At 48.0% G+C, this 57,671-nt stretch carries 51 protein-coding genes, 2 tRNA genes and 1 pseudogene (2 of these 54 cut by a window edge); 25 read left to right on the top strand and 29 right to left on the bottom strand.

Annotation, left to right across the window (positions count from 1 at the left end):
- Positions 1–193: the 3' portion of a DNA internalization-related competence protein ComEC/Rec2 gene (locus tag LGS26_RS07725; protein ID WP_237888309.1), read on the top strand. Its footprint begins 2,279 nt before the window's first position; the window shows 193 of its 2,472 coding nt (coding positions 2,280–2,472); its start codon lies off the left edge, out of view; the stop codon is at positions 191–193.
- On the opposite strand, the gene LGS26_RS07720 is transcribed toward LGS26_RS07725, so the two are convergent.
- The 4 genes from LGS26_RS07720 to LGS26_RS07705 form a co-directional block, all read right to left on the bottom strand.
- A complete protein-coding gene (locus tag LGS26_RS07720; protein ID WP_237888308.1) occupies positions 86–547 on the bottom strand; it encodes a chemotaxis protein CheX in 462 nt (153 codons plus the stop codon). The genes LGS26_RS07725 and LGS26_RS07720 overlap by 108 nt on opposite strands.
- Before the next feature lie 154 nt (positions 548–701).
- The gene (locus LGS26_RS07715) at positions 702–1,364 is read right to left on the bottom strand and encodes a histidinol phosphate phosphatase domain-containing protein (RefSeq protein ID WP_330873279.1); all 663 of its coding nucleotides are present in this window, start codon (positions 1,362–1,364) and stop codon (positions 702–704) included.
- A 181-nt stretch (positions 1,365–1,545) separates the two neighbouring features.
- Positions 1,546–2,547, bottom strand: coding sequence for an acetylserotonin O-methyltransferase (locus LGS26_RS07710; RefSeq protein ID WP_237888307.1), 1,002 nt, complete (start codon positions 2,545–2,547; stop codon positions 1,546–1,548).
- Between the two features lie 318 nt (positions 2,548–2,865).
- Positions 2,866–3,297 carry a hypothetical protein gene (locus LGS26_RS07705; protein ID WP_237888306.1) on the bottom strand — a complete coding sequence of 144 codons (432 nt, stop codon included), beginning with the start codon at positions 3,295–3,297 and terminating at the stop codon, positions 2,866–2,868.
- On the opposite strand from LGS26_RS07705, the gene LGS26_RS07700 reads away from it, so the two are divergent.
- Entirely contained in the window at positions 3,290–4,141 is an 852-nt protein-coding gene (locus LGS26_RS07700; protein WP_237888305.1) for a hypothetical protein, read from the top strand. The two genes, LGS26_RS07705 and LGS26_RS07700, sit on opposite strands and share 8 nt — an antisense overlap.
- On the opposite strand, the gene ftsH is transcribed toward LGS26_RS07700, so the two are convergent.
- The 5 genes from ftsH to coaE form a co-directional block, all read right to left on the bottom strand.
- The gene (gene ftsH / locus LGS26_RS07695; RefSeq protein WP_237889911.1) at positions 4,072–6,012 is read right to left on the bottom strand and encodes an ATP-dependent zinc metalloprotease FtsH; all 1,941 of its coding nucleotides are present in this window, start codon (positions 6,010–6,012) and stop codon (positions 4,072–4,074) included. The genes LGS26_RS07700 and ftsH overlap by 70 nt on opposite strands.
- A 310-nt stretch (positions 6,013–6,322) precedes the next feature.
- Positions 6,323–6,550: a hypothetical protein gene (locus LGS26_RS07690; protein ID WP_237888304.1), complete on the bottom strand. Its 228-nt coding sequence runs from the start codon at positions 6,548–6,550 to the stop codon at positions 6,323–6,325.
- Positions 6,551–6,578: 28 nt separating this feature from the next.
- Positions 6,579–6,812 carry a hypothetical protein gene (locus LGS26_RS07685; protein ID WP_237888303.1) on the bottom strand — a complete coding sequence of 78 codons (234 nt, stop codon included), beginning with the start codon at positions 6,810–6,812 and terminating at the stop codon, positions 6,579–6,581.
- A 692-nt stretch (positions 6,813–7,504) separates the two neighbouring features.
- Positions 7,505–7,581, bottom strand: a tRNA-Arg gene (locus tag LGS26_RS07680).
- An 84-nt stretch (positions 7,582–7,665) separates the two neighbouring features.
- Positions 7,666–8,301, bottom strand: a complete 636-nt coding sequence (gene coaE / locus LGS26_RS07675) for a dephospho-CoA kinase (protein WP_237888302.1) — start codon at positions 8,299–8,301, stop codon at positions 7,666–7,668.
- 73 nt (positions 8,302–8,374) lie between these two features.
- Here coaE and LGS26_RS07670 point away from each other — a divergent pair, with 73 nt between their 5' ends.
- From LGS26_RS07670 to clpB, 3 genes are all read left to right on the top strand, one after another.
- Positions 8,375–9,250 carry an NAD(P)-dependent oxidoreductase gene (locus tag LGS26_RS07670; protein ID WP_237888301.1) on the top strand — a complete coding sequence of 292 codons (876 nt, stop codon included), beginning with the start codon at positions 8,375–8,377 and terminating at the stop codon, positions 9,248–9,250.
- Between the two features lie 300 nt (positions 9,251–9,550).
- Positions 9,551–12,172 carry a magnesium-translocating P-type ATPase gene (gene mgtA, locus LGS26_RS07665; RefSeq protein ID WP_237888300.1) on the top strand — a complete coding sequence of 874 codons (2,622 nt, stop codon included), beginning with the start codon at positions 9,551–9,553 and terminating at the stop codon, positions 12,170–12,172.
- A 77-nt stretch (positions 12,173–12,249) separates the two neighbouring features.
- Positions 12,250–14,838: an ATP-dependent chaperone ClpB gene (clpB, locus tag LGS26_RS07660; protein ID WP_237888299.1), complete on the top strand. Its 2,589-nt coding sequence runs from the start codon at positions 12,250–12,252 to the stop codon at positions 14,836–14,838.
- 81 nt (positions 14,839–14,919) lie between these two features.
- Here clpB and LGS26_RS07655 read toward each other — a convergent pair whose 3' ends face one another.
- Positions 14,920–15,240, bottom strand: a complete 321-nt coding sequence (locus tag LGS26_RS07655) for a ferritin family protein (protein WP_237888298.1) — start codon at positions 15,238–15,240, stop codon at positions 14,920–14,922.
- A gap of 180 nt (positions 15,241–15,420) precedes the next feature.
- Here LGS26_RS07655 and LGS26_RS07650 point away from each other — a divergent pair, with 180 nt between their 5' ends.
- A complete protein-coding gene (locus LGS26_RS07650; protein WP_237888297.1) occupies positions 15,421–16,110 on the top strand; it encodes a CBS and ACT domain-containing protein in 690 nt (229 codons plus the stop codon).
- Positions 16,111–16,183: 73 nt separating this feature from the next.
- On the opposite strand, the gene LGS26_RS07645 is transcribed toward LGS26_RS07650, so the two are convergent.
- Complete coding sequence (locus LGS26_RS07645) at positions 16,184–18,301, bottom strand: penicillin-binding protein 1A (RefSeq protein ID WP_237888296.1); 2,118 nt, start codon at positions 18,299–18,301, stop codon at positions 16,184–16,186.
- Between the two features lie 592 nt (positions 18,302–18,893).
- Here LGS26_RS07645 and LGS26_RS07640 point away from each other — a divergent pair.
- Together LGS26_RS07640 and LGS26_RS07635 are read left to right on the top strand one after the other, a co-directional pair.
- Positions 18,894–19,037 (top strand): hypothetical protein, encoded by a 144-nt coding sequence (locus LGS26_RS07640; RefSeq protein WP_237888295.1) that lies wholly within the window; start codon positions 18,894–18,896, stop codon positions 19,035–19,037.
- Positions 19,038–19,500: 463 nt separating this feature from the next.
- Positions 19,501–19,641: an IS3 family transposase gene (locus tag LGS26_RS07635; RefSeq protein ID WP_237888294.1), complete on the top strand. Its 141-nt coding sequence runs from the start codon at positions 19,501–19,503 to the stop codon at positions 19,639–19,641.
- A gap of 26 nt (positions 19,642–19,667) precedes the next feature.
- On the opposite strand, the gene LGS26_RS07630 is transcribed toward LGS26_RS07635, so the two are convergent.
- Together LGS26_RS07630 and LGS26_RS07625 are read right to left on the bottom strand one after the other, a co-directional pair.
- The gene (locus tag LGS26_RS07630; protein ID WP_237888293.1) at positions 19,668–20,063 is read right to left on the bottom strand and encodes a hypothetical protein; all 396 of its coding nucleotides are present in this window, start codon (positions 20,061–20,063) and stop codon (positions 19,668–19,670) included.
- The gene (locus tag LGS26_RS07625) at positions 20,047–20,319 is read right to left on the bottom strand and encodes a lipopolysaccharide assembly protein LapA domain-containing protein (protein ID WP_237888292.1); all 273 of its coding nucleotides are present in this window, start codon (positions 20,317–20,319) and stop codon (positions 20,047–20,049) included. Before LGS26_RS07625 ends, LGS26_RS07630 begins: the two co-directional genes overlap by 17 nt.
- A gap of 177 nt (positions 20,320–20,496) precedes the next feature.
- Between LGS26_RS07625 and LGS26_RS07620 the strand changes: the two genes are divergently transcribed.
- The 7 genes from LGS26_RS07620 (at position 20,497) to LGS26_RS07590 (ending at position 26,710) form a co-directional block, all read left to right on the top strand.
- Positions 20,497–20,573 (top strand) — tRNA-Pro (locus LGS26_RS07620).
- A 65-nt stretch (positions 20,574–20,638) separates the two neighbouring features.
- Entirely contained in the window at positions 20,639–21,493 is an 855-nt protein-coding gene (speE, locus tag LGS26_RS07615; protein ID WP_237888291.1) for a polyamine aminopropyltransferase, read from the top strand.
- Positions 21,490–23,313, top strand: coding sequence for an excinuclease ABC subunit UvrC (gene uvrC, locus LGS26_RS07610; protein ID WP_237888290.1), 1,824 nt, complete (start codon positions 21,490–21,492; stop codon positions 23,311–23,313). Before speE ends, uvrC begins: the two co-directional genes overlap by 4 nt.
- Before the next feature lie 586 nt (positions 23,314–23,899).
- The gene (locus LGS26_RS07605; protein WP_237888289.1) at positions 23,900–24,187 is read left to right on the top strand and encodes a HAMP domain-containing protein; all 288 of its coding nucleotides are present in this window, start codon (positions 23,900–23,902) and stop codon (positions 24,185–24,187) included.
- The gene (locus LGS26_RS07600) at positions 24,177–25,022 is read left to right on the top strand and encodes a PAS domain-containing protein (RefSeq protein WP_237888288.1); all 846 of its coding nucleotides are present in this window, start codon (positions 24,177–24,179) and stop codon (positions 25,020–25,022) included. The genes LGS26_RS07605 and LGS26_RS07600 overlap by 11 nt, the downstream gene beginning before the upstream one ends.
- Positions 25,019–25,453, top strand: a complete 435-nt coding sequence (locus LGS26_RS07595) for a GGDEF domain-containing protein (protein WP_237888287.1) — start codon at positions 25,019–25,021, stop codon at positions 25,451–25,453. The genes LGS26_RS07600 and LGS26_RS07595 overlap by 4 nt, the downstream gene beginning before the upstream one ends.
- 102 nt (positions 25,454–25,555) lie before the next feature.
- Positions 25,556–26,710 carry an iron-containing alcohol dehydrogenase gene (locus LGS26_RS07590; RefSeq protein ID WP_237888286.1) on the top strand — a complete coding sequence of 385 codons (1,155 nt, stop codon included), beginning with the start codon at positions 25,556–25,558 and terminating at the stop codon, positions 26,708–26,710.
- On the opposite strand, the gene LGS26_RS07585 is transcribed toward LGS26_RS07590, so the two are convergent.
- A complete protein-coding gene (locus LGS26_RS07585) occupies positions 26,707–29,127 on the bottom strand; it encodes a mechanosensitive ion channel family protein (RefSeq protein ID WP_237888285.1) in 2,421 nt (806 codons plus the stop codon). The two genes, LGS26_RS07590 and LGS26_RS07585, sit on opposite strands and share 4 nt — an antisense overlap.
- A gap of 395 nt (positions 29,128–29,522) precedes the next feature.
- Between LGS26_RS07585 and LGS26_RS07580 the strand changes: the two genes are divergently transcribed.
- The gene (locus LGS26_RS07580) at positions 29,523–29,987 is read left to right on the top strand and encodes a hypothetical protein (protein WP_237888284.1); all 465 of its coding nucleotides are present in this window, start codon (positions 29,523–29,525) and stop codon (positions 29,985–29,987) included.
- Between the two features lie 60 nt (positions 29,988–30,047).
- On the opposite strand, the gene LGS26_RS07575 is transcribed toward LGS26_RS07580, so the two are convergent.
- Positions 30,048–30,455: a pancreas/duodenum homeobox protein 1 gene (locus LGS26_RS07575; RefSeq protein WP_237888283.1), complete on the bottom strand. Its 408-nt coding sequence runs from the start codon at positions 30,453–30,455 to the stop codon at positions 30,048–30,050.
- Between the two features lie 195 nt (positions 30,456–30,650).
- Here LGS26_RS07575 and LGS26_RS07570 point away from each other — a divergent pair.
- Positions 30,651–31,851 (top strand): annotated as a pseudogene (locus LGS26_RS07570) (IS256 family transposase).
- Positions 31,852–31,911: 60 nt separating this feature from the next.
- Here LGS26_RS07570 and LGS26_RS07565 read toward each other — a convergent pair.
- Positions 31,912–32,664, bottom strand: coding sequence for a Mut7-C ubiquitin/RNAse domain-containing protein (locus LGS26_RS07565; protein ID WP_237888282.1), 753 nt, complete (start codon positions 32,662–32,664; stop codon positions 31,912–31,914).
- Positions 32,654–33,187 (bottom strand): O-acetyl-ADP-ribose deacetylase, encoded by a 534-nt coding sequence (locus tag LGS26_RS07560; protein WP_237888281.1) that lies wholly within the window; start codon positions 33,185–33,187, stop codon positions 32,654–32,656. Before LGS26_RS07560 ends, LGS26_RS07565 begins: the two co-directional genes overlap by 11 nt.
- A gap of 361 nt (positions 33,188–33,548) precedes the next feature.
- Between LGS26_RS07560 and LGS26_RS07555 the strand changes: the two genes are divergently transcribed.
- From LGS26_RS07555 to can, 4 genes are all read left to right on the top strand, one after another.
- Complete coding sequence (locus tag LGS26_RS07555) at positions 33,549–34,223, top strand: lipopolysaccharide kinase InaA family protein (RefSeq protein ID WP_237888280.1); 675 nt, start codon at positions 33,549–33,551, stop codon at positions 34,221–34,223.
- An 18-nt stretch (positions 34,224–34,241) separates the two neighbouring features.
- Complete coding sequence (locus LGS26_RS07550; RefSeq protein WP_237888279.1) at positions 34,242–34,610, top strand: DUF2294 domain-containing protein; 369 nt, start codon at positions 34,242–34,244, stop codon at positions 34,608–34,610.
- A 294-nt stretch (positions 34,611–34,904) separates the two neighbouring features.
- Positions 34,905–36,683 (top strand): phosphoenolpyruvate carboxykinase, encoded by a 1,779-nt coding sequence (locus tag LGS26_RS07545; RefSeq protein ID WP_237888278.1) that lies wholly within the window; start codon positions 34,905–34,907, stop codon positions 36,681–36,683.
- A 33-nt stretch (positions 36,684–36,716) separates the two neighbouring features.
- Positions 36,717–37,322 carry a carbonate dehydratase gene (can, locus tag LGS26_RS07540; RefSeq protein ID WP_237888277.1) on the top strand — a complete coding sequence of 202 codons (606 nt, stop codon included), beginning with the start codon at positions 36,717–36,719 and terminating at the stop codon, positions 37,320–37,322.
- A gap of 125 nt (positions 37,323–37,447) precedes the next feature.
- On the opposite strand, the gene LGS26_RS07535 is transcribed toward can, so the two are convergent.
- A complete protein-coding gene (locus LGS26_RS07535; RefSeq protein WP_237888276.1) occupies positions 37,448–38,548 on the bottom strand; it encodes an amylo-alpha-1,6-glucosidase in 1,101 nt (366 codons plus the stop codon).
- 225 nt (positions 38,549–38,773) lie between these two features.
- On the opposite strand from LGS26_RS07535, the gene LGS26_RS07530 reads away from it, so the two are divergent.
- Positions 38,774–39,061, top strand: coding sequence for a hypothetical protein (locus LGS26_RS07530; RefSeq protein WP_237888275.1), 288 nt, complete (start codon positions 38,774–38,776; stop codon positions 39,059–39,061).
- 99 nt (positions 39,062–39,160) lie between these two features.
- Here LGS26_RS07530 and hrpA read toward each other — a convergent pair whose 3' ends face one another.
- The 10 genes from hrpA to LGS26_RS07480 form a co-directional block, all read right to left on the bottom strand.
- Positions 39,161–43,003: an ATP-dependent RNA helicase HrpA gene (hrpA, locus tag LGS26_RS07525; protein WP_237888274.1), complete on the bottom strand. Its 3,843-nt coding sequence runs from the start codon at positions 43,001–43,003 to the stop codon at positions 39,161–39,163.
- A 21-nt stretch (positions 43,004–43,024) separates the two neighbouring features.
- The gene (locus tag LGS26_RS07520; protein ID WP_237888273.1) at positions 43,025–45,037 is read right to left on the bottom strand and encodes a ribonuclease catalytic domain-containing protein; all 2,013 of its coding nucleotides are present in this window, start codon (positions 45,035–45,037) and stop codon (positions 43,025–43,027) included.
- Positions 45,038–45,067: 30 nt separating this feature from the next.
- Positions 45,068–45,754: a hypothetical protein gene (locus tag LGS26_RS07515; RefSeq protein WP_237888272.1), complete on the bottom strand. Its 687-nt coding sequence runs from the start codon at positions 45,752–45,754 to the stop codon at positions 45,068–45,070.
- 9 nt (positions 45,755–45,763) lie between these two features.
- A complete protein-coding gene (gene hisB, locus LGS26_RS07510) occupies positions 45,764–46,369 on the bottom strand; it encodes an imidazoleglycerol-phosphate dehydratase HisB (protein WP_237888271.1) in 606 nt (201 codons plus the stop codon).
- A gap of 492 nt (positions 46,370–46,861) precedes the next feature.
- Positions 46,862–47,212, bottom strand: a complete 351-nt coding sequence (locus LGS26_RS07505) for a DsrE family protein (protein WP_237888270.1) — start codon at positions 47,210–47,212, stop codon at positions 46,862–46,864.
- 16 nt (positions 47,213–47,228) lie between these two features.
- Entirely contained in the window at positions 47,229–48,890 is a 1,662-nt protein-coding gene (ilvD, locus tag LGS26_RS07500) for a dihydroxy-acid dehydratase (protein WP_237888269.1), read from the bottom strand.
- A 92-nt stretch (positions 48,891–48,982) separates the two neighbouring features.
- Positions 48,983–50,080 carry a sensor histidine kinase gene (locus tag LGS26_RS07495; RefSeq protein ID WP_237888268.1) on the bottom strand — a complete coding sequence of 366 codons (1,098 nt, stop codon included), beginning with the start codon at positions 50,078–50,080 and terminating at the stop codon, positions 48,983–48,985.
- Complete coding sequence (locus LGS26_RS07490) at positions 50,077–50,565, bottom strand: hypothetical protein (RefSeq protein WP_237888267.1); 489 nt, start codon at positions 50,563–50,565, stop codon at positions 50,077–50,079. The genes LGS26_RS07495 and LGS26_RS07490 overlap by 4 nt, the downstream gene beginning before the upstream one ends.
- Positions 50,566–50,570: 5 nt before the next feature.
- Positions 50,571–52,475 carry a hybrid sensor histidine kinase/response regulator gene (locus LGS26_RS07485; protein ID WP_237888266.1) on the bottom strand — a complete coding sequence of 635 codons (1,905 nt, stop codon included), beginning with the start codon at positions 52,473–52,475 and terminating at the stop codon, positions 50,571–50,573.
- The gene (locus LGS26_RS07480; protein WP_237888265.1) at positions 52,472–54,415 is read right to left on the bottom strand and encodes a methyl-accepting chemotaxis protein; all 1,944 of its coding nucleotides are present in this window, start codon (positions 54,413–54,415) and stop codon (positions 52,472–52,474) included. Before LGS26_RS07480 ends, LGS26_RS07485 begins: the two co-directional genes overlap by 4 nt.
- Positions 54,416–54,754: 339 nt before the next feature.
- Here LGS26_RS07480 and LGS26_RS07475 point away from each other — a divergent pair, with 339 nt between their 5' ends.
- The 3 genes from LGS26_RS07475 to LGS26_RS07460 all read left to right on the top strand — a co-directional run bounded on the left by LGS26_RS07475 (position 54,755) and on the right by LGS26_RS07460 (position 57,646).
- A complete protein-coding gene (locus tag LGS26_RS07475; protein ID WP_237888264.1) occupies positions 54,755–55,054 on the top strand; it encodes a hypothetical protein in 300 nt (99 codons plus the stop codon).
- A 71-nt stretch (positions 55,055–55,125) separates the two neighbouring features.
- Positions 55,126–56,901 (top strand): M3 family oligoendopeptidase, encoded by a 1,776-nt coding sequence (locus LGS26_RS07470; RefSeq protein ID WP_237888263.1) that lies wholly within the window; start codon positions 55,126–55,128, stop codon positions 56,899–56,901.
- 331 nt (positions 56,902–57,232) lie between these two features.
- Positions 57,233–57,646, top strand: coding sequence for an NUDIX domain-containing protein (locus LGS26_RS07460; RefSeq protein WP_237888261.1), 414 nt, complete (start codon positions 57,233–57,235; stop codon positions 57,644–57,646).
- Here the strand turns inward: LGS26_RS07460 and glk are convergent.
- Positions 57,618–57,671, bottom strand: the end of a protein-coding gene (gene glk, locus LGS26_RS07455) for a glucokinase (RefSeq protein ID WP_237888260.1). Its footprint extends 933 nt past the window's final position; the window shows 54 of its 987 coding nt (coding positions 934–987); its start codon lies beyond the right edge, outside the window; it ends in the stop codon at positions 57,618–57,620. The genes LGS26_RS07460 and glk overlap by 29 nt on opposite strands.

Below are 57,671 nucleotides of genomic sequence, written 5' to 3'. Positions count from 1 at the left end.
AAGGACTGACAGGGATGGCACTATAACTGTTGAGATAAAAGACCATAATGCGGTCAACATCCAGCTTTTCGTTGGAAGCGACCAATCAGTCGCTGAATGCTATTTCTATAACAAAACCCCCGTTTGGCGTTTCAAATGGCAGGGCTATTATAGGTCCTTTGGTGACATGTGTGATCACATGCCTTTCACCTGAGACTACGGTAGGCGTGCCTGCCGAGAGGGAGATGCCGTCAGCCTCGGCCCTTCGCCGTGCATCTCCGCAGATCATGTTGGTAAGCTCGCCGACTGCATCTCTTACCTCGTCATTTATCTCTGTTACAGGGGAGCCAAACAGACTTGTCACGATTGCCTTTATGCAAGGACCTGTAAAAGAAATGGACATTGAGCCCTGTGCTTGACCGGTGATGCCAATAATCCCTGATACATCGCCTGATGCCACAAAATCTTTTTTTAAAAAGGGCTTTCCTGATTTCGGTTCAATTTTGGCCATAGTCTTCAACACATTGACGGCAGCATCGAGAAAGGGATTTATAAGCCTAGCATCCATTATTCCTCCAGATGTTTTTAAGGTGTCATTAATGCCGATTGCCGGCTGGCTATTATAAAATATAGTCGGATAGTTGCCAATAAAAAAATAAATTTGTATCAAGTTGTATAGATCTTACCATGCTTATTTTATTTCTTGTGTTTGAGGTTGTCCTTTAAGATTGCAGGTCGATAGCCGATATTAGACGCCATGTTTCGTTAAAGACGTCTTCAGCCTCCTCTTCTGAAAGTCCTGCGCCCATGGCGATCTTTCTTGCCATTTCAGCCGTCATAAAGTCAGATGGGGCATGTCCATCGGAATTTACAACTAAATGGGCACCATGTTTCATGGCAAGCCTTGCTACATGGCCGTTTGTAAGGCTGTGCCCCTTTCTTCCTGATAGTTCTAGCATTATTCCTCGCCCTGCGGCGAGTTTTACATCGTCAGGGGTTATAAATCCAGGATGTGCCAATATATCTATATCGGCTTTAAGGGCGGCATGATTAGTCCCTGGGTAAACCGGCTCAACGATTGTCTCGCCATGGCAGACCACAATCTTTGCCCCAAACCCCCTAGCCTTTTTGGCAAGGTCGTCTATCAACCTTGGGTGTACATGGGTGAGCTCAATCCCTGGGATGAGCCTAGTCTGGCTGTATTTGTTTATGTCATCTGCTGCCCGCCTGATATTGAGCAGTATGTGTTCCAGATTAGATGAATCGGCATGGTCTGTAATGGCTACAGCCTTATATCCCATGGCCTCAGCCCGTCTCACAAGCTCTGAGGGCAACAACTCGCCGTCGCTGAACAAGCTGTGACAGTGAAGATCGAACATTAGCATAGTATTCCTCTACTCTTTAATTTAACAAGGCTTACACTGCCGTCTTTGATCCAGATCCATTTAAAAATACATGCCTTAATATGAAATTGTCTATACGATTTTGTGGTTAACCAGCTTCAATTTAAAAAAGGAGGAATTGTGGGACGGTTGCCGCAGCCGGGTTGAGTAATGTTGCCATAGGCTAGGCGTGCTTTATGCCAATGATCACTCCTGAATTATTTGGGGTATCCAAAGGGATTCGCTGGATCGAATCCAGCCCTGCCTCGAGCAGCATGGATTTGATGGCATTTTCTGAATAGGCCTGACCGTGTGGTGTCCCGACAAGCATGTTTAGTGAAAATAAGGCGGGGAAAAGCGGACCACTTTCTTCATTGTTGAGGATAAATTCATGCACGGCTATCAATCCCTGCGGCTCAAGGGCGGCTACGGCCTTTCCGATTATGGTTTTGCATTCTTCCGGACCTTCTGAATGGAGTATTTGACTCAGCCAAATCACATCAAAACCTTGCGGCAAGGTATCTTCGATATAGTTCCCACCAATAAAGGTTATCTTCCCTTTAAGACCGGATCGTTCTATCATGTCTTCAGCTATATGCCGGCTCGTTGGAAGGTCAAAGATTACTGCAGAAAGCCCTGGATTGTATTTGCAAAAATGAATGGCATAGGTGCCGGGCCCTCCTCCCAGATCAAGCAGGCGCCTTCGGCCTGTAAGATCTATCTTAGGTACTATCTTGGGCGCTACAATCATGGCCATATTGAACATACCCATCAAAAAACTTTCTCTTACGATGGGACCGTCGAAAGATGCCTTTTTTCTTACCGGCTTACCTGTTGCTACGGCCTCTACCAGCTTCTGCCATGATGTCATGAGGTGATGATGATGCTGGATGATGAAACCCATATATTGATCTGACGTCTTTGAAAGGTAGCGGATGGCATGATCCGTGTTGCGGTATCGATCGGATTCCTTAATCAAAAGATCCATGGCCGTAAGGGCGTTAAGCAGCATAGCCGTCGCCCTGACATCGCCCTTGATCTTACTCGCTACCTGCTCTGCAGGGAGACTTATGTCGCCTATATGTGTAAATATGTCGAGAAGCACTCCAGTATGTAAGGCACAGGCTTCCCAATATGAACCCGAAAGTTTAAGAATGGCACATGGATCCCATTCTTTTTTGTTCATATCATCAGTCCTTTCTGTCTTTGTATGGACCATGCAAGATCTAAATAAATTATATTTTAGAATATTCCAGCAAGGTAAGCAACTATTTTAGTGTTACGAGTAAATAGAATTGACCGCTTATAGAGTAAATGAATTGTCCTGTTTGTTGCGTCAATGTTCATGTCCGCCATTAACGATTTTGTTTTAATAATATTTCCTTTGTCAGAGCGAAGGCGAGGCGCTTTTCTCCTGAGTCAACATACATTTCTTCCAATCCCTGTAAATCTCCACAAAATGATCTCCTTGACTTCCTGTAGCAATTTTGTCCAGTCCTCCTGACTATATAAAAACCGGACATTCACGTGCTACAAAAGAGGTCAAATCATTTGCTTCTAACACTATTTTTATCTCCAGCACTCGACACTTGAGTGGCCGTTTTAGCCATACACTTGCATAGAACCATTCCATCCGATAACGTAAAATATTAATATTTATCAGCTCAAGGAGTGCGGTTGTGGCAATAAGGCCCCTTGTCAAGTTGTTGGTCCTATCCTTGCTGTTGCTCGGGTTGCCGCCCTTGGGCATTTTCCTTTCAGGAAAGGGTCTTGCTCCATATTTGACCTTTGTGCCTGTTGCGCATCCCATTATGCAGCCCCAGTTTTCCTGGACGGTTTTTCTTTCGCTGGCCTCCTTGCCTGTTGCCGCAGTCGCATTGTTTGTGGTATGGTTCAGGTCTCCTTCGTCAAGAGCTGCGTTGCCTTTTATGTCCATGCCGGTAAAGAGATTTTTCCCGTGGTGGGGTTGGCTCGGCGTGGTGCTGCTTATTACGACTTGGATATTGGCGTGGATGCGTTTTGTCTGGTTTGCGCGGTGGCAGAGCTATACCTTTACTCCATTATGGATGGCCTATATTCTTGTCGCCAACGCCTTTACCATAAGGCGGGCAGGGCACTGTCTTTTAACCAGACGGCCTGGTTATTTAATCGCGCTTTTTCCCTTCAGCGCCTTTTTCTGGTGGTATTTCGAGTATCTGAATCGTTTTGTCCAGAACTGGCACTACGTTGGGATCCCGCCCGTCGGACCGTTAGGGTACTTCCTTCTGGCCACCCCGCCCTTTGCCACTGTCCTGCCAGCGGTGTCGAGCACTACCGAATGGATGGCAACCTTTCCATTTTTGGGGCGGTGCCGCAGAGGTCCACGCATGCCAATGCTCAAGCATCCGCGCCTTTTGGCTTGGTTGACGCTTTTATTGGCTGGTATAGGACTTACTGGAATCGGCGTCTGGCCGCATTATCTCTTCCCCCTTCCGTGGCTCGCGCCGCTCGCGATTATTATAGCACTTCAGGTGCTTTTTGGCGAAGAGACGGTTTTTTCAAAGATAAAGGCTGGTGACTGGCGGCCTGTGCTGCTTCCGGCGGCAGCCGGGCTCTTTTGTGGGTTTTTTTGGGAGATGTGGAACTACTTCTCTTTTGCCCACTGGGAGTATACCGTACCGTTTGTGCAACGTTTTCAAGTCTTTGAGATGCCTATCTTGGGCTACGCCGGCTATCTGCCATTCGGACTTGAATGTGCTGTTGCCTCAGATGAGCTCTCGAAGTTGTTTGGGTCTAATTGATTATCGGCGTTGTCCAGCCCCAACTTGGCGAGCTTTTTTTCGCACCAAGTTATATTACAGACAGAACATTTGTCAGGGAGGGCGGCATCGTCTCCAGAGAGTTTTCTATTGCATTCATAGATGATATCGAATTCTTCGCCATCAAGGGTCTCTTGGACCAACAATATCTCGGCGACCTTGTTTAGAAGCGCCCTTTCCTTTATAATTATAGCTTTTGTTGCCTCGTAACATTCTTTAAGTAGCCTATTTATTTCTTTGTCGGCCAGCGCCGCCATTTCTTCACTTAAAAACAGTGGACGTTCAACCCCCGTCAAAAAAGAGCTTGACTCATGCTGATAGGATATTGGACCTATCTTATTGCTCATCCCATACTGACATATCATCATGGTTGCAATGGCCGTAGCCTTGGCAAGATCGTCCCTTACGGCAGTAGTCTGCCTGCCGAAAACTATCTCTTCCGCTGCCCGCCCGCCGAAGAGTATCTTTATTCGATTCATCAGATACTCCATGGAATATACATGATGTTCATCGATGGGGAGTTGCTGGGTTACACCCATAGATCTTCCACGCGGGATAATCGTTATTTTATGGACAGGGTCTGCTCCGGGCAGCATCTTTGCCATGATGGCATGTCCTACCTCGTGATAGGCAATAATCCGCCGGTCCTCTTCATCCATAACTACGCCCCTTCTTTCAATTCCCAAGACGATCTTGTCTTTAGCCTCTTCGAAGTCCTCCATCTCTATGAAAGACTTTCCCTTTCTTGCCGCTTCCAGCGCCGCTTCATTGACAAGGTTGCGTATATCGGCCCCGGTAAATCCAGGGGTGCCCTTTGCGATCATTTTAAGATCGACATCCTTTGCGAGGATTACATTTCTTGCATGTACTTTAAGGATGGCATAACGGCCTTTCATATCTGGAGGTGGGACATAAATGCGCCTATCAAAACGACCTGGACGGAGGAGGGCGGGATCTAAGACATCGGGCCTGTTTGTGGCTGCTATAACTACTATATTGTCATCTGACTCGAAACCGTCCATCTCTACAAGAAGGGCGTTTAAGGTCTGCTGTCTTTCATCCTGCCCACCAGGGATGTCTCCTACGCCCCTATTCTTGCCCACTGCATCTATTTCATCGATAAAAATTATACATGGTGCATTTTTTTTTGCTTCTCTAAATAGTTCCCTTACCCTTGATGCCCCTACTCCCACGAACATCTCCACAAAATCCGAACCGCTTATGCTGAAAAACGGCGTTCCAGCCTCACCTGCAATAGCTCTTGCCAGCAATGTCTTACCGGTCCCTGGCGGACCCATAAGAAGGACCCCTTTCGGCATCCTTCCGCCAAGACGATTTACAGACGAAGGGTCTTTAAGAAAATCGACTATTTCCTTTACCTCCTCTTTTGCCTCATCGATCCCTTCAACATCATTAAAAGTTACACATTTCATGCTCTCGCAAAGATTTATCACCTTTGTCTTTGCAAACTCATTGCCCTCTTTCTTTTTTAGATATCTATTTAATACCCATAGGGCAAAAAGACCTATAACACTTGTGATGATTATCCCGATAAGCAGATAAAAGAAAAACCCTGGTTTGTTGGATTCTGTCTGGATCGCGACCTTCTGCTCTAGAAGTAGTTGAATAAGATTCGACACGTCTGGCGAAAAGGTATAATATGTCTCGCCATTGACGTCTTTTATTCTTAATTCACCGTTGCTTATTGCTACTTCAGAAATATTGCCTTTTTTGACGGCATTTATAAAATCACTATATTTTATAATAGGACTATGACTTTCAAAATGCCAGGGCAAATATATGGCAATCCCTATAAATGAACAGATTATGACGGCCATCAAGGCCCTTACCATATAGCGCAAGTATTTTTCTCCTTTTAATGCAAAAGATAAAAGATTGACGATGCGAACAATTAAATTATTATAATAAAAAAATATCAACAAAAAAGGGTGTATCTCTTTGTTTTTGCCGGTTTTATATTTTAAAAGTTAATATATCCTGCATAGTTCAAATACATCGTGCATTTTAGAATCAGGATGCTGGTTGAAAGAGAAAATAGCGATTTTTTGGAAGGTAGACTGACTGAAAAGAAAGTAGATAAAGGGATCAAAATGAAAGGATAGGCGGCAGAGGGCTACCACTACCCTCTGCCTACTTTCTTATTTAGCCGCCTGTTACGGCGGAGAACCAGGCCTTCGCAAGCTCTACAGGACCACCAGCGGCGATAAGTCCTGCCGCAAGACAGGTAATGCCCCAAATGCCTACGAGACCAGCCATAATCCCCCCGGCGGCAAGTGTGATCTTTGAAATCTCCTTTTCAAATCCGGCGCTGGCTATATCTAATCCAGCATCTTCTCTTACTTTTGCCTTGGTTGTCGCTGAATTTTCCATGATAGTTCCTCCTTATGTTTTAATAATTTTAATTGCCCGAAACGGCTACGAACCAACTTGTTATTAACGATATCGGACCATGAGCTGCTATGAGACCGCCTGCTAGACAAACTAGACTCCATGCCCCTATAAGTCCCGCTGCTATGCCTATTGCTCCTAAACCTATATCGCTTACTTCTTTTTCGAAATCAATGCTTCGATTGTTTTCCAGGAGATTCATATGTATCTTTTCTCTTAATTTAGTCCCGATATTGTTTATCATGATCTCCCCCTTTGTTATTTTATTTACCTCTTTTAAGTAAACGATAATTTATTAATTAGTTTTGTCAAGTAAAAATTTAATATTTTCAATTAGTTAGTTGACAATTCAAGATGTCAAAATTCAAATATATAAAATCGAAAGATATTGATAACCTTAAGATGAAAACAAAGACAATAAAATTATTAATCAAAAATTTATAATTTTATAAAAACATTTTCTTTACAATTATAAGATGCATAAGAATTTAAATTTTTTTTGATTCTTATGTTGAACAAAATTATTTATATGAGATTTGAACTGAATTATCTTATAATATAGTTGGCAGTCAGTGGATTATGCAGAACTTATTTTTTTCATCTGCTTGAACTAGATTATAGGCCCAACCTTGGTATCAAGTATCCATCCAATTTTATGTCAGCCCTTGGCTTGGTCTGTCTCTTTGCACCTTCGGTGGCATTGTGGCTCTCGATCACCACATTATCACCTACTTAAGCGCCTTAATCTTGAGTTCAAACTGACCCGTCTTGCCGCCTATATCAGCAAAGGCATACACGCGGCCATCGATGATCTATGTGCGGCTGGTGTCAATCATGGCAGTGTCGCCATCCTTAATATCGGGGTCACGCTGGCGAAAACTAATCCCCTACCCAAAGCGATTTTTTTGAAGCGCTAAGTACTTGATTTTATTGATTTGGCCTGCCCAGCGGGACTCGAACCCACAACCTACGGCTTAGAAGGCCGTTGCTCTATCCTGTTGAGCTATGGGCAGATAGGAATGATCAGTGCGCCTTTTATAATATTACAATTATATCTTGTAAAGCCCCGTTGAGGGAGATTGCAGCGCATTAAATTTTTATGGTGTCCTGCTGATGTCGTCAATAAGTTTTGCTACTTGCTTTTGTAGATTTTCCTGGAAATCATTAAAAATTACATAATCAGACCGTCTAATCTTTTCTCCTTGAGGGAGTTGCTGTTTTAGCCACATTATCGCCTTTCGCCGTCCTATATTGTTTCTTTCAATGAGTCGCTTTATGCAGGCCTTTTCTGGCGCTGACACCGTGACGATCATATCAAAAAGGCCTTCCCAGCCGGCCTCGAATAAAAGCGGCACCTCCACAAAGACCATCTCGACCCCTTTTGCCTTAAGCGCCTTTAGCCTTTCATCCATGAGTTTAAGTATCTCAGGGTGTATGATGTTCTCCACAGTTTGTTTGATTCCGGCATCCGACAGTATAAGCCCTAAAACTCGAGCCCTGTCGAGATCGCCGTTTTGTTTGAGAATTCCAGTCCCGAGTGTATTTACAAGCCTTTGAAGCGCCTGGGTGCCAGGTCTTACCGCATCTTTTGCGAGTTCGTCGGCATCCAGAACGGTGATGCCCATTTGGGATATCAGCCTTGCCGTAGTACTTTTTCCAGATGCTATGATGCCGGTCAGGCCTATGACTTTTTTAGGCCAGGAGTCTTTTTTCTTGAGGTACGATTGCAGCATGCTGTAAAATAGGCAAAAGGATTTTAAGATTTATTTTCAAATCTAACGGAAGATATACAAGGAGGGAAGCCTTATGTTTAAGAGGGTCGGTTTTATTGGTATGGGTATAATGGGTCAGCCCATGGCGCGCAATATCCTCAAGGCTGGCTATGAAATCATGGTCTATAATCGAACATATGATAAAACTATACCTCTCGCTATGGTAGGTGCAAGGGTAGGGATGACGCCAAGGGAGGTGGGTGAATGGGCAGATGTGGTGATGCTCATGGTTACTGGGCCCGAGGCGATCGATGCAGTCCTGGATGGTGATGACGGTCTTTTAAAAGGCATGTCAAATGGCGGCTTGATAGTCAATATGAGCACCGTGCCGCCTTCCTATACGAGAGGTCTTGCTGCAAGGCTCAAAACCTATTCTATAATACTGATAGACGCCCCTGTATCAGGTTCAAAAAAGCCAGCCGAAGATGCAACCCTTATCATCCTTGCAGGCGGTCCTCGCGAACAAATAAAGAGACTTGAATCACTTTTTTTGACAATGGGCAAGCGTGTTGTCTATTGCGGAGAGACAGGCCAAGGCTCTGCCATGAAGATGGTCGTGAATCTCCTTCTTGCCGTCATGGTGGCTGGATTGAGCGAGGCTGTTTCGCTTGCCGAAGACCTCGATCTCGACATAGAGACCGTGCTTGATACCATCCTTTCAGGTCCCATGGGGTGCAGCCTTTTCAATCTCAAGGCGGATATGCTTAAAAATGATGTCTTCCCGCCGCAATTTCCCTTAAAACATATGGCCAAAGACCTTGGTTTCGTAATAAATACTGCAAAGGAATGTGGCGCTGACATCTTTATCGGCCAGTCGGTCCTTAGGCTTTATGATAACGCCATGAAAAAGGGGCTGGGGGATCAGGATGTCGCCGCGGTCAAAAAGATTGTCAATTCTTTGGAAGATTGATCTTTTGATGCATTTTTTGAGTTGCCTTTTGATCTATCAATAGTTATAACAAGACGCTGTCTGAATCAGTGCTGCTGGTTTAAAAAATAAAGAAAGTGCGCGGGGAATAAGAGATGAACGAATCCGATGGCAGTGGTAACCACCGCTCAACCAAAGGAAATGAGATGAAGAAAAAATCAGAAGACCCTGGATCGCGATCATTCATCGCATGCGGTCTGTGAATCGTTAATCAAGCCCATTTTTAGCTACCCAGCCGGTTCACCAGACCGTTTACATCAGCGGTCCAAAGAGGTGTGAACCATGAAAATCTTTCCATCTTCAATATTGCCGAGGCGTCTCGGCTTGCCAAAACAAAACGGCGACAGGTTTCAGTCCACCCAAAGCCTGACCCAATTCGCTGTAAGCGAAATAGACGAGGTCTTGCGGAGGGTGGGTACGCAATTATCCGGTCTCAGTGAAGATGAGGCGCTGGATAGACTTGAAAAATATGGTCCCAATACAGTTGCGCAGGAAAAACGGTATGGGAGACTCCATCTCTTCGGGAAGGCCCTGATCAATCCCCTTATTATCCTGCTCTCTATATTGGCCGTCGTATCGGCGCTGACCGGGGACCTGCGTGCGGCCTTTGTTATGTCTCTTATGGTAGTCGTCAGCGTTTTGTTGCGTTTTATTCAAGAGGCCAGGGCGGATTCGGCTGCGGCGAAATTAAAGGCCATGATACGCGTTACAGCTACGGTTGTCAGGGATGGAGAGCAGCGCGAGGTCCCGCTTAGCGAGCTTGTGACAGGCGATATAGTTAAATTCTCGGCAGGCGATATGATTCCTGCTGACGTGCGTCTTATAGAGAGCAAGGATTTTTTTGTGATACAATCCATACTCACAGGCGAATCCTTCCCTGTAGAGAAGACACACCTTAAAGAAAATAAGGTGGTTAAATCGCCCGTAGAACTTTCAAATATCTGTTTTCTTGGCACCAGTGTTGAGAGTGGAACAGCTACCGCCGTTGTTATCGAGACCGGATTCCGCACCTATCTGGGTAGAATGGCGAGATCCATTGTTGAACAACAGCCACAGACGGCCTTTGATAAGGGTGTCGCCAGGTTTACATGGCTCATGATCCGCTTCATGATGGTTATGGTGCCCTTGGTGTTTGTGATAAACGGCATTACAAAAGGTGACTGGAAAGAGGCCTTCTTTTTTGCCTTGTCTGTGGCTGTGGGCATGACGCCCGAGATGCTCCCAATGATCGTGACCGTATGCCTTTCTCGTGGTGCCATGGCCATGTCAAAAAAGAAGGTTATAGTAAAACGTCTCAATTCCATTCAGAACCTAGGTGCGATGGACGTTTTATGCACCGACAAGACAGGCACACTTACCATGGACCGTGTAGTCCTCGAAAAGCACTGTGATCTCATGTTGGAGGAAAATGAAGAGGTCCTGCTCTTGGCCTATCTAAACAGTCATTTTCAGACAAGCCTCAAAAATGTCCTTGATCGGGCTGTGCTCGCCCATCGGGAGGTGCATGATCAATTTCATGTGCCTGATTATATAAAGGAAGATGAGATCCCATTTGATTTCAATCGTAGGTTGATGTCGGTTGTGCTCAAGACGCCTAAAGGTGAAAACCTTCTCATCTGCAAGGGTGCCCCGGAAGAGGTCTTTAAACGTTGCAGTCGGTTCGAATATAAAAACGATCTGTATAATATAGATGAAATGTGGCTTAATGATATAAGGATAGAGTATGACAAATTGGGCAGAGACGGTTTCAGAGTGCTTGCCATAGCCTACCGCTATATGGAGAAAAAGCCGGCTTATTCCAAAGAAGATGAGAGAGATCTGATCTTAAAGGGGTATGTCGCTTTTTTCGATCCGCCAAAAGAAACCGCGCCCCATGCGGTTGCCGCTTTGCATAGACATGGGGTTGCTGTAAAAGTACTCACGGGCGACAACGAGGCTGTTACAAGGAAGGTGTGTAAAGACGTCGAGATACCTACGGCACATGTGATAAACGGTGATGATGTGGAGCATATGACCGATGAAGATCTTGAAGGTATCGTGGAGGAGACGACTATCTTCACCCGTCTCGCCCCTGCACATAAACAGCGGATAGTAAGGGCGCTCCAAAGAAAAGGACATGTAGTGGGCTTTCTGGGGGACGGGATCAATGACGCCCCTGCGCTCAGGGCCGCCGATGTAGGTATTTCAGTGGATTCCGCAGTCGACATAGCAAAGGAGTCTGCAGACCTGATCCTTCTTGAGAAGAGTCTTATGGTCCTCGAAGAGGGGATACTCGAGGGCCGCAAGGTGTTCGCAAATATACTTAAATATATCCGTATGGGGGCGAGTTCGGCCTTTGGAAACATGTTTAGCGTAGTAGGTGCAAGCGCTTTTCTGCCTTTTCTGCCAATGGCTCCGCTCCAGATATTGACCAACAACATGCTTTATGATTTTTCTCAGGTACCCATACCGACAGATAATGTAGACCACGATGAAATAAAAAATCCGCGTCCCTGGTCCATGGGCGAGATAACACGTTTCATCTTGTTCATCGGGCCTTGCAGCTCTATTTTTGACTATACTACTTACTTCATCATGCTTTATATATTCGATTGCTGGAAAAACGCCCCGCTCTTTCAGACTGGATGGTTTATTGAGTCCTTGCTTACCCAAACCTTTATTATTCACGTTATCAGGACTAAAAAGGTCCCTTTTGTCGAAAGTCTCGCCAGTCGGCCGCTCATTCTTACTACAATGGTCATTATGATGATAGGGATGTGGCTGCCCTATTCCCCAATAGCAGGAACGCTTGGTTTTGTGCGACCGCCGCTTATGTATTGGCCATTAGTTGTCCTCACGCTTGTCTGTTACATGGTGTTGACCCAGATCGTTAAGGTCTGGTTGATGCGGAAGAGGTGGATATAGGGTTTGCTTGACACCGTCGATCTTAATCCTTAGTTTTTGAAAACAAAATCCACCAGATGACAACGTGAGGTGTTTTTATGCAATTTGACAAATTGACGCTTAAATCACAAGAGGCCATTCAAGAGGCCCAGCATTTAGCCCAGAGCCGCGGTCATCAACAACTGGAACCTGAGCATCTATTAAGAGTGATGCTCTCCCAGCATGAAGGGGTTGCGGCCTCTGTTTTTAAAAAAATGGGGGTCGAGACATCTGCGATCTTGGCCGAGATGGATGCCGTCATTGAAAAGTTGCCTCAGATAAGTGGTCCTGGCGGGGGGCAGGTCTATCTTTCAAGTGCGTTAAACAAGATACTTGAGCGCTCTTTTGCCATTGCGGCTGAAATGAAGGATGAATATGTGAGCCAGGAACATATCATCCTTGCAATGCTTGAGTCGCCGCAGACCGTTGCGGCCAAGGCGCTTGTCAGCCGCGGTGTTACCAAAGATGCCTTTTTAAAGGCGCTGGTCTCCATAAGAGGGAGTCAAAGGATCACCGATCCCAATCCGGAAGACAAATTCCAGGCCCTCGAAAAGTACGGCCGTGACCTTACTGGTCTTGCAAGGTCAGGCAGACTCGATCCGGTGATCGGTAGAGATGATGAGATCCGGAGGGTGATTCAGGTACTTTCCCGCCGTACAAAGAACAACCCTATCTTGATTGGCGAGCCTGGCGTCGGGAAGACTGCTATAGTTGAAGGCCTGGCCCAGAGGATAGTCTCGGGGGATGTCCCTGAAACGTTGCGCGATCGCAGGGTCGTTACCCTTGATATGGGTGCACTTATAGCAGGCGCTAAGTATCGCGGTGAATTTGAAGAAAGGCTCAAGGCAGTGCTCAAAGATGTGGCAGAGCGCCAAGGCGAGGTAATCCTTTTCATTGATGAGATCCATACCTTGGTAGGGGCTGGGGCGGCCCAGGGATCGATGGATGCATCGAATATGCTGAAACCGGCGCTTGCAAGGGGTGAGCTTCACTGCATAGGTGCAACGACCATAGATGAGTACAGGAAATATATAGAAAAAGACGCTGCACTCGAAAGACGTTTTCAGCCGGTACTTGTGGATGAGCCTTCAGTGGAAGATACGATCGCGATACTGAGGGGGCTCAAGGAGAAGTATGAGGTACATCATGGCGTAAGGATAAAAGACTCGGCCATAGTGGCGGCGGCTACCCTTTCGCATCGTTATATTACAGATCGTTTCCTTCCTGACAAGGCCATTGATCTTATAGACGAGGCGGCGGCCAAGCTCAGGATTGAGATAGATAGTCTGCCTTCCGAGATAGACGAGATAGAGCGAAGGATCATGCAGCTTGAGATAGAACGCGAGGCCTTAAAGAAAGAGACAGACGCGGTCTCGCAGGAGAGACTTAAGAAAATAGAGCAGGAGCTTGCAGATTTAAGGGAAAAAAGCGATGCCTTAAAGGCCTCGTGGCAGCAGGAGAAGAGTTTTATCAAAAAGATTCGGGATATCAAGGAACGTATGGATCAGCTGAAGGTCCAGGCCGAGAAATATCAAAGAGAAGGCGATCTGAACAAGGTCGCGGAAATACTTTACGGAGAGCTGCCGAGATTAAAAAAAGAACTCGATGAAGAACAGCGGCGCATTGAAGAGATACAGAAAGGCGGCGCTGGTATGCTCAAGGAGGAAGTTGATGCAGAGGACATAGCATCTATCATCTCAAAATGGACAGGTATCCCGGTAACTAGGCTTATAGAGGGTGAGAGAGACAAGCTGGTTCATATGGAGGAGCGTCTTGCCAAGAGGGTGGTAGGCCAAGAGGCGGCTATAAAGGCGGTTTCAAACGCGGTCAGAAGGGCTAGGGCAGGGCTCCACGATCCGAGGCGGCCGTTGGGCTCTTTCATATTTCTCGGTCCAACCGGGGTAGGTAAGACAGAGCTTGCGAGGGCACTAGCCGAGTTCATGTTTGATACGGAGCAGGCAATGATCCGTGTGGATATGAGCGAATATATGGAAAAACATGCAGTCGCTAGACTTATCGGTGCGCCACCCGGCTATGTTGGCTATGAAGAAGGCGGATATTTAACAGAGGCGGTGCGGAGGAGGCCTTATGCCGTAATCCTGTTCGATGAGATAGAAAAGGCCCATCCAGATGTATTCAATATCTTACTCCAGATCCTAGATGACGGCAGGTTGACGGACGGCAAAGGTCGAACGGTGGATTTCAAGAATACCATCATAATCATGACCTCTAACATAGGAAGTGATCTCATACAGGAGATCAGGGACTACAAGACCATGGAACAGAGGGTCAACGAGGTGCTGCGTCTTTCCTTTAGGCCGGAATTTCTGAACAGAGTGGATGATAAGATAATATTCCATCCGCTTGAGAGGCTGCATCTCATAAAGATCGTTGATATCCAACTCGGGCACCTGGCCGAGCGCCTTTCCGAGAACAAGCTCATGCTTGAGGTAACCGACAGGGCAAAGGAATGGATCGCAGAGGCTGGCTATGACCCGTCATTCGGCGCCAGGCCGCTTAAACGGGCCATCCAGCGTTATATCGAGGATCCGCTTGCCATGAAACTTCTTGAAGGGGTATTTAAAGAGGGGGGCAAGATAGTGGTGGATATAGACGAGAATGGCCATGTGGTCTTTTTTGCTGGTTGATTAAAATGCCCTTGCATAATCAGCGCAGGATTGCTGGCTGTGCAAGGGCGCTAACAGACGACAATGGATATCCTGATCATTTTATCTGTCAGTATTTTTATTTCTCAGCCCTTCGGATATCTCTTCCACCTCGGAGGCGCCTTTAATGTAGAATTTTTCCTCATCTGGTTCTAGACGTTTCAATAAGCTAAGAAATTCACCAGCATGAACACGTTCTTCGTCTGCAATGTCTTTTAAAACGGCCTTTGAAAGTTCATCGTCGATGGATTCGGCAATCTGCATATAGAGCTGAACCGCTTCATACTCTGCCGCTATAAAAAAGCGTATGCCCCTTATAAGCTCTTCATGTGTAAGTTTTCGTGAATTGACAAGGCCTGAAAAAGGATTTCCGAATTCCGGCATAGAAGACCTCCTTTTGTTTCATTATTTGCAATAAATACTACAGCATCTTGACATCATGATGCAATCTTATTAGATGAACAACAAGACTTTGGGATGGCCGCATGTCTATGGTTGCAGTTTTGCATATATGGCAACAAAATTTAATAAAAGCAATTAGTTAGGTATTTAGGGAGGATTATTATGCTAGTTAAAGACTGGATGGTCTCCAATCCTATAACTATTGACGAAAATGCATCCATCATGAAGGCAACTCAGCTCATGAAAGAGCATAATATAAGGCGGATACCGGTAATCAGACAGAATCGCCTGGTTGGGATCGTAAGCGACCGTGACATAAAAGAAGCGGCCCCATCGAAGGCCACGTCTTTGGATGTACATGAGCTCTATTATCTTTTGTCTGAGATCAAATTGAAAGACATAATGACCAAGGAGCCGATAACACTCAAGGAGGACGATTCAGTGGAAAAGGCTGCTGTGATAATGCTTGAGAATAAGATATCGGGCCTGCCTGTGGTCAATGACCAAGGCGCCGTTACAGGCATAATAACCCAGACCGATGTCTTCAAAGTGATGATAAGCATTACTGGTATTTACCGGGGGCCGATACAGATCGCCTTTGATCTTGAAGATAGACACGGCGCAACCGCAGAGGTATTGAACCTCATCCGTTCTAGACAGGCTAGCCTTGTAAGTGTGCTTACATCGCAGGATCATGTAACGCCGGGTCGCAAGGAGGTATATGTGCGCATAAAAGATATACCTGAAGACCAGCTTAATTCATTAGTAAATGATCTCAAAAAGGTGGCCAAGGTCTTATATGTCAAAAGGGAGATATTGACTGATATACCGCGAAGGCCTAAAAAATCCTAAGATTTTGAAGTCGTTTTGTTTGGGGATGGAGCATTTTTAATCCCACTTTTAATAATCCCACCTCTCTTCTGTGCTAGAATTTAAGCCACGTTGGTAATTTAAGTCTGCCGGAGTCAGAGGGGGGTGGGTTTGTTTCTTTTTGTTGAGTGGGCGTCTGTTGTTGCGGCGGTTGGGCCGATTCGGAGGTTTGCTGGACCGCTTCCGAAGGCATTGGTTCAAGGGCTATGTCAGGGTTGTCGTCTTTTTGATCGTAGGGTACGATATCGCCAGTATTTTTATCGAATGCCACCATGGTTACGCCTTTAGGTATGTCAAAGGCGTCTTTTTTCATGTCTTTCTTGGTTGTTTCCATAAAAGACGTCCAGATCGGGCATGCGGCCCTTCCGCCCGTTTCTAACCTCCCAAGAGATTGCATGTCCTGCCTGCCCACCCAGACTCCTGCTACGGTTTCGGGCGTAAAGCCGATAAACAAGGCGTCTTTGTAATTGTCCGTGGTGCCGGTCTTGCCTCCTGCCGGGATCCCCAAGGTCTTGGCATAGATGCCGGTACCCTCCTGTATCACTGCTTCAAGCAGCGTCACCATCTGATATGCCGTAATGGGGTCTGTTGCCTCTGAGACGGATGGCTTAGATTCTTCAAGTATATTGCCATTTTTGTCTATAACCTTTTCTACGAACATAGGCCGTACCGTCTTTCCAAGGTTTGGAAATGTGCTGTAGGCCTGAACGAGCTGTATGAGTGGTACGGCTGACGATCCAAGCGAGATGGATAGATCGTTCGCCAATGGGGCCTCGATCCCCATGAGGCGGGCCGTCCTCTGAATGGCCTTTACACCTACCATCCTGGCCAGTTTTACAGCAATAACATTTCTTGAAAGCGCCAGGGCCGTCCTTATGGTGATAGGTCCCATATATTTCTTGTCAAAGTTCTCAGGCATCCAAGGGTGTTGAGAATCGGGACCCGTAAGGGATATGGGCTCGTCAACCATGATGCTGTTTGGGGATATGAGCTTTTCGGCAAGGGCCGTAGTGTAGACTACAGGTTTAAATGCCGAACCGGGCTGCATCTTGCCCTGTGTTGCATAGTTGAATTGGGAAGACCTGAAGTCCTTTCCTCCGAGCATGGCCCTTACAGCACCAGTCTTGAGATCCATGGCCACGAATGCTGCCTGAAGGGTGTTAGGTAGTTCCTTGTCCTCCGGATGTCTCTGGATGAGTTCTTTCAGGCCTTGCATTGTAGATTTATACGCCTGGATCTGCCATGACCTTTTCAGCGTTGTTATAATAGTCAACCCGTCATTGAATAATTTGTCCTCTCCGTATTTTTCTTCAAGTTCTTTTCTTACCTCTGACAGAAAGTATTCAACCCCTGGCGTCTGCGGTATCTCTTCTGGTTTTAGGATGATTGGGGTCTTTTTGGCCTTTTCCGCCTCCTCTTTTGTTATAAAACCATCATCCACCATGCGCCTTAGTACATATTCCTGTCTTTTTTTAGCAAGGGCCAGGTTTCTGAATGGGGAATAGCGGCTTGGTGCCTGTGGAAGACCTGCTAACATAGCCGTTTCCGCCAGATTGAGCTCATTTACATGCTTGCCGAAATATGTCCTGGCTGCGGCCTCTATGCCGTAGGCCCCATACCCAAGATAGATCTGATTGAGATATATGGTGATTATTTCATCTTTGCTGAGTGCCTTGTCGATCTGCCAGGCTAGAATGGCCTCTTTTATCTTTCTGATCCAGCTCTTCTCCGGACTGAGCAGGAGCGACCTTGTGACCTGTTGGGTGATGGTGCTTGCGCCTTGGACGATGCCGCCCGCCTCTATGTCCTTTATTGCCGCTCTGAGGACACCTATGAGATCCACACCTGGATGTTCGTAAAAACGAGCGTCTTCGGCGGCAAGAAAGGCATTGATCACCCTCTGGGGTATCTTGTCTCTCGGGATAGGCCAGCGTTTTTCATTATACCAATAGGCTAGTATGTGGTGGTCTTCGTCATAGACCTCTGTCACACGCGGGGGGTTGTATGAGCGCAGGCGCGATATGTCGGGCAGGTCGAGGATCATGTATCCCACCAGCAGCGCACCTACGATGATGGTGACAAGCATGGCGGAACCTATAATGATGCCTATTATGGGGCCTATGCCCCACGGCTTTTTCTGTCTTTTTAGACCTTCATTGTCAATATTGGACATAAATTTTTTAATATACCTGATGTTAAATTTATGATGCAATATATAACTTTATCAACTTTCTGACCTACCATAACAATTCTATCTATCTTAATTAGGTGCATCTCCAGCGCCATACAAACTAGACAAAACATGTGCTATAATTTTTTATATTTACACAAAAAATTGACAGTAGCAAATAGGGGATATATAAACCATATTGGCCAGGTGGATTTAGTAGATATCTTACATGTCAATCTGATCAATCTGACTACCGATCGGATTTGATGGAATTTTTTAATATAATAATGTATAATGCCATGTTGGTCACGCTTTCGGCCCTTTTGAATATGTCAATAGTCGCTCCATCCACCTTCCATCCGCCGTAGGTTTGATGTTGATCTCGATCCCGATGTCCATCTCACTCCTCTTTTTGGGACAGATGGGGGCTTGGCGAGTATTGGACGACATTGATCAAAAACATTGATTTCAACAAGACATTGATGGTCGGCATGCTTGGTTTTTTGCTGTTTGCATTGGATACTGGGTCAAGGCGCACAAGGAGGGTAAGCCCGGGGATGTAGGTAAAAAGCAAAGGTCTCTTACAGAGTTGGAGATGGAGATTGCTAGGCTCAAACGGGATTTGGCCCAGGTCAGGATGGAGCGTGGCATATTAAAAAGCGGCTGCATACTTTGCGAAGGAGTCGCAGCGAGGTATGCGGTCATGAAGTGGATGCGGCTCAAGTATCTGTTTCTATGATGTGCCTATCTTGAAGGTATCAAAAAACGGTTATATACGGCTCAATCGCAGACCTTCAAGACATGTCAGGGGGAGCAGAGGCTTGGTGGAGATAAGGGCGGCACACAAGAGGACCCGTGAGCCCTGTGGACCAGGGGATTATAGGTTGACCTTGCCAGGCATGGCGTCAAAGTGGGGATTTTCAGGATCAGACGGATCAGGAAGAAGCTGGGGATATATTCTAAACAGAAAGGGAAGTTTAAGGCGACGAGTTATTCAAGGCATACATTACCCGTGGCGAGAACCTGCTCAATCGGCAATTCAAGGCTAGGGCCCCGAACCAGATATGGCTTACAGATATTACAGAAGGCTGGCTTTATCTTGCAGGTCACAAGGACCTCTTTCGGAGAGATTGTGGGATATGCCATGGGTCCACGGAAATACCGTAAACTGCTCAATCAATTATTAGATTATGAAGGTATCGATGAGTGAAAAGGGCGATTGTTATGATAACGTCCCTATGAAGAGTTTCTGGGGTACCCTTAAAAACGAGCTTGTCCATCATTGTCAATTTGCAACTAGGAGGGAGGCTATGAATGAGATCACCGAATATATAATTATATAATCAATAAGACGGCAGGTAAGGCTTGGCTACCTATCTCCTGCTGTATATGAATGATATGAATGGCGGTTCCTTGAGAAAATGGCAGCATGATGAGGAGTTTTTGTGTCCACAACCGCAAGCCAGCTGGCAACACTCGCGATGACCTTCTGAAGGGCAAATATTATACTACTGGCCCTCCCAAGGCGACCTCCAACTGCCGAGCTTGTCGTTGAAATAACTGCTATCATCGAGACACCTGCTATATATCCTAAAAAAGTCACAAATTTCCGGGCGTGGTAGCGGCTGTCGATATCCTTGATGTATTGTAAAAGATAATTTTTGAGAAACCGGACAAGTACTCTGATTATCAGGATAACTATAAAGGCTGCAACAAATTTCCCTACGACAGGATCCACGAGCCATTGTTTAATAAAGGTCTCCATATAAAGGTCTATTGTTCAACCTCGGGATTTCCTCTGTTTTTTTCGGAGAAGATTTTTTTAAAGATGATTTAACCATACGCCAGTATGCAATGATCATCCCAAGGAATATGCCTAAAATGACAAACAGATATACCACTATGGCGAGAGATGCCTCAAATTTCCATACAAAAAAGGAGATAGCAACAGGTGTGGCATTCTGCACTGAAAATATGGTTACTAATGCAATGATTATGAGTATAAGTATTAATATGGGCATTTTATATCCTCCTATTGCCTTCAGCCTATTATTTTTTGCCAATATAATAACTTTTTGAGTTTATCCAAAGGTCATTACAGCTGTCCAATTTAACTTCCCCTGTATCTGATTTATAAAATACAGCATTGAGCTATTGAAGCCTCTTTTGCTCTATGGTAAGAAGCATTCATTTGAATTCGGGGCGTGGCGCAGTCTGGTAGCGCATCTGCTTTGGGAGCAGAGGGCCGGAGGTTCGAATCCTCTCGCCCCGACCAGATTCTGGTTGCCTTGAAGCGACTCAAGCTTTATAATCTCTTTATTCCAACGAAATAAGGCCAAAATGGAACTGTGGTACACTGAACTTCACACTCCAAATGCAGGTCTCAAACTTAAGGTAAAAGAGACATTATTTGTCGGCAGATCCGAATATCAGACAATCGAGGTCCTGGATACCTATGAATATGGCAGGGTCTTGCTCCTTGATGGGCTTGTCATGACGACTGAACGTGATGAATATATTTATCATGAAATGATAACGCACCCCTCCTTATATCTCCATCCGAGCCCAAGAGAGGTCTTGATAATAGGCGGCGGAGACGGCGGGGCCGTCAGGGAGACCGTAAAGCATACAGATGTTGAGAAGGTGGTCCTCTGCGAGATAGACGGCCTTGTGATAGAGACATGCAAGAGGTTTTTCCCTTCGATAGCCTGTGAGCTCGAAGGAAACGACAGAGTGTCGATAGTCGTGGGCGACGGGATAAAATATTTGGAGGATCATGAGTCTGATTTCGACATAATAATTGTTGATTCAACCGACCCAATAGGTCCGGCTGTCGGCCTTTTCAATGCCGATTTTTATAAAAAATGCCTTTCCGCCCTTCGATCGGATGGCATACTGGTGGCCCAGAGCGAGTCTCCATTCTATGATATTAAAATCGTTGCCGATATCAACAGTGGTCTTCGTGAGGCTGGTTTCCGGTTTGTTGATTTCTATCTCGGCTTTATCCCTACCTATCCAAGTGGCATGTGGAGTTGGGTCATGGCCAGTAAAAGATATGACCCACTTAATGATTTCGACCTGGAAAGGTTCAAGGTGCACAAGATCTCCACAAGATACTTTACTCAAGAGATATGCGGGGCATCGTTTGCCCTCCCGGCCTTTATGAAGGAGGCCCTTCAGCCTGTTAACCGGTGAATCACCCGATCCGCCTCAAGTGTTCCCCTGAATCCCTTTTGGGTATTCCAAGATCGTCCGGGGTTTACATCTTCAGAAACGATAATGGAGATGTGCTCTATGTTGGCAAGGCAAAAGATCTCCGACAGAGGCTTTCTTCATACCTGAAACCATCCGTTGATATCCCTCAAAAGACATCTTTAATGCTAAAAAAGGCCGCAGCCTTTGAGTTTATCGCCACAATGACCGAAAAAGAGGCGCTTCTTTTGGAGGCTACCCTCATCAAACAATATAAACCAATATACAACATCCTACTGAGGGACGACAAGGCATATCCCTTTTTAAAGCTCAATATACAACACGATTTCCCAAGATTATCCGTAGTAAGACGAAGGGAGCGGGATGGTGCTCTCTATTTCGGGCCGTATCCGTCAGGTCTGGCTGTGCGCGAGACATATAGATTTGTGACGGCCCTTTTTGGGCTGAGGACGTGCAGTGACGCCCGTATGGCGATGAGGTCCAGACCATGCCTCAAATATCAGATAAAACGCTGCTGCGCCCCTTGCATCAATGCCGTATCAAGAGACGAGTATGGGGAACGGATAAAAGGGGTCAGGCTGTTTTTTGAAGGAAAGACATCCGTTTTGCTTGAATCCCTTTCATCCCAGATGGAAGAGGCGGCAGCCAAGCTTGAGTTTGAGAGGGCTGCTGCGCTCAGAGATAGAATAAGAGCCATTCAGCAGATTACAGAGGGCCAGTGGGTTGTGGTCGGCATGGATACCGACCTCGACGCTATAGGCATCGCAAAGGGTGACGAAAGAGCGGTTGCCTCCATCATCAGGGTGAGGCAGGGTGTGGTTACCGGTCAGGAACTTCATTGCCTGGTTTCCGTCCAAGGGGAAGATGACGGAGCCGTATTGTCGGCCTTTTTGCGCGAATACTACGGCGAGAATCAGGTTCCACCCGAGATTCTTGTGCCGTCTCCACCCTCCGACCTTGCCGTTTTGTCTGAGTGGCTGTCCGAGATGGGCCTGAAGAGGTTGAATAGTGGCAGGGTGCGAGGGGAACGGGGTAGGCTTTTGGATATGGCAAGGCAAAACGCTGACCTTGCCTTGCTCGGGGCCAAAGAAGAGGCCCTAGAGTGGCAGAGGCTTTCGTGTGAGATAAAGACTACGCTTGCCCTTAAGGTTACGCCTAGCCTCGTAGAGGGGGTGGATATATCCACAACAGATGGGGACCTTTCTATAGGGAGTCTTGTAGCCTTCAGAAACGGTAGATCTTATAAAAAGGGTTATAGGCGTTATAATATAAAAAATACAGTCGGTGGGATGGATGACTATGCTATGATCCACGAGGTGGTTGAAAGACGGATGAGGGCCGGGCTGGAGACAGGCGAATTCCCTGATCTGCTGTTGATAGACGGCGGGCGAGGCCAGCTGAATGAGGCGGTTCGGACGGCCTCAAGTCTTGGTCTTGGCGAGCGGCTGGAGTTTGTATCGATTGCAAAAGAGAGGGATGGTGAAGGCGAAAAGATATACAGGCCTCTTTGGCCAGAGCCCTTGTTCCTTCCGAGATCACACCCGGTCTTACTTTTTTTGCAGCGAGTTAGGGACGAAGTTCACAGGTTCGGGATTACATTCCACAGAAAAAAAAGGGACAATGTCGGGTTGCGCTCAAGGCTGAGCAATATCCATGGAGTGGGGCCGGTTACAGAGCGGAGGCTTCTCAGGCATTTTGGAAGCGTCAAGGGGATAAAAGAGGCCCAAGCAGAAGAGATCGCCAGGGTTGGCGGTGTATCCTTCAAGCTGGCGCAAGAGATATTGAAATATTTGAATCGGTAGCCAACCCGTCGGCGATTCGTCTAGTTTCCCACTTCTGGTCGTCAATCACTACGATGCGGGTGTTGGGCCATCTGGGCGGCCGGCCGTCTCCCTTGGCTTGAATATTTCGCCAATACGCTACGGCCCTGCTGCCTATAAACCAGGCCGTTTCATCCTTTTTATAAATGTATCTAATGCTGTCCGGCTCTGATTGTGTAATTGTCTTCTAGCTTAGACCATACTGGCTACCTGTGGCTGATAGCAAAAGACATGCATGAAGTCTTCTGATGATCCTTGGCGATCCTCTTATCATTGCTGTAATGAATCATTCTGCACTAAAAAATGAAAGGTTGTATAATATATTACTTTTAGAAGCATGTTAAATAAAAAATATTTATAATTGATAGAAACAATGTTCAATTATTTACAAGATTCCGATTGAACGCTGGATGGGAGTAAAATAAATTTACAAAGGCCAAAGGTATAGAAAAGAGATGGAAGATCAAATTTGAGCTGCAATGGTCGGTTTATCTTAGGAAATATATGCAATATATTGACAGTATAGTGTAAAAATTATAAACAATTTTATCAGATAGGGGTTTTATAATTGAATGTCATATTGCCATTTCTTGGGATGAAGATCCGAAATCTCATATATGCCCTTCAACAGGCGGCAAATGGTGATTATTCCATCAGGATCGAAAATGGCGGGCAAGATGAAATTGGCCAGATTGCCGGCTACTTCAATAATCTTATGGAAAGGCTCTCAGGGTTGGATCAACACGTACATTGTTTGGAGGAGCAGTTTGAAAAACGTTTGGCCGAACGAACCTCTGATATCGTCAGGCTTATATTTGATAATTGTTTCGAGGGGGGTATTCATCATGGGCCCTGATGGTAGGTTTTTAAGCGTGAATCACTCCATGGCCAGGATGCTGGGTTACGAGGGCCCGAGGTATCTTCTGCAGGAAAGCGCCGATGTTGGCACACCTTTTTGGGAGTCATCGGAACTGGAGCGGCTTAAGACAGAACTTGTTCAGAATGGCGTGGTAATAGATTTCAAGACCGTCTTAAGGCGGTGCGATGGCAGCGTCATCTGTGTGTCATTGAACGCCAAGGCCTATACTGGCTCCACGACCACTATTATCGAGGGGTTTTGCAAGGAAGAGCAGAGGTTGGGGCAACGAAACGTGTGGGAATCACGCATGCATGAAATGGAGGAATTCCTCCACCTATGCCATAGTACCCATGAATCTTATTCTATTATCGCCAAGTATGCAGAGATCCTTTTCCCGGATTGCAGAGGTGGCGTGTTTCTTTTCGATAATGAATGGAGGCGGCTTAAGGAGGTGGTCTCATGGGGTTCACCCGAAGGGCTCAAGATGGAATTCGATCAGGAGGAATGTTGGGCGATAAAACGCGGGAAACCATACAGTGTGTGCAATAAAGCAATAAAGCCTTTTTGCGGCCATGTCGAGATCCAACCATTTGAGCATCTTGTGTATCTATGCACCCCTCTCATAGCCCAGGGCAAAATCCTTGGTCTGTTGCACATCCAACCGCGACTAAGCATCGATAATGGGTGTATTGGTCTGGAAACAATCATGGGGCCGGCGGCCATCTTCGCCGATTATTTGAGTTTGTCTTTGGCCAATCTTAAATTTCAGGACTGGCTTAGGGAACAATCGATGACAGACCCGCTGACTGGTCTTTTAATCGACGCTTTATGAAGGAATTTGCAGAGAAAGAGATCAGCAGGGCTAGGCGTAACCATACCAGTTTTTCATTGATTATGCTCGACATAGACCATTTCAAGAGATTCAATGATATATATGGGCACGACGTAGGTGATGCGGCATTGAGAGAGATCGCTGATTTTTTCAGAAAAAGGTGCAGAAAGAGCGATGTGATCTGCCGTTACGGCAGCGAGGAATTTGTCATTCTCTTACCAGATTGCTCCCTTGAGGATGCCGTTACCATAGCCAACGGACTTTGTAGGGGTGTGAGGGAGCAGGTGCGCATTTTACACCACAATGAAACCCTCTCCTTGACCGTCTCTATGGGGGGTCGCCTCGAGTCCTGTCCACGGTTCAAGCGTAGACAACCTTTTGATAGCAGCCGACAGCGCCCTTTACGAGTCAAAGAGTGGCGGCCGCGATAGGGTTATGGCGGCCAAAATCCAATCGGCGCAGGCTGAAAGACAATGAGCTGATATCGTTAAAAGGGTAACGATCAGGCCTAATTCCTTAAAAAGGAGGTCAGGATGAACAACTTTGTGTATCACAACCCGGTAAAGATTATCTTTGGTAAGGGGACCATCAAGGAACTTGCGACGGCTGTTCCGGCTGATGCCAGGGTCCTTATGACCTATGGCGGTGGTTCCATTAAAAAAAACGGCGTCTATGACCAGGTTGCGGCCGCGCTTAGAGGAAGGACAGTTCTTGAATTCGGTGGTATTGAGCCCAATCCCAGATACGAGACCTTGATGAAGGCGGTTGAGATGGTGAAAGGTGAAAAGATCGATTTCCTCTTGGCTGTCGGGGGAGGAAGTGTAATAGACGGTACAAAATTTATAGCGGCCGTGGCGAGATATGCCAAAGGGGACCCGTGGGACATCCTCGCGAAAAATGCAGCGATCGAAGATGCAGTGCCGCTTGGGGTCGTACTTACCCTGCCTGCGACCGGATCCGAGATGAACTGTCTTGCGGTGGTCTCAAGGGATGCCTCGCAGGAGAAACTCCACTTCGGCAGCCCGTTTGTATATCCAAAATTTTCGATTCTCGATCCTGAAGTCACATATTCCCTGCCGAAACGTCAGCTTGCAAACGGCATTGTAGATACATTCGTACATGTCATGGAGCAATATGCTACCCATGATCTCAATACACCGCTTCAGGACAGGCAGGCCCTGGCAATTGTTGCAACCCTGGTCGAGATCGCACCGAAGGTCCTCTCGGATCGGATGGATTATGATGCCAGGGCGAATCTCATGTGGTGCGCCACCCAGGCCCTAAATGGGCTTCTATCGTGTGGGACTGAGGGCGATTGGGCGACCCATATGATCGGTCATGAGCTTACGGCATTCTTTGGCATTGATCATGCGCAGTCCCTTGCAATCGTGCTCCCAGGGGTGTGGGAACACCAGATATTCAACAAGGCGGAACGGCTCGCATCGTACGGCAGGATTGTTTGGGGTCTCGATCAGGCAAACACGATCGAAAGGGCAAGGGCCGCGATTGAAAAGACAGAGATATTTTTCATATCCCTTGGGATAGGCACCAGGCTCATTGATTATGGAATAAATGAAGACGGCGTCAAAAAGGTCATAGAGCGTTTCAGGGGACGTGGGACCATGCTCGGCGAGCTGAAAAATCTTGGCGCCGATGAGATAGGTCGGATATTGCATCTTCGGCTTTAGATTTTAGATGTAGAAGCGGCCTCATGTCTGCCCAAGTCCGGCGCCGGCCAGTTCCTGATATGGATATCCCTTTGGGGAAACGGTATTTCTATGCCGTTTTCCCTAAAGATGCGGTCTATTTCAAACATGATATCGCTTCTTATGTTAAAACGATCATTGATATTTTTTATATAGAAATTGAGTTGAAAATTGAGTGAGCTGTTGCCAAACTCCATAAACCAGACCTGCGGTGTTGGCAGTGAACCATCTTTAATGATGCCTTCGTGGGCATGGGCGACGTCGAGAAGGAGTCTTTTTACCAATTTTGTATCGCTTCCATAAGCGACACCGATATTTATGCGTACCCTGCCAGTCCTTTCATCCAACATCCAGTTTGTTACTTGGTTAGAGATGAGTTCGGAGTTAGGAATGATGGCGTCTGCATTGTCAAAGGTTTGTACTATTGTTGATCTCACACCTATCCGCTTGACATGCCCTTCCGTCCCACCCGCTACTATCCAGTCTCCCTTCTTAATCGGTCTTTCAAAGATGAGAATAAGGCCTGAGACAAAGTTGTTTACAATGTTCTGAAGCCCGAAACCTACACCCACAGAAAGCGCGCCGGCTATAATGGCCAGATTTGACATATCAACGCCGGCGACTGAAAGGGCGATGACTGCTGCCAGCACCAACCCTGCATATCTTATGATCGTGACAAGACCTTCTCTTACATCAGGTGTTATATCAAGACCGGTGCATTTATTCTCGATCTTGACCTTGATCAATCGCGAAAGCATCCAGAGTATGAAAAATACGAATCCGCCCATCAAGATACGAAACGGTGCGATCTTTATCTGTCCGATCTCAAAACCCTCAAACAGGAGGGCCGACACCCGCGAATACGTAGAACCTGTAATGCCCCATACAAGTAGCAGCAAGAGCCCTGACGTTGTCCAAAGGACGATGTCTACCATCAGCCTTAGCCAGATAAGCCCTGGAAGTGTATCATCATGTCTCAGACCAAGTTTCTCCCTGATGGATACCTGCCACGGCATCAGACCTTTTGAAACGCCTGCAGATATATCCCATACCCATCCCCTCATTATCCTAAGCGCGCCCAAGATGACAAGCGTGCCGGCGGTTCCACGCAGTATGAATAGTGAAAGGTTTCGATAGCCCAAGAGATTGAGGGCAAAAAGGGCGAGTACAAGTAAGGCTGTAACAATGCGGATCCCCCTTGTTGTTCCTTTAGACCCTTGGATATTGAGTAGTGGCCATATGACCCATAAAAAACCAAAGTCGACCAGAGAAAACAGTGCTATGTCAAGGAGGTCATAGATATTTTGTGGGATACCCTGGACCCTTGGCGCAAAAAGTATACTCGCCAGGGGTAGGAAAAGGATCAGCAAGAGATTTGTGCGCATCGATACAGCGTGGCCTGTGTTGATTTGTCGAAGAGTTATTAAGGGTGTTGCCGGGTCGGGTGGGGCGAAGAGTATTCTTACGGCGATCCTTGAGTAGATGTAAACGCAAAGTGCATAGGAAATCACCATAGAATACGAATGGGCGCCGAAATCCCCTGTCAAGAAACCTAGAGATATAGTGAAGATGGTTAAAGGGATGACGGCAGGGAGATATCGCGCACAGGTTGCAAGGAGGACCATTGACACCTTACCGCAAAGGCCATTTGTGCCGCATGATAAAACCCTGAGCCTCATGGTATGCCCGATCCAAAATCCAAAGACCGCCCCGATCAGGCACGCTATGCCTAGAAAAGTGTAATATCCATGGATGAGACGCCTTATACCTTTGTCTTTAAGAAAGGCGTTTCTTATGTCGACGATGTGTTGGTTGAGATTGTCAAGACTTTCGTCTACAAGCAGGGTTTTTATATCGGGTCTTTTGTGAAGCAGGCGTTTGGTCAATAGGTTGCTTTTTTCGGTTTCTATCCGCGGGATCAATTCATTGGCGTGGAGGGTTATGATGCGACACTCGGCAAGTCGGCTCTCGAGGAATGCCTTGCGCCTCATGAGAGACATTCGCTGATCGGCGATCCTCGCCGGCTCTCCCTGCGATGGCTGGCCTAAGGCATCAAGGGTTTCTTTGAGCTGATCGAGCCCTTCTTGTGTATTTTCGATGCAGTCGTCACTGCCTTCCTTTATGAATATGACATCTTTTTCAGCCTCATCCAGGCCTTTGAGATCGAATAATCCTGAAGAGAGCTTACGACTGATCTTGTTTAATGTGTCTATGGTGCGGGATGGGCTGAAACCATTGTTTTGCGCTGCAATGGCCTGCTGATGGGCATGAAGGCCCAAAAGCCATGTCAAAAACAGGATAAAAAAGGTCATGACCGCCGGCTTCATCCATGCAGTGCAGTTCGGTTGCTTGATTGTTGTAAAATTGTTATTGGTTTGGATTTTGCCGTCTTTATTCATTGCATTCTCTTTATTTTTTGCTGTTTTTGTCTCCAAGCTGGATTCTATATTCATACCACATGTATCAATTCAAAAAAACGTTCTCCGTTATAATTCGACGGAATGGTCGCGCCGTTTTGGTGATTGTCGGTTCGAAACAAGATTGATATTTAATAACTTATTGTTTTTATTAAATGTTATAATTGGCATTCTTTTTGTAAACTGTATCTGTAGATCAAAGAATTGGGAGGGGAAGGAGGTGATCAAGTTGGGCTTAAGAGGATGTGGGCGTTATGCAAAACACTGCACAATACACAAGTGGAGGGGCGAAGCACCTTAAGGCCTGTATTAGTTTGGAGACTCTTTGATCTCGGTCAATGGTTGTTTAGATCTTAAAAAGAATAAGGAGGAACAAGATGAAAAAAGTGTTCATTTTATCCTTAACGGTCCTTGCGGTCATGACGGCAATGGCCTTTAACGGCGCATCATGGGCTGGCAGAGGAAACGGGGTTGGATACGCTGCCTCACAGACAAGTGCCTGCGTCGGTCCTATGTCGAATGCGATACTTACCGGCACGCCTGTTACAATTACCGGCAGTGTCCAGGCGGTCTGTTACGGACAGGGCATTACGGTTGACACAGGCGCAGGGACTGCCGCTACCATTTACGGCCTCGGTCCGATCTGGTACTGGGACTCACTTGGTGTTGCAAGACCGACTGTCGGTGATGTGGTTGCAGTAAAGGCCTACGAGGTTACCTTTTCCGATGGGACAACCAGACTTATCGCGGTAAGCATCGATATAAACGGCTCAACCGTGACCCTGAGGGACATGTCCAGTGGTCTTCCGCTATGGGCCGGGTCTCGCTGGAAAAGGATGTAGCTTTAAAGACGGTCCCTTATCTTGCTTGGCCTGTGACGGGCGATGCAGCAGCTTCGCCCGTCATCGCGCCTCAAGTTTTATCTTGAGCGGGATTGCGTTTACCTTCGGCGCCTTTGGGGTGGTCGGCCCCAGGTCCCATTCCAGGACCTTCCAGCCTGGTTCAAGTCGTTCCGCTATCTTTTGTACAGCGCCTTTTATATCGATGATGGGATGCCTTTTAAATACTGCGGGGAGACCGCGGGTCAGGCTGCATGCCATGCATCTGCCAGGTCTTTCGGTCAAGCGGTATTCAAGTATAAGCTCGAGCCTATGTTCATCAAACAGGCTAAATCTCAGGGCGATGTCGAACGCGCCTTCTTCTGTGCCTCCGTAGATGGCTTCAAAAAATTCATCCGCCTTGCCAGGAGGAAACAGTTCTTCAAGGAATCCATCTGTTATGGTCTGTCTCAAGATGTTTTTTTTATCCATAGCCCTCACCGTTCAAAAATATTGTATGAAAAAATAACGAGAACAGATGAGGCGTTCAAGGTTTGAAATGGGGTATGGAAGGGATATTTTAAGCAAATAAACCAGTTTGGTCCAAATTTACGAGGGTGTAAAATAATTTGTGTAAATGGCCATTCAGGGGTATGTCGATATCCCACCCTTTAAAAGGAGATCATTATGGCCATTGAAAAAGAACTGTTGGATCGTCTGTTTGTCGGCTACGACTGTAAAAGACCCGAAGAGCTGATCGGGGAAAACGGGTTGCTCAAGCAACTGACCAAGGCCCTTCTGGAAAGGGCGCTGCAGGCGGAAATGGCTGTCCATCTGGGACACGAGAAACATGGTGCAATAGCCGTCAAAGGCGGAAATGCCCGTAATGGCAAATCCGTCAAGACCATCAAGGGTGAGTTTGGCAAGCTGCCGATCGATGTCCCTCGTGACCGCGACAGCAGCTTTGATCCGGTGATCATTCCGAAGGGGCAAACCCGCTTTTCCGGTTTTGATGACAAGATTATTTCACTCTACACCCGGGGTATGACCACCAGGGAGATTCAGGGGCATCTGGAGGATATCTATGGTGTTGATGTCTCTCCCAGCCTGATTTCAGCGGTCACTGACGCTGTTGCCGATGAGGTTAAAATCTGGCAGAATCGCCCTCTGGACACTGTTTACCCGATCATCTATAGGGACGCGATAATGGACATGTTATGAACAAGGCGGTCTATCTGGCTATCGGTATCACCATGGATGGGGTCAAGGATGTCCTGGGGATGTGGGTTGCGGAAAACGAAGGCGCCAAGTTCTGGTTGCAGGTAGTGACAGAGTTGAGAAATCGTGGGGTACAGGATATCTTTATTGCCTGTGTGGATGGCCTGAAGGGTTTCCCCGAGGCCATTGAGACGGTCTTTCCTCGCACCCGGATACAGCTCTGCATTGTCCATATGGTGCGCAATTCCCTGAGATATGTCTCATGGAGACAGCGCAAAGAGGTAGCTGCGGACCTCAAGACCATCTACCAGGCGACAACCGCCGAGCAGTCTGAGATGAATCTTACGGCCTTTGAGGAAAAATGGGATGAAACGCATCCGTCCATCGGCCAATCCTGGCGCAGGAACTGGGAGCGCATTATCCCTTTTTTGCCTATCCGTCGGAGATACGCAAGGTGATATACACGACTAACGCTATAGAATCGTTGAACATGTCGCTGCGCAAAGTTACTAAGAACCGGGGTTCGTTCCCCAATGACGAGGCTATGCTCAAACTGCTTTATCTGGCGCTGAACAATATCGCCAGGAAATGGACTATGCCAATCAGAGACTGGAAGGCCGCATTGAACCGCTTTTCCATCTTATTTGGTGACAGAATGCCTGCTTATTGAATATGAAAAAACAAGACCGTTTACACAAAATTATTTACAGGCCCTAATTTACATGGTAGCCTATCTATTTTGTCGGACAGTTCGGATTGATCTCAGCATCTCTTCCATCTTTATTTTGTGAGAACCTGGCCAGTAGATCCTGTCACAACCTGGGCAGAGATAAAAGGTGTCATAATATCTTTTTGTAAGTGGTTCCAGACGGTAGATTATCTTGTCTTTTTCGATCGGTTCAAGGACGCTGTTACAGACCAGGCATCTTGTGAAAGGTGAAAGCCTACATGTTAGATTAAAGAGGTTGACGATCTCGGCCAGTTGCCTCAAAGGTACGGTTTCGCGGACAAGGTGCCCAAATATTACCTTGCTGCGTTTTAGGAGTCTTGTGTCCCTTGTGAGAAGTATCCGTTTCTCAATGCTTGATATCTCTGCAAGCTCGGCGTCAGAGAGGCCGTTTTTGTAAGCTGTATCCATACCTACCATCCTGAGCAATATGGCAAGTCTTCCAACATTTACGTCCGCAAGGAAGCGTATTTCATAAAGTGGTTCAGGCCGCAAGAGCGATGGTATGGAAAAATCAACCGGCGCGTCAAGGGCGTATACATCAAGCCTGTCTTTGGTTTTTACTTGGTAGCTAAAGGAGACCTCTTCACCGTTTGCCTCGATCCTTCCGATCTCTGTATGGGGGACGCCTAGTGCCTCTATCATGTCCTTTACGGATGCATTACGGTCGGAGTTGTGGATTATTGTACCGTTGTCTATTAATGGGATGGAAACGAGCCCTTTTAGGTCTCCGTGGAAGACGATCTTAATCGCCATATACTCTGGCCGCCTTTGCCAGGGCGCTCTCATAGGCCTTTCTGGTATCGGCGTTGAAGCAAACAAATATGACCTTTTTGATTGTCCGATCTTTCAGAATCGCCTTTTTGGCCTCTTCAACGGCTATCATGGCCGCGATATCCTTTGGGAACCCGTATGCCCCTGTGCTTATGGCTGGAAAGGCAATGGTTTTTAATTCATATGCCCTGGCAATTTCAAAGCATCGCCTGTAACAGCTGGCGAGAAGTTCTGGTTCTCCCCGGCTTCCACCGCGCCAGATTGGGCCTACAGTATGGATGACATAGCGCGCAGGTAGCCGGTAACCCATTGTTATTTTTGCATCGCCTGTTGCGCACCCGCCAAGTCCGCGGCATTCCTCGAGCAACTCTGGCCCTGCCGCCCTGTGGATGGCGCCGTCCACGCCACCTCCCCCCAGAAGCGAATTGTTGGCCGCATTTACAATTGCATCTACATTAAGGGTTGTAATATCGCCGTTTGTGAGTTCAATGTAATCCTGCCACATGATATCATTTTATTATTAAGATATATTTATTAAAATCAAGTGTGTTCACTGGGTAAAACATATCGGCATTGTTATCGTATTAGCCCTTAAGATAACTGCATTGCACTGTCATGACAATCAACAAAGGTATTTTTCGTGTTCAGCAGGATCAGAAGATCTGTCATATTAATTGTTCATATGATGGAGGAAACTGCAGTACAAGTTATTATATTCATAAATCCCTACACTGGTTTAGACACGTCGCATATCTATGGAAGAGATATTTTTAACAGCGGAAGAGAAACGGCTTTTGATCAGTTGCAGGCTCCCTTGCGGCTGGAGGCATGTGAGAAGCTCATCAAATGCTTGGGTGGCTTCATGTATGAAGATGGATGGAAGGGTTTATTACTTCAAGTATTTCATCAAAAGATCATTCAAGGAAGGCATAAAGGCGGTATTCAAGGGCGCCAGGGCAAAGAGGTTTATAAAGGAGGCTATACGCCTCAAAAGGCTCGGGTTTCTTGCTCCGAACGTCGTTGAATATGGCGCAGATATGAAGGCCAGATTTAAGGGTGAGGGGTGGTGCCTTACAGAGGAGATAGTCGGGTTGGGGGTTATGGATTTCTGGCGTGAAAGGCTCGGCAACAATGAGAAAAAGATGTTCATCTCCGCACTTGCCAAAGAAATCGCAAGGCTTCACAATCACCGGATTCGCCATGGGGACCTGAGATTGGGCAATATTTTTGTTATAACCGATCCGGATCCATCAGACAAAAATAAATGGCGTTTTGCCTTTTTGGACAACGAGAGAAACCGTCAATACATTTTAAGGCTTCCGTGGGGCGAGAGATGTCGCAATCTTGTCCAGATGAATATGGACGCCGCCCATTTGGGTATACGCCATAGGTTGTTTTTTTTGAATGTCTACTCAGATGCCGTGGGGCTGGATAGTAGGAAGAGACGCGCCTTGATCAAAGATGTAGCTGCATGGACTGAAAGACGGATGAAAATTAAAAAGGCGCGTTCGACCCACTTGGTTGTTCAGACTTTTAAGTAAGAGGTAAGTTAAGACGCCATGAAAAAGACAAAAGGGCAGCTTGAGGCTGAAATAAGTGACGTCGTCATTAAATTTGAGAAGGAATATATGGGGAGGGGGCCTCTTGAAACCAAGACCTATTTTATCGATGATATGGTGCTGGTTCGGCTCAAAGGGGTCCTTACTCGGGCCGAATGCCAACTTGCTGTACCTGGTGAGATTGATGGCGGCAGGGAGTTGATCAAGAAGGTGCGGATTGCCCTTATGGAAAAGGGCAGACCCTTGCTGGAGGCGGCAGTGGAGGCCATTGTCGGACAGAAGGTGATAAGCCTTCATACTGACATCAGTACTGTTACAGGAGAAAGGATAATTCTTTTTACTCTGGCCGCACCCATTGATTTCGAATAATTAATTTTTCAATTAAGAGTTATCTGACCTTGACATCTCTGACATTTAATTTAATCTTCTAACTAGATATTGAAGGGCCCTTATTAATAAGGCTGGTCAGTATCAGCCGGTGTTTTTAAGGAAGCACTGGCCTGTTTCTTAAAAATACAGCCGATATGCCCGGATGGGCCTGGCAAGGGTGCAAACGGGATAAGAGGCCGAAGAGTTACCGGTTAAAACGGTGATCTTCGGCTTTTTTTATGTAAAAAAACTGTAGGTCTATTGGCAGATATCGGCGCCAAAAAAGGAGAGAATATGGCGATTAAAGGGTTTGTCAGGGAAGGGCGGCAATATATCATCTATACTGATGGCAAGATATGTGCGTCCAAGAGGGAACTGCTCCAAAGCGATGTCTTTGAGCATATATTCAAGGATTTTGTTGAAAGCCTGTGCCGCCAAGACTCTTCCCTGCTGGATTCCCTTGGTCTGGATATGGCCAGCGGGCATGATCTAAGGCGGATGATCAATATCCTGCGCGCCCTCAGCGAACATCCGCTTGAACAGGTGACCTCGCTCCTGCCTGCCGCCAGCATATTAATGGAAAGCCGTTACCGTTATGCCATCCACCAGTTCGTCGAAAGGTTGTATGATTATTGGCGATCGTTTGACAGATACATGGTCCTTCTTGCCGGGGTCGGGCCAGGGGGTTCCAACAGGCGACCTTACAGAGCTTTCAATGATACCCTCGTCGCCTTGGCCCATCAGGTGCGTTCACTCTACAGGGACATGTGTGAAAATATAACCGGCACACATCCTCGAGTTTACCGGCATGTAGCTGCCGGCTGCAATGCCGGCGTCATTGCAGCTCCAAAAGATTCCAGGCTTCCATCGGCATATAGAGATGCCCTTGAGGATGTCCCGTTTATCCGGCAGGTTTGGTTTGCGCCGCCCTTTGTAATCGACCCACCGACAAATACGCGTACTGGCCGGTTCAGGGCCGTTTCGGTAAATCCCATCGAAGGTCTCCATCTATCAGCTGAAGAATGGCTCTGCTATCCAGCTAGGGTAGGGCCTGTGGTGATTTTTATTTATTTCCATCGGAGGTTCATGGGATTGGGGATCTCACTTTCCAATTTGTTTGAGCTCGCCTTGGATGAACAGATCGAGGATGGACCGGAGGCGGTGTATGTCTTTGGCGTACCGGCCGATCATATGGCGAAATTCGGTGATCTGCCCACCGTTTTCTTTGATGACGCCGAAAATGGTCTGCTTACAGCGGCTATTCCCCTTGAGGATCGCTTTGGTTATTTTGGTTATTTGAAAAAGATGGCGCTGACGTTACACAATATCGTCATGATGAAGCTGGGCCGGATGCCTTATCATGGCGCAATGGTGCGCATTTTGCTTAAGGGTGGTAATGAGGCGAATATTTTGATAATAGGCGATACGGCTGCAGGTAAGTCGGAATCCCTTGAGGCCTTTCGTAGCTTAGGTAGAGATCTTGTTCAGGAAATGCGGGTTGTGGCGGACGACATGGGCTCTCTGGAGATTGCCAAGGACGGTCGTGTGATCGCCTACGGCACCGAGACTGGCGCCTTCATCAGGCTGGATGACCTGCAGCAGGGGTATGCCTTCGGTCAGATCGACCGGGCCATCATTATGAGCCCTCAGAAGGTGAATGCCAGAGTGGTGCTGCCGGTTACAACCATCGAGGAGGTGCTGCATGGATATCCTATCGATTTTCTGCTTTATGCCAACAATTACGAAGAAGTTGACCAGGATCACCCTATAATCGAGAGATTTGACTCGGTGGCCCGCGCCATTGAGATCTTCAGAGACGGCGCCGTGATGTCCAAGGGCACCACCGCTGCAACCGGCTTGGTCCACAGCTATTTCGCCAATATCTTCGGACCGCCTCAATACCGTGAGCTGCATGATGATTTGGCCTTGGGGATTTTTGAGACCGCCATCCGCAGCGGTGTCTTTGTCGGGCAACTGCGCACCAGGCTTGGTATCCCAGGATATGAAACCAAAGGACCGCATGAGGCCGCTATAGCATTACTGCGACTTATTTCATCGACCCAAGAGGTATAATTCTGTAAATAAAAATAAAAACAAATAAATAAAATGACTCTTAAATGTTTGTTTGACAACAACAGGGCATGGGCTGACGGCATAAAGAAAGAAGACCCGGCTTTCTTTGAAAGACTCTCCAAGCAGCAGTCACCTAAGTATTTATGGATAGGGTGTTCGGACAGCCGGGTTCCGGCGAATCAGATCGTTGGCATGCCGCCAGGCGAATTGTTTGTGCATCGCAATATCGCCAATATAGTTGTCCAGTCTGATATAAACTGTATGGCCGTCATTCAATATGCTGTAGAGGTGCTAAGTGTGCAGCATATCATTGTCTGTGGACATTATGGATGCGGTGGCGTGAAGACAGCCATGGATATGGAAGAAATAGAATCATATGGCTTGATCAACAATTGGTTGGGCCATGTCAGTGAAGTTTACCGGCGCTATATGAAAGAAATCAATGCCATTTTCGATGCCGCGCAGCGGCTTGACAGGCTGTGCGAATTCAATGTCATTGAACAGGTGCACAATGTCTGCCGAACCGGTTTTGTCAGGAATGCCTGGCGAAAGGGGCGAGACCTTTACGTACATGGCTGGATATATAGCATCCGGGACGGAATATTAAAGGATTTGGATGTCTCTGTTAACCGCATATGAGCACAACCATTAAAGCAGCCGACCATAACTAAACCCATCTGCACATTTTGTAAAATCTTTTCAGGTTAATCTTCGCATCTTATTTTAATATACAGGTACAAAACAAGCGACAAGCAATGGCGTCATTAAAGGATTACTTCCAATTCCGCCTGGCCGCTGCGTTTCAACACGTTCACTGCCACGTCTGATCCATGTCGCCGTAGCAGTATATCCAGATATGAGTTACCGATGGGCAGTGACTTAATCCGTACCCAGTCAATGAATTCAGGGAGTCTTGGATGTTGCAGGCGGATTTTGTTGAGAGCAGCATGGGGTTCAAACCCGAGACAGGCGGCGAGTAAGGCAAAGGGGGCCGCCGCCGCCCAGGCCTGAGGCGTGCAGGCTACCGGATATAGCGTCGGCCCTTTGTCCCTGTGGCGGCGGAATCCGCAGAACAATTCAGGCAGGCGCCGTAAATCCATATATGCCGCCGCTGTAAAGAGTGCCGAAGTGAGCCTCAACAATTCCTTTATATGGCCGTAACGAGCGAGTCCGAACCCGATGATGGCATTGTCATGGGGCCAGACCGATCCATTGTGGTATGAGGCTGGGTTGAAGCGCGCTTCTTGCGCGCCCACGGTGCGGATGCCCCAGCCACTGAACAAATCGGGGCTGAAAAGCGTTTGTGTCACCTTGGCAGCCCGTTTGGGATCAGCTATGCCAGAGAACAATACTTGTCCGGCATTGGAAGTACGTACCTGGCATGGGTGCTTGTTGCCGTCGAGGGCAAAGGCATATAGCTGTAGGTCCTCGCACCAAAAGTATTCCTCGAATTGCTCCCGGAGATTGCGAGCCTTTTCTTCCAAAGTCGCCGCCAGGGCGGTTTCCCCCATACTGCAGGCCATGGATGAGGCCAATTGCCGCGCCAGATAGACGTAACCTTGCACCTCGGCGAGGGCGATGGGGGGAGGAGCCAAGCGTCCGTCGGCATGGAATACAGCGTCTTCGGAGTCTTTCCAGCCTTGATTGACAAGGCTACTTGTATTACGGTGGCCGTATTCGACAAAACCGTCTCCGTCTATATCGCCGTAGCGGTCGATCCACTCCAGCGCTGCTTTGATCTGGGGCCAAATGGCCTCCAATGTCTGTCGGTCCGCAGTGCGCTGCCAATACAGTCCTGCAAGGACTACAAACAATGGGGTTGCATCTACTGAGCCATAGTAGCGGCTAAATGGAATTTCTCTCAAGCGGGCAAGCTCGCATTGCCTTGTCTCGTGAAGAATCTTGCCAGGCTCGGCATCGGCGCGTAGGTCCTCGGCCGTTGCTTGATAGGCAGCAAGAAAGCTTGGTCGGTGAATTGATCCTTTTGGGTATCGGGATGGGTATGTTTACCCCGCCGAACAATAGTGCAATTATGGGTGCCGCACCAAGAAATAAACTCGGTTTGGCTGGTGGCATTTTGAATATGATTGATGCGTTCTTTGGGTCTGATTTTCGGTGTAGATATCTCTGGACTTCTATTTTCAAGCCTGGAGCATAGATATCTGTCTGAACACGGGTTCCAAGGTGTGGCGCATGTATTTAGAAACGGCAGGATCCCGCTTGACTTAAAAAACCATGCCTTTATGAGCGGCTTCGTCGTTGTTATAGGTGTCCTTGTTGTCATGAATCTTGTCGCGGCGATCCTTTCGATGATGAAGGACAAGGGCAAGGTGGACGCCGAGGCGCTTGCCGCAGCGAAGGAATTTGAAGGCGTCTAGATCAATATTATCCATGTAGATGGAGACATGGGGGTCTTTGTGTTGAAGGCCGCATGTCTCCATTTGAATCTCTGCCGAGATAAAATTCGCAATCAAGACTCAAGGTCCATTTTTGGTCATTGCGCCGTCCTGTAGGACCTTTGCGATATGCTCCCACTTCTCATCTAGGCGTTTTTGCGAGACTGTGACGATGGTCTTCAGCTCAGGCGCAAAGATAGAGATATAATATTCTATAACCAAAAGCCTGAATTCCGCTATGAGCCCAGCGAGTTCAGCGGGTCTATTCCCTTGACTGAAAGCGGCATTCGCTGTATCCAATCGTTCTTTGTACGGTCTGACCCGCTGGGATTTTGCGGCGTCCTTCAAGGGGTCTGTATAAGCCCTCTGGGCGCGGATGGTTAGGGCCTTGAGCCGTCTTGTCATGGCCTCGCATGATTCGTCCGATCTGTCGCCGGCCTCTTCAGGAGTAGGAGCGACGGCCCATGGGAGACCGCGTGGGAACATCTCGTCGAGTTCCATACGCATCTCCTTGTAGGCCTGCTTGGTTGCAAGGCCTTTACGCTCGGCCAATCGTTCCACCTGAGCCATGGTTGCGCCCAATTGAACGATGAGAGATTTGAGTTGTTTCAAATGTATTTGGGCGTCTTTATAGAGATTGGCCTTTAGGTATTTTAGCCTCTTGAGGATGTCGCCTCTGGAAGGCAGACCATGCCAATACCACCGGCCAAAAAAGACATCTTCGATCCATTCAACCATGGATTCTTTGAGTCTTTCCGCGCCGCCAGCCCAATGGATGACATTAAGAGGGACTTCTATAAGTGATATATTTTTTTTAAGATAGTGCAACTCCTTTGCGAGGGCAAAGGAGAATTCGCATCTCAGCGACTGGCGGGTCATCGATATCGCCTCGTCTTGGGAACGGAGCACACTGATGTGTAGGCCACCGTGTTCATCACGTTCAATGGCAGGGAAGAAGGCGATGCCTAGACCGTCCGGTCCTACTGACAGCTGTTCAGGCAGATCTGGCAGGTCGTTTAGGGAAGGAACCGGTCTCTCAATACAGCGCCTGAGCCAGCCCAGGGTCATATCAAGATCCACGGCCACCTTTTCTCTCAGTGCCATGCGCAAGGCCTCAAGATCCCTGCCTGCGGCCAAGGGTCTGCCGCCATCATCTATCACCTCAAACCTCATGACTAGATGGGGAGGCAAAGACCTTTGATCTGGCCACTGATCCCTTGTCACTGTAATGTCGTACAATTTATGCAGCGTAGCCTCTATGGCGTCAAAGAGTGTACTTTTATCCCGTTGTGCCTCAATATGTCTGCATATAACATCTGTCGTCCCGACAATAGGAATGAGTTTATTTCTGATCTCCTTGGGCAATCCGCGTAAAAGAAAATCTACCTTTTCTGGCAGGAATCCAGGAACAAGCCATTGGAAATCTTCCTGCCTCAGACGGCCGATGGCCGCAAGCGGTATTCTGGCGGTCAAGCCGTCTCTTTCGTTGCCTGGACTGAAGCTATAGACAAGTTCTATCTCTTGGCCCGATATATTCAGATGGCCTGGAAATAGGTTTTGGATGTCATCCGCCTTGATATCTTTTAAGATGGCGTCCCTGTCCAAAAACAGAGGCAGGTCTCCAACTAACCGTATCGCCCTGGCAAGGGTGCGTTCATCCGATATAGGTCCAAGGCCTGAGGCCTCTTCAAGCACCTTGAGTCCGGCATCAAGGTGAGTTGCCGCTGTGTCTTTTTCATAGATGTCACGCCGTCTTATTCGGCCGACAAGGCCTTCCAAGTCGGATATAATCTGCCTGTTGTGGGTCAAAAACGGATAGTCTCCCTTGAGATTGCACGTTGCAAGGCCCTGGGATATGAATATCTCCCTTGCCTTCTGTGGATTGATTCTGGAATAGGATACAGGCCGTCTTGCCGCTACGACAAGCCCGAAGACAGTTACGCACTCCCACGCCATAACTTCCCCTCTGGCTCTCTCCCAATGCGGGTCTGAATACTCCCTTTGAGCCAGAGGTCCTGCGAGCTCTTCTATCCACTCAGGTCTTACCTGTGCCACGGTCCTTGCAAAGAGTTGCGAGGTTCTTACAAGCTCGGCTGCCACGATCCACCTCGGCCGTCTCTTGAAGAGCCCAGAGCCGGGGAATATTTGGATCTTTGTGCCCCTGGCCCCGGCATATACCGACTCTTTCTTATTAAGAAAGGCGATGCGGCTTAGAAAACCAGCCAAAATAGAGCGATGGAGGGCGTCGAATCCTGCAGGGCGGTCGTTGAGATGAAAACCACCGGTTTCGATCAAGATGTCCAGTATTTGATCATGGATCTCCATCCACTCCTCTATACGCTGAAAAGATAGTAGATTGTCTTTGCAAAGGCGCCTGATCTGATTCTTTGTAAAGCCTGCCTGCCTTTTTTCATGGATGAAGTTCCAAATCTTTATATAGCTTGCAAAGTCGGATGATTGATCTATGAAGACGCTGTGGGCCCTGTCGGCCTGCGCCTCCTTCTCCGCCGGACGTTCTCTAGGATCCTGGATACCCAATGCCGCTGCTACTATGATTGCTTCTCTCAAGGCATTTTCCCTTTCGGCCTGGATGATGATGCGAGCAATGCGCGGGTCAAGCGGAAGCCTTGCCATAAGACGGCCCATAGGCGTAATTCGTCCTTGCCTGTCCAAAGCACTTAGCTCTTTAAGCGTATCGAAGCCCTCTTTTATAGCCTTTTCAGATGGGGGGTCCAGAAAAGCGAAACCTGAGACGTCTTTGATCCCCATGCTGATCAGCTTCAAGATCACCTCGGCCAGGTTTGAGCGCAGTATCTCGGGCGGTGTGTAATCATGCCGATGTTCGAAGTCCTCTCTGCTGTAAAGCCTTATACAGATACCGGGGCCGGTGCGTCCCGCCCTGCCGGCCCGCTGTTCGGCGCTTGCCTTTGAAATTGGGACGACAGGCATGGCGGTTGTCCTTGTGCGGATATTGTAGCGGAGCATCCTGGCCAGTCCCGAGTCAACTACATAGCGTATGCCAGGGATGGTGAGAGATGTCTCTGCAATATTGGTAGCGATGACGATCTTGCGCTGGTGTGACGGGGCGAATATCCGCTGTTGGTCAAAAAAACTTAAACGTCCGAACATGGGCAATATCAATACATCGCGGCCCCAACGGGACTTCAAGAGTCTTGTCGCCTCAATCACCTGCCTTTCCGTGGCCAGGAAGGCGAGAACATCGCCTGTGCCACCTCCGTCCAGGAGTTCATCTATGGCTGCAGCCACCTGCTCTTCAGGCGTAGTGGCCGCTTCATCTCCAGGTAAAAGAAAGGGCCTGTAGATGATATCGACAGGATGGCCTCTTCCTTCGATCTTCACCACCTCGGCGTCAGGGAAAAGTCTCAAAAATTGCTGCGTATGGAGCGTAGCCGAAGATATTATTAGTTTCAGTTCTGGCCTTGATGGCATAAGGCCCTTGATGACCCCGGTCAGTATATCGATGTTAAGGCTCCGTTCGTGCGCCTCATCAAGGATCACTGTATCATAGGTCCTGAGCCTTGGGTCACTCTGCAGCTCTGCGAGGAGCATGCCGTCGGTTACGAATTTTATAATGGCGGTCTTTGGTGTACGATCCCTAAATCTTACCTTGTAGCCTACAACGGCCAGGCCTGTTTCTCCAAGCTCTGCTGAGAGCCTGGATGCCACAGCAATGGCGGCTACACGCCTTGGCTGTGTACAGACGATGCGGCCCTGTCTGCCTCTACCTGCCGCTATAGCTATCTTTGGAAGTTGAGTTGTCTTTCCACACCCCGTTTCACCTATAACAATGACCACTCTATTGTCTTCTATGGCCTTGCGCAGCTTTTCCCAATAAGGGGCTATAGGTAGCCCTGGCGGGCAAGAAATGTCAAGGTTTGAAGGCAACCAGCTTGAAATCGTCACATCCTTTGGTTCAGTCGGCGCCTAATGTCTGGTTCCATTGCACCAATCGACCTTCAGGATATTTTCTCTGGCGTTTACCTTTTTTATGTTTATTTTTATATCCTGATCCATAGAGTAGGTAGAGCCAGGACGCTTAGGCAGTTCGACCGGCATGAGATAATCGGACAATACGGCAACCACCTTATGCGGACCTGTATCAAGTATCCATGCGTCAAGAGGCATATTTATACGACCCTCCATGTGTTTGAGCACAAAATACCGCATCCTTGTTTGTTTGATCGCAGATGCGGCCGCAAGGCCATGTTGCAGGGTTGCTGACATCTTTTCCAGGCCCTCTATGTCATGCAGCGGCGATCCGCATCTTAGAAATGAGTCCAGTTGCTGTTGCATAAGGAGATCAAGGCCCCGCCTCAGCGGCGATGTAACGGTTGTATAGGCGGCCAGCCCCAGACCGTGGTGGGCTTCGGGTTTTTTGACAAGCCCGCCTTTGCTTATGAGACGTCTTTGTCTGAAGTTGGCCTTAATGTCAGTCTCGGCGCCCGAGATGATCTGTTCCCTTGGCGGCGGTTGGCTCCTGTAAAGGGCCGGTATGAAGTTGTCTCTCAGGAACTCGGCTGCAATTCTGTTGGCCAGGATCATGTATTCCGCCACAAGGAAACGCGCCGGCCCAGGATTGGTGAGTTTTATCATCACACCCTTTTCCGAGTCAAATCTTATGACAAGTTCAGGAATTGGAAGAGGTAATGCCCCTTTCTCGATCCTTGCGGATTGAAGCATCCTAGCGAGTTGATATGCCTCTGAGAATATGCCGCCCTTTTCTATTTCTGAGTCGGCATCTTCATAGCTCATTCGATTGCTGACGCGTATTAGAGTACGTTCTATGTTTGTCTCGAGTATGGTACCATTTTTGTCGAGTTTTACAAAAAACGACAACGCCGCCCGTGGTTCGTTTTTATTGAGGCTGAAGGCGTTCGAAGAGAGGATATCCGGGATCATGGGTATTGTGAGGTCAGGCAAATATATACTAGTGGCCCTGCTCAATGCCTCCTCAAAAACAGGAGATCCTGGGTCTATCTTGGCGCCGAAATTGGTTATATGAATGCCAAGTTCAAGGCCGTTTCCGCATCTTTCAAAGCTCAGCGCATCGTCGATATCGGTGGTTTCAGGACCGTCGATGGTAAAAATACAGGTTTCCGTGAGGTCGCGTAGACCCTTGGTATCCAATGTCGATCTAGCCAATTCCATGGCATGATTGATTACAGACCGTGGGAAGTCGGCCTTGATGTCGAAACGGTACAGTTCTAGGTTCTCATCTTCACCCCATATCCCAGTCTTCACCAAGGTATAAAACGGTACCATAGGCCGATTTAGGCCGGCTTGTTTAAACAGCCCCTTCACCTCGGCTGCATATCCCGATTCCTCACCTTTTATGCAAAAATCCTTTATGGCTTCGACCCAATAGGAGATATCCGGATCTTTGGCGTCGTAGAGCAATTTGTCCTTGGCGTCTCCCCATATCGTGTTTAGCCATCCCAGACCTGCACTTAACCTTTCAAGCCTTTCTTTTTCGAGCATCTTTTGCTCCAGCAAGCGCCCGACGTTTTCCGCTGTCTGGACGGCTATCATGCCATCCCTGAATTTGAAGTGCACGTGTTCGTCTATGACGGCCCTTATCACAGCCGCTTCGTGATCAGGCCCGATGTCTTCGACGTTAAAGGCAAGTCCTGTGAGTTCTGTTGGAGACCAAATCTCCCTGTCATCCCTGACCAATTCCCATAACTCGGGTATGTTGATCGCCGTCTTCAAAATGTCGCGTTTCGCAAAAATCGATCGAAGCTCCTGAAGGTATTCATTCCTTGTAGCGGTCTTTATCCGCTGCGGCGAAACATGGAGAAACCTTGTCTCAGGGAGGTTCATTTCCCTCCCGAGGTGCGTGAGAAGGTGGTAACGATTGCCCTTTTTGCCTATACACATGGCCGTAAAAAAGCGCTGATTTTCAAGGAATTCCACTACTTGATTGTTTGCAACATCCATGTTGTAAGGTATTATCCTATGGAATTCAGATTAAGGCAGCCTTTTTTTGAGCGATCTACATGCCTGTGTGATCCCATAGCTTGCAAGCTGATCGGCTGTGAGCCATTTCAGACCCGATTCCTTGTACAGGTTGGCTTTTAAAAGGTTTTCAGTAAGCGGTTGCTGTGTTTCGTCGAAGGTGTACTGCCACAGAACCGCCCCGTCGGATACCCTTATGAGGTGCAAGCTAAATGCCACCGATGCAGGCCTTTGAACGGAATAGGATGAGCCTATGCGTTCATTAAACCTGTAAAGCTTGCCATATAAAACGGCCTCAACCCCGAGCTCCCTTCCAAATGATTGAATAAGGTGCAGTTGGGAGGCCTTTATGTCGGCCTTTAAAAAGGCATTCAAGAAACCGATGCATTCCCCTTCGGGGATCGGCCTAAACCTCGGATCGTCTTTAAGAAGGCTGACAAGCGTCTCGGTGAGTTTGGAGCTTGCTTCAGGCGGGACATTGCTTGTATCGAAGGTTGTGTCGCTCAGGGCGCAGGTGGCCTTTTCCTGCCCAGGCTTGGTGACCGCCCTGTCTATAGGAAGGACGGCTATACTTTTTATGTTTGGGAGCGGAGGAGCGGCCTCTTTATAGAATACTGTTGCGCAGGATTGAAATATGAGACCTGAGAGGATGAGGCATAAAATAAAAAGGCATCTTCTAGCCTGAATTGATTTCATCATATCTCCTTTCTATTGAGAGCCAACATTAAATCCACCTTTGCTTGAAAGCGGCCTACCACAAAGCCTTGGTTCAAGCTGCAGCGCCTTGTCGAGCGCCCTTGCAAAGGCCTTGAAGATCGCCTCTGCAATGTGATGGTTGTTTTTACCATAAGGTACATGAACATGGAGGGTAATACCACTATTTATGGCGACTGCCCTTAAAAATTCCTCTATGAGCTCGGCATCGAACCCCCCGATCTTGGCAGTCGACAGCTTGGCATCAAAGACCAGAAAGGGTCTCCCGCATACATCGACATCCACCCTGGCAAGGGCCTCGTCCATCGGGACCGATGCGCCTCCATAACGTTTTATGCCTTTCATGTCGCCAATGGCATCGGCTATGGCCTTGCCGAGACAAATACCTATATCTTCCACTGTATGGTGAAAATCCACGTCCAAGTCCCCTTTTGCTGCAAGATCCAGGTCAAAGAATCCATGGACGGCCCAAAGTGTAAGCATGTGGTCAAAAAAACCAATTCCAGTCTTGACGGAAGTCTTTCCGGAACCGTCCAGAACAAGGCCAAGGCTTATCTCGGTCTCGGATGTCTTTCTTTTGATCTTCGATGTCCTCGACATATTTCTCCTTTCTTTTGCCGCTGCCGCTATTATAATTAATTATGACTAAATTTCATTTAGAGACCTTTTATTATTTATAATAACTTAAAAAAGAGATTATTAACAGTGGTGAGGCGCAAAGGCGACCCCTTTTCGGATTTGGTGGATATTTTAGGGGCTACAACAGAAGAATTGGGTATCCGTTTTTTCAGGCTTGACGAGATATTGCACGCAATCTCATGGGCCGAACAAGGTCATATTGCCATACATGAAAATTTCAGCTCAAAGAGATGGTGCGCCTTTCACGTAATCTGTAGAAACAAAGAAAATCTATGTCGCCTCTGTCAGAAGGTGGGCATATCGCCTTGTGATATAGTTGCATCCGATTATTACAGGTTTTGGCACCTAACATGGCGGGTTCGAACCAGCTCGGATAGATCGAATAAGAGAGGTCAGACACTATCTGGTCATTGAAATCTAGACCCAACTGAATCCCTCAACATTTTTACGGCTTTACGGCCTTACATAGCGCCAACCGTCGTTCTGGAGTTCGACCAACGCCCTAATGCCAGCCGGCACGGTCTTGAATATCTCGGGGAGTCTGGAGACATGGATCCCAAAATTCCTGAGTGCATTTTCGCACAGGTATATCTCACCGCCTTCCAGGACGATCTGTTTTAATACGTCAAAAAGGGGCCTATCGCATTGTGTGCATCTTGTTACGGCGTCTGCATTTGCAATCATCCTAACCCTGAGTTCCTCTCCCGTTTGTTTGGTTTTTAAAAAATTTATGGCGTTTCCTGCGGCAGTGTCCCATTTATCGGCCTGGGCAACATGTATCAGAAGTTTAAGTTTATTAGGCATCTGTACCTCCGATTATTTATTTTTTGAGTATCGCGCCTGTTGCACCGCTTGTGACCTGTTCAGCATATCTTGCAAGATATCCCATTGTGACCTTTGGTCCTATGGGCTTGAAGGTCTTGCGTCTCTCTTCGAGCTCCTTTTCATCTACAAGCAGATCGAGCCTTTTTGCCGGTATGTCTATCTTGATGATGTCACCATCTCTGACAAGTCCTATTGCGCCACCCTCCGCGGCCTCAGGCGAGACATGGCCGATGGCCGCACCTTGGGTTCCGCCTGAAAACCTTCCATCTGTGATGAGGGCCACATCCTTGCCTAGACCCATACCGATTATTGCTGCAGTTGGAGAGAGCATTTCCCTCATGCCAGGTCCACCCTTAGGGCCTTCGTAACGTATCACGATCACGTCCCCAGGCCTTATTTTCCCGCCGAGTATCGCGCCATATGCATCTTCTTCAGATTCAAAGACCCGTGCAGGGCCTTCGTGTCTCAGCATCTCAGGCGCTACGGCGGACTGCTTTACCACCGAACCATTCGGCGAGAGACTGCCGTAAAGTATGGCAATCCCTCCTTCTTTATGATATGGATCTGATGCAGGTCTTATGACGTCTCTATCTTTCACGTATACATCTCTTATATTTTCCCCTACTGTCTTGCCGGTAACTGTCAACGCCTTGATATCTATTAACGAAAGCGTCGTCAGTTCTTTTATAACGGCCTGGACGCCGCCTGCAAGGTGGAGGTCTTTAAGGCTGTGAGGGCCTGACGGTATGAGGCTGCAGATATGAACGGATTTGAGGCTTATTTCGTTGAAGATTGAGAGTGGGAGATCGATCTCAGCTTCGTGTGCGATTGCCGGGACGTGGAGGACCGTATTTGTGGAGCAGCCAAGGGCCATGTCAACGGCAATAGCATTTTTAAACGCAGCAGGCGTCGCGATATCCCTTGGCTTCAGGTCTTTTTCGATCAGGCGTACGATCTGCATCCCGGTTTCTTTTGCAAGCCTTATGCGGGCCGCAGCCACCGCCGGTATGGTTCCGTTTCCTGGAAGTGCAAGTCCGAGGGCCTCTGTTAGGCAGTTCATGGAGTTGGCAGTAAACATCCCTGCACAGGAACCACAGGTTGGACAGGCCTCATCTTCGAGCTCAGAGATCTCCGTCTCCGTCATCTTGCCGGCCTTTGTCTGGCCGATCCCTTCAAACACTGTTATAAGATTGACCTTGCGTCCTCTCCATTCGCCTGTCAGCATGGGACCGCCGCTTATGGCTATAGCAGGGATGTTGAGGCGCAGCATGGCCATAAGCATTCCGGGGGTGATTTTGTCGCAGCTTGGGACCAGCACAAGGCCGTCGAATGGGTGCGCCTGGGCCATGACCTCGACCGAATCGGCGATGAGCTCCCTGCTGGCAAGGGAATATCGCATACCAGGGTGATTCATGGCTATGCCGTCACAGACCCCTATGCACCCGAATTCAATGGGTGTCCCGCCTGCCATGCGGATGCCTGCCTTGACCGCCTCGACTATCTGCCTGAGGTGGATGTGGCCTGGGATGATCTCGTTAAATGAGTTTGCTATGCCGATAAGCGGGCGGCTCAGTTCATCGTTTATATAGCCCATAGCCTTAAAAAGGGAGCGGTGTGGGGCCCTCTCCACGCCTTTTTTCATTTGGTCACTTCTCATCTTTACCCCTTGTAGAGTCCCATCTCAGGTTAAGTTACATGGTTATAAGATGCCAAACTAGACTGGTAAAATCAAGTAGATAATATAGAAACTTAAGCCTTATTCGTCATCTCCGATATGTGCGTCGGGATACGTATCTCGACCGTAGTCCCTTTCCCCTTGGCGCTTGTAATCCGTATTTCACCTTTGTGTTCATCAATGATTTGCTTTACATATGGAAGACCTAAACCTGTTTCGCCGTGGTGTGTCTTGTAGAACGGTTCAAAGATATGCGGTTTGATTTCATCGGGTATGCCTGGACCATTGTCTTTTATTGTGACAGACACTGTCTTCCCGGCCAGATCAGTGGTTATCTCGATAGAATTCCCAGGGCCGCATACTTCTATGGCATTTCTTATAATGTGAGCAATGGCCACTTTTATCAGGTATTTGTTTCCCTGGAAGGAGAGGTTTACAGGGCATCTGTCAAAAAATAGGACTATATCTTTTTGTTCGGCCTCGGGTCTTACAAATTCGATGGTTTCCTCCACTATGGCGTTTAATTCCTGTGGGGAAAAGTATTTTTTTGTCCTAGAGATTGCCTCTTCAAACCTCAATATCATCTCTTCAAGCCTTTGGGCCTGTACCATTATCATCTCCATCAACGGCCGCTCCAGGTCTTCTGTCGGCATCTTTTTCAAGACCTTTCTAGCGAGTCCGCCGATGATCATGACCGGGTTCCTCGCCTCGTGGGCCATTCTTAGCGCCATCTCGGCCTGGGTCCGTTCCGAGACTATCATCTCAACCTCTCTATTTAGTTGCAGCAGCTCTTTACTCGTCTTTTCTATGCTGATTCTGTCATGCAACATCTTGTCCATTACGGCCTGGACCCGATCAAAAAATACAGTGACGGAGGCTATTATGACGAAAGTTATGGTGTTGATAGACCCGCTGACAGGAGATATCTTTTCCCAGACTGAGATATAGCCGAAAAGGTGTAGGATGTATTTTACAATATGGCCGAGTGATCTCGAGATGGAAAAGATAAATATGGCCGCTATTAGGAGTAGGAGATAGTTTGAAAGGGCGTTGTCGGTATCTGAGCGGTATATTGCATAGGCCAGCGCAAGACATCTTGTCGCAATGGCTATCATGGCCAGGCAGCCAAGCATATCAACGGCCACGATGGGATAGAGTGATAGATATGTCATTTGACAGTCTTTTTCATTTCTGCAAGCGCCATATAGATAAGCCACAGGGCGGGGACGGAGATGAGATTGTCGAATTTAAGTATGTAATAGGCTATATCCAGCCATGATGCCACTAAGATCCCAGGCCTGTCTGTACCCGGTATAGGCCCCAAATGCCCCGATGGAAGCATATATTCAATGATGTGGCCGCAAAACGCCCATATGTTCCACCAGGCAAGGATAAACATACTGATGGATATAAGTCTCCACGGCCTGTTTTTCATGAGTCCGCTCCTTTTAATCCTATAGCCCAGCCATGTCACCGAGGATGCATACAGTATGTGAGCGAATTGATGGGCATAGAGTCCTTCTGGAGAGCCGTGCGCCTGAAACGCACAGGCGCTTCCAGATGATCCAATTATCATCCATAACGAAGACGTCAGTATAGATAAGACATATTTGATATTGCGGGGTCCAAGCCTCATGTCGTATCTTAATTTCAACATCCCTTCTACCCCAACACCCCCCTCACCTCCCTCAGCAGGTCCTTGGGCGAGATGGGTTTATATACCACAGGCACGCCTTCTCCGGGCGAGGTCTTACGGCCTGCCAGCTCAGGCGAGTACCCTGTAACAAAAATGGCCTTTATCTGCGGCGCAAGCCCCTTTATCTCGTTGTAGGCCTCATTGCCTGTCTTCTTGGGCATGATAAGGTCAAAGATGAGCAGACGGATCGCGTCTTTATTTTCCATAAACTTCCTCACTGCATCCTCCCCGTCCACCGCCTCTATGACCTTGTAGCCTGCATCGGTGAGCACGGTCTTCGTAAACCCCCTCACGCCGTCGTCGTCCTCCGCGAGGAGTATGGTCTCGGTCCCCTGTAGGGAAGCGGCGCCTACAGCCTGGGTCTCCTCGTGCGGCGCATCTATGGCGCCGGGTTGGATGGCCGGCAGGTATATCCTGAACGTAGTCCCATTTCCTGGTTCACTGTAACAGTTTATAAACCCATCGTGCTGCTTTACTATACCATAGACCACGGAAAGCCCAAGCCCCGTGCCCTTACCCACCTCCTTTGTGGTAAAGAAGGGCTCAAAGATGTGCCCCAGTGTCTCCTCATCCATGCCTATGCCGGTATCGCTTACGGTGATGAGGGCATAGGTTCCAGGTCTTCCGTAGCCGTGGGCCTTTACGAACCCCTCGTCGATCGTTGTCTTTGCCGTTGTAATGGTGAACGTCCCGCCATCGGGCATGGCGTCCCTGGCGTTTACGGCAAGGTTCATGAGCACCTGTTCGAGCTGGTTTCTGTCGGCAAGGACCGTGACATCATCCCCTCCGTACACCGTCTTGAGCTCCACGTCCTCCCCGATAACCCTTCTGAGCAGCTTTCCCACATCCTTTATCACTGCATTAAGCTCTACGGGCCTCTTGTCGCTTATGCCCTTTCTGCTGAAGGCCAGGAGGCTTCCAGTAAGATTGGCCGCCCTGTCAGAGGCCTCAAGCATGCTTTCGATGTATTTCCGGTTCGGGTCGTCCTTTGGCATCTTCATCAAGGCCACCTGGCCATAGCCGATGATCGCCGTAAGGATGTTGTTAAAGTCATGGGCTACGCCGCCTGCCAGGGTACCCACTGTCTCCATCTTCTGGGCGTGAAGGAGCTGCTTTTCGAGACGGATCTTTTCGGTGATGTTAATTATTATCTCGATCGCCAGGGCAGCCTTGCCGTCTTTGTCTTTAAACAGGGGATACGCCTTTGTTTCTACATAAATAGGTCTTCCTTCTTTATCATAATGGGTATGCAGCGCCCTGGATGGTTCTCCTGTGTCAAATACATCTTTTACAGTGCATGGGTGTTCTGCCCCATATTCATAACAGGGTTTGCTGAATTGATGGGATATGGCGTAACAGTGTCTGCCCAATATATCTTCAGTTGGCCTCTTGCAGGCATCGGTATAGGCCTTGTTTGCATATATGATTTTAAAATCACGGTCTATAATGATAAACCCTTCATCAATCACCTGAAGCAGGTTTTGAAACAGCTCCTCTGTCTTCTTGCGCTCAGTCACATCCCTCATCACTTCAATGACCTGGATATCTCCTTTTTCATCTCTTATAGGGGAGGCGGTGATATCGAACAACAGCTCCATGCCGTCAGGCATGACGTGCCGGTGGGTCAGGGATACAGCAGGCTTTCCGGATTTGAATATCTCGGTGAGGGGGCATGTTGCACGGCATGAACCCTTTAAAGCCGGGGAACATGGCATGTTGCACCTGTGGTCAAAGACGTAACATTTCTCTCCGATCACCTCGTCTTTTTCTAATCCGCAAAGATCAAGGATCGCCTTGTTGGCAAAGACGATGTTAAAGTCTTTATCAATTATCAGGATGCAATCGGCGATACTGTCAAGGATTTCTCTCATTTTGCAAGGGCCATCCACTGATATAACAACTCCATCGTCTGTTTAAAAAGCGGGTCAGCCTCAGTTTCAAAATACTCCATCAGCGAGTCGATCTGCCCTGAGGCGATGCGTTTTTGTACCTCTATCGCTGACCTGTGAAGCCTTTCATGTACCGGTATAAGCCTTGAAATCAGCTCCTTTATGGCCGGGGAATCTGGCTGATAGACCTCTAAAAACCTTCCAAGGCCGCAGCGGTGCGGGTCTGTCTCGACCTCAGGCGGGACATTTTCGACAATACCCCCTATCACCTTTTCCTTCCATTGCATATGTTGGCATATGATGTTCTTGACCCTGGAGACGTCGGGCGTATATTCGAGCAGGCGGTCCATGATCTCTGTATTGACCGAGACCTGGGCCATGAGGATGGTGATATCCGATACCACTGCGGCCATGGCGTCCTCGCCGAGCCCCAACGCCCTGCGGATATACGCAAAATTGGATGTATGCTCAAGCAAAGTATCCGCCTGCGTCTTCACACGCCTTGCGCCCTCGGCGGCTTGGTCTATATTGCGCGTGATCTCGGAGACGGTCGCTGTCTGCTCCTCAGTGGCGCTTGCAATGGTGTTTGCAAGGTCATTTACCTCTGATACGGCCTGAGTGATCTCCTCTACCGCCTTTACGGCCTCTGTGGTGTCTGATTGAATGGCATGGATCATATGGGTGATCTCTTCAGTGGCGCCCGCTGTCTGCTTGGCAAGCTCCTTGACCTCGTTGGCTACTACGGCAAAGCCCTTGCCCGCCTCGCCGGCACGGGCTGCCTCTATGGTGGCGTTGAGTGCAAGAAGGTTGGTCTGGGATGCGATGTTGTTTATCACCTGTATGATGGCGCCTATCTTTTCTGAACTCTCTGAGAGCCTTCCTATAGATTTTGCCGCCGCAGCAGTCTGCGACTGGGCGTCGTTGGTTTTTTGAGCCGTGACAGCGACGCTGCGGGCGATCTCGTTTGTGGCGGTGGACATGTCCTTTGTGGCCGTGGCCACTGTGTCGAGGTTCTCCATGGATTGGGTGGCGGCTGAGGCCACATCCTCGGCTATTGCCTCTATCTCATCGCCGTATTTCAAGATGTTGTTGTTTGATGCCTTTATGGACCCCTTGACCTTCTCTATGACGGAGTTCTGTGCATTCAACGTGGAAAACTGCCCTATCATGCCTGAAGAAAGGGAGTCGAAGGCCGTACACAGTTCCCTTACCTCACGTGGCCCGACCGGAGGAAGCACCCTTTCAAATCTCCCATATCCAGCCTCTCTGATGGCGCCCAGGGCCCTCTCAAGCGGGGTTATGATGAGTCTCTTTGTAAAGAAGCTGACGATGATTATGAAACAGACACCGCCTGCCAGCGTGATGTATTGGAATATCTTGGCGTAGGTATCTTTGAGGTGAGAGAGGTCTTCGAGGGCCTTGGTGACGGCATCCGCCTGATTCAAAAGCTCAAGGTTGTGCTCATTTAAATATTTAAGCCCGCTTTCCACCTCTTGCGAGCCTTTTTTCGCCTCCATAATGCCCTTTACGTTTGAATAAAAAGGCCTCCAGATGTCTTCGAGTTTATTTAATTCAGAGACAAGTCTCTCGTTTGTAGCTGGTGAAAGCCCTGAATCCTTACCGCCGTCCTTTAACGCCTTAAGGGAGTTATCAAAGAGTGTTGACGCCTCTTTCAGGTCATCAATGAGCCGCCCCTTTTGTTCTTCTGAGTCGTTCTTTACAATAAGAGCGGCATCCTTGGTCATTTTCTGGCTCAGCATACGCTCCCTGCCGGCCATGTTTATAGCAGCAGCGTCTGTTTCGTGCAGGGATATAAGCAGAAAATTGACAGATATGGTGACAATGGTTGCAATGAACATTATTGCAACCAGGGCCGGGATAAGGAAGCGGATGGAATAGACGGAACGGATGTGTTGTTTCATGAGTCCTCTCCTTGATATTGAATCAAACCCGTCTGATAGGGTCTGAAGCTTGGTATTATTGATCATTTTACAACAAAATTAGCATTGAAATTAATAAAAAATAAATAAAAAGATAAATTAATATACTTACCCCCCCCCCCCCCATGTCAACTTGGCTGAAAACCCTTTTTCTCAATTTATTACAAATCATCAGGCCTGATTTGGTATCCTCACTCTCATGTGTCTGAGATTCCATTCAGGTTGAGTCCTATCTGGCTAGCGGCGTATGGGAATGGGAATAGCCTGTGAAAAGGGATTTTTTTCTTGACTTATGGCCATCAATCCTTTAAATAGACCTCCATGTCTTATCGTTTTTTGAACCTTGACCGCATGTCGGTCGTTAGATTTTTTTGGATCATCTTTGTCATCCTAAGCTCCGCCTTGATGGTTGCCTGTAAAGATGCTCGAGTAAACGGGATGGCCAAAAATCCATATACAATAGAAGAAGTGCGTAGGATGATGGCTTATCATGGGGCGCTTGCTGCAAAATTTGACGGCGGGCAGTGGTGGGCCTTGGCAAAAGGGGGATGGGTGCGCATTGAGAGCGGCGGCGCGTATAAATATGCCTTCCTTCCCCATGGGGACACCGGTCAGTTATAGTCCGCCTGTCTATTTCTTTTTTTCATTCTATTCCATAAGATCCCTGGATGCTTCGAGATGGAGATGTTGATATGGATAGCCCAAAAGGACTGAATGTATCTGATGTCATATGGGACCTCGATTGCCTCTATACCGGCCTCGGCGATCCCAGGATAAAGAAAGACATGGACAAGGCAGGCGCGTTGGCCGTTGACCTTGCCAGAAGATACGCAGGTAAGGTGGCGGAATTATCCGCTGAAGGGCTCTATGGGGCCATCAAAGAGATGGAAGGGCTTGCGGTGGCCGTCGCCCGTCTTGAGGCCTTTGCACAGCTTGTCTTTGCAACGCGCGTAAATGACCCGGAAGCCGGCGCCTTTCTCCAAAGGATAACGGAGTTTTCAAGCAGTATCTCTAGAGAGGTCGTCTTCTTTGATATCGAATGGGCGAATACCCCGGACGAGAAGGCGGATCTCCTACTCTCTTACAAGACGCTTCAACATTATCGGCATTATCTGAAATCGGCCAGACGCTACAGGCCCCATCTGCTTTCCGAAACCGAGGAACGTCTCCTCGTAGACATCAGTCCTGCAGGCCGTTCTGCTTGGACGAAGCTCTTTGACAAGGTCCTCGCCTTCAAGCGTTTCGGTAAGAATGGCCGCACGCAGGAGGAGGTGCTTGCCGACCTTTACTCGCCGGAACGCGGTAAACGTAAAGACGCTGCAGCCGAGTTTACAGAAGGCCTTAGGGATGAATGTCATGTAATTGTTCACATATTTAATACGATCCTTGCGGATAAGATGATAGAAGACAGGCTGCGCCGATATCCCGACTGGATAAGTTCCATGAACCTGGCCAACGAGATAGATGCTGAGACTGTAGGTGCCCTTGTCGAGGCGGTAATCGGCCGCTACGACCTGGTCAGCCGCTATTATAAAATAAAACGTTCGCTCCTTGGGCTCGAGGTACTGTATGATTATGACAGGTACGCCCCGGTGGCCGCACTGCCTCGCAGCGAGATATCTTGGTCAGGATGTAAGGATATAGTACTTGAGGCCTTCGGCCGTTTTTCCTCAGATATATTGAGGTTGGCAAGGCGTTTTTTTGACGAGGGATGGATACATGCCCCTATTGTTTCAGGGAAGATCGGCGGGGCGTTTGCGCACCCAACCGTACCAGATGCACATCCCTATGTGCTTGTTAATTATTCGGGAAATTTGCGGGACGTCGAGACCGTTGCGCACGAACTTGGCCATGGCGTGCATCAGGTACTGGCTGGCCAGGTTGGTTTTTTTAACAGCCGGACACCCCTTGTGCTTGCTGAGACTGCATCAGTATTCGGCGAGATGCTGGTTTTCAAAGATATGATGAAGAAGATATCGGCCCGCGACGAACGTCTCGGCCTCGTGTGTTCTAAGATAGAATCTATATTTGCAACCGTCTTTCGCCAGATTGCCATGAACCGCTTTGAAGACGCCATCCATAATCACAGGCGGAAGGCCGGTGAGCTGTCTCTGGAAGATTTTTGTACCCTTTGGCTCAAGACCCAACGCGAGATGTTTCAGGATGGCCTTGTCCTGACCGATGATTACGGGCTCTGGTGGTCTTATATAGGGCATTTTCTCCATGCGCCTGGCTATGTATACGCCTATGCATTTGGAGAGCTGCTTGTCTTGTCGCTCTATGCGCTTTATGAAGATGGGTTTCCTGGCTTTGTCGATCGCTATCTGGAACTCTTGGCCTCTGGCGGCAGTAAGAGCCCGTACGAACTCCTTGAGCCATTCGGGGTTGACATACGTGACCCTGCATTCTGGCGCAAAGGCTTGGGCGTAATAGATGAAATGATAGATGAAGTCGAGGCCTTAGCCTGATTAAAAACCCCTTATTCTGCCGCAGTCGGGGCAGATCCAGGTGACACCATTGCTCATGCCCCACATGTTTTCTTTGAGACAGTCATTACAGATCTCAAAGCCACAAGGGCAGTTCCAGCAAAATAGTAGTTCTCTGCCGCAGGCATGGCATTTAAATTTCCTCTTCTTTTTGTGACCAATTTTTTGTTCGCCTTGCGGATCGCTATTTTTTTTGGTCATGACTTATCGATTTGATTTTATAATAATAATATAATTCTTGCAAAATGATGCAGGAGTTTCTGGATCTCGGGGCAATAGGGCCTTTTATAAAAATCATTTGACGGAGGATGATATGCAGGTAAAGACCCTTTCGGCAGGCGTTGTGGTGGTAAGGAGGGAAGAAGGCATCTGGAAATATCTCATGCTTCGGGCTTACAAGTATTGGGACTTCCCGAAGGGCATTGTGGAGCCAGGGGAAGAGCCTGTGGCAGCTGCGATACGTGAGGTGGAGGAGGAAACCACCATAAAAGATCTGGAATTCCGTTGGGGCTATGACTATCGGGAGACGGAGCCGTATAATAACGGCAAGGTGGCTCGTTACTACATTGCCGAGACAAAGAGTATTACGGTAGACCTTCCGCTTAACTCTATGATCGGAAGGCCTGAACACGACGAATACCGTTGGTTTACCCATGAAGAGGCCTTGGATGTGGCTGCTCAGAGGGTGACACATGTGCTCAAATGGGCAAAGGATATTCTCGGATAGCCCTTTGTGCCCCAATAAGCCCCAA

Source organism: Dissulfurimicrobium hydrothermale (assembly GCF_022026155.1).
Classification (GTDB): domain Bacteria; phylum Desulfobacterota; class Dissulfuribacteria; order Dissulfuribacterales; family Sh68; genus Dissulfurimicrobium; species Dissulfurimicrobium hydrothermale.
Note: the sequence above shows the minus strand (reverse complement) of the source record. Positions and strands in the feature narration are given on the sequence as shown.

Excerpts from the sequence above, each read along its gene's own strand:
- mgtA (WP_237888300.1), top strand. The coding sequence starts at position 9,551 with ATGAAAATCTTTCCATCTTCAATATTGCCGAGGCGTCTCGGCTTGCCA.
- LGS26_RS07600 (WP_237888288.1), top strand. The coding sequence starts at position 24,177 with ATGGGCCCTGATGGTAGGTTTTTAAGCGTGAATCACTCCATGGCCAGG.
- LGS26_RS07705 (WP_237888306.1), bottom strand. The coding sequence starts at position 3,297 with ATGGACATAAAAGGCAACGCAGCTCTTGACGAAGGAGACCTGAACCAT.
- LGS26_RS07720 (WP_237888308.1), bottom strand. The coding sequence starts at position 547 with ATGGATGCTAGGCTTATAAATCCCTTTCTCGATGCTGCCGTCAATGTG.
- LGS26_RS07625 (WP_237888292.1), bottom strand. The coding sequence starts at position 20,319 with ATGCCCATATTAATACTTATACTCATAATCATTGCATTAGTAACCATA.
- LGS26_RS07690 (WP_237888304.1), bottom strand. The coding sequence starts at position 6,550 with ATGGAAAATTCAGCGACAACCAAGGCAAAAGTAAGAGAAGATGCTGGA.
- LGS26_RS07515 (WP_237888272.1), bottom strand. The coding sequence starts at position 45,754 with ATGATGAAATCAATTCAGGCTAGAAGATGCCTTTTTATTTTATGCCTC.
- LGS26_RS07490 (WP_237888267.1), bottom strand. The coding sequence starts at position 50,565 with ATGTTGAAATTAAGATACGACATGAGGCTTGGACCCCGCAATATCAAA.
- speE (WP_237888291.1), top strand. The coding sequence starts at position 20,639 with ATGGAACTGTGGTACACTGAACTTCACACTCCAAATGCAGGTCTCAAA.
- LGS26_RS07495 (WP_237888268.1), bottom strand. The coding sequence starts at position 50,080 with ATGACATATCTATCACTCTATCCCATCGTGGCCGTTGATATGCTTGGC.
- LGS26_RS07670 (WP_237888301.1), top strand. The coding sequence starts at position 8,375 with ATGTTTAAGAGGGTCGGTTTTATTGGTATGGGTATAATGGGTCAGCCC.
- LGS26_RS07650 (WP_237888297.1), top strand. The coding sequence starts at position 15,421 with ATGCTAGTTAAAGACTGGATGGTCTCCAATCCTATAACTATTGACGAA.
- LGS26_RS07580 (WP_237888284.1), top strand. The coding sequence starts at position 29,523 with ATGAAAAAAGTGTTCATTTTATCCTTAACGGTCCTTGCGGTCATGACG.
- LGS26_RS07575 (WP_237888283.1), bottom strand. The coding sequence starts at position 30,455 with ATGGATAAAAAAAACATCTTGAGACAGACCATAACAGATGGATTCCTT.
- clpB (WP_237888299.1), top strand. The coding sequence starts at position 12,250 with ATGCAATTTGACAAATTGACGCTTAAATCACAAGAGGCCATTCAAGAG.
- LGS26_RS07590 (WP_237888286.1), top strand. The coding sequence starts at position 25,556 with ATGAACAACTTTGTGTATCACAACCCGGTAAAGATTATCTTTGGTAAG.
- LGS26_RS07630 (WP_237888293.1), bottom strand. The coding sequence starts at position 20,063 with ATGGAGACCTTTATTAAACAATGGCTCGTGGATCCTGTCGTAGGGAAA.
- LGS26_RS07505 (WP_237888270.1), bottom strand. The coding sequence starts at position 47,212 with ATGCCTAATAAACTTAAACTTCTGATACATGTTGCCCAGGCCGATAAA.
- LGS26_RS07700 (WP_237888305.1), top strand. The coding sequence starts at position 3,290 with ATGTCCATGCCGGTAAAGAGATTTTTCCCGTGGTGGGGTTGGCTCGGC.
- hisB (WP_237888271.1), bottom strand. The coding sequence starts at position 46,369 with ATGTCGAGGACATCGAAGATCAAAAGAAAGACATCCGAGACCGAGATA.
- LGS26_RS07585 (WP_237888285.1), bottom strand. The coding sequence starts at position 29,127 with ATGAATAAAGACGGCAAAATCCAAACCAATAACAATTTTACAACAATC.
- ilvD (WP_237888269.1), bottom strand. The coding sequence starts at position 48,890 with ATGAGAAGTGACCAAATGAAAAAAGGCGTGGAGAGGGCCCCACACCGC.
- ftsH (WP_237889911.1), bottom strand. The coding sequence starts at position 6,012 with ATGGTAAGGGCCTTGATGGCCGTCATAATCTGTTCATTTATAGGGATT.
- LGS26_RS07545 (WP_237888278.1), top strand. The coding sequence starts at position 34,905 with ATGGCGATTAAAGGGTTTGTCAGGGAAGGGCGGCAATATATCATCTAT.
- LGS26_RS07485 (WP_237888266.1), bottom strand. The coding sequence starts at position 52,475 with ATGAGAGAAATCCTTGACAGTATCGCCGATTGCATCCTGATAATTGAT.
- LGS26_RS07655 (WP_237888298.1), bottom strand. The coding sequence starts at position 15,240 with ATGCCGGAATTCGGAAATCCTTTTTCAGGCCTTGTCAATTCACGAAAA.
- LGS26_RS07550 (WP_237888279.1), top strand. The coding sequence starts at position 34,242 with ATGAAAAAGACAAAAGGGCAGCTTGAGGCTGAAATAAGTGACGTCGTC.
- coaE (WP_237888302.1), bottom strand. The coding sequence starts at position 8,301 with ATGCTGCAATCGTACCTCAAGAAAAAAGACTCCTGGCCTAAAAAAGTC.
- LGS26_RS07645 (WP_237888296.1), bottom strand. The coding sequence starts at position 18,301 with ATGTCCAATATTGACAATGAAGGTCTAAAAAGACAGAAAAAGCCGTGG.
- LGS26_RS07460 (WP_237888261.1), top strand. The coding sequence starts at position 57,233 with ATGCAGGTAAAGACCCTTTCGGCAGGCGTTGTGGTGGTAAGGAGGGAA.
- LGS26_RS07530 (WP_237888275.1), top strand. The coding sequence starts at position 38,774 with ATGCGTTCTTTGGGTCTGATTTTCGGTGTAGATATCTCTGGACTTCTA.
- LGS26_RS07635 (WP_237888294.1), top strand. The coding sequence starts at position 19,501 with ATGAGTGAAAAGGGCGATTGTTATGATAACGTCCCTATGAAGAGTTTC.
- LGS26_RS07480 (WP_237888265.1), bottom strand. The coding sequence starts at position 54,415 with ATGAAACAACACATCCGTTCCGTCTATTCCATCCGCTTCCTTATCCCG.
- LGS26_RS07710 (WP_237888307.1), bottom strand. The coding sequence starts at position 2,547 with ATGAACAAAAAAGAATGGGATCCATGTGCCATTCTTAAACTTTCGGGT.
- LGS26_RS07685 (WP_237888303.1), bottom strand. The coding sequence starts at position 6,812 with ATGATAAACAATATCGGGACTAAATTAAGAGAAAAGATACATATGAAT.
- LGS26_RS07565 (WP_237888282.1), bottom strand. The coding sequence starts at position 32,664 with ATGGCGATTAAGATCGTCTTCCACGGAGACCTAAAAGGGCTCGTTTCC.
- LGS26_RS07475 (WP_237888264.1), top strand. The coding sequence starts at position 54,755 with ATGTCTTATCGTTTTTTGAACCTTGACCGCATGTCGGTCGTTAGATTT.
- can (WP_237888277.1), top strand. The coding sequence starts at position 36,717 with ATGACTCTTAAATGTTTGTTTGACAACAACAGGGCATGGGCTGACGGC.
- LGS26_RS07470 (WP_237888263.1), top strand. The coding sequence starts at position 55,126 with ATGGATAGCCCAAAAGGACTGAATGTATCTGATGTCATATGGGACCTC.
- LGS26_RS07640 (WP_237888295.1), top strand. The coding sequence starts at position 18,894 with ATGGAGATTGCTAGGCTCAAACGGGATTTGGCCCAGGTCAGGATGGAG.
- LGS26_RS07715 (WP_330873279.1), bottom strand. The coding sequence starts at position 1,364 with ATGCTAATGTTCGATCTTCACTGTCACAGCTTGTTCAGCGACGGCGAG.
- LGS26_RS07520 (WP_237888273.1), bottom strand. The coding sequence starts at position 45,037 with ATGGATGTTGCAAACAATCAAGTAGTGGAATTCCTTGAAAATCAGCGC.
- LGS26_RS07595 (WP_237888287.1), top strand. The coding sequence starts at position 25,019 with ATGAAGGAATTTGCAGAGAAAGAGATCAGCAGGGCTAGGCGTAACCAT.
- LGS26_RS07555 (WP_237888280.1), top strand. The coding sequence starts at position 33,549 with ATGAAGATGGATGGAAGGGTTTATTACTTCAAGTATTTCATCAAAAGA.
- LGS26_RS07560 (WP_237888281.1), bottom strand. The coding sequence starts at position 33,187 with ATGTGGCAGGATTACATTGAACTCACAAACGGCGATATTACAACCCTT.